Genomic DNA, 50569 nt, shown 5'->3' on the forward strand with positions numbered 1-50569 from the left:
GGCAGCATCGGCAAGGTCGACAAGCACTCGGACGACGTCGACTCCTCCTACCTCGTCGTCGACACCGGCGTATGGATCTTCGGCAAGCACGTCCTCCTGCCCGCCGGGACGGTGCAGTCCGTCGACCTGGACGAGCACAGGATCCACGTCGCCCTCACCAAGGCCCAGATCAAGGACTCTCCCGAGTTCGACAAGGACAAGCACGTCGGCGACGCCGGCTACCACGAGCAGGTCGGCGGCTACTACCAGACGCAGCGCGGCATCTGACCGCAGCAGCAGCCCGGAACGGGGGCCCGCCGGAGACATTCCGGCGGGGCCCCCGTTCGGTTGCGCCCGGAGGCACGGACTCGACTCTCACCCGCTTAGGTACGGCCGAACCGGCCGGAGTGCGCCAGTTCGTGGGGATTGCGACGCCGATCCGGGGCAGACGATCCATGATGAATGATCAGCCGACCCCAACCAGAGCGATGGCGTTCTTCGCGATATCCAGGTCCGATCCCCTGCGCCTGCTGTCCACCACGGACCTGGTGCGGGAGAACGACAAGCTCAACGAGGAGCGCACCCACCTGCACCGTGCCGTGTCGTCGCACGCCACGGTGGATCAGGCCATCGGTGCCCTGCTGGTCCTCGGCCGGATCGGCCCGGAGGACAGCTGGGACGTGCTCCGCGAGACCTCACAGCACACCAACCGCAAGCTGCACGTCATCGCGGACGAGGTCCTCGCCTTCGGCCGGGGCGGCACGCTCCCGGACGACATACGCGTCGCCCTGGAGGCCGCGCTGTCGAAGCGGCAGTCGGGGAAGGCGGACGCCCCGTCAGTCGAGTCCGAGAAAAAGAGGGACCCGGACGAGGCCGGCAGGGGTGGTCCGGACCCCGACGGGACAACGGACGGCGCGCGCCGCCATGAGCCGTCCCCCACCTGAACAGGCCGAGCCCGGACCACTACGGCGTCGCGACCGTCGGAGACGAGCTGACCGTGCCGTCCGAGCCGGGCCGAGGCGTCTCCGCGGAGCTGCTGTCGGGTGAGAACCAGGCCACGCCCACGAGCACCGCGAGGACGAAGACCACCGCTCCCGCGGCGGCGCCCACCGCTCGCGGCCGCTGGGTGAGGAGTTCACCGACGCCGGGACGTCTGCGTCTGCGTGAGCGACGGGCACCCGCCGCGTCCCGGGTGACGGTCGCCCCGTGGGACGGCGCGGCCGACGGCAGGGCGTACGTGGTCGCGGGGCCCACGACTCCGAGGTCGGGCCTGCTCCGGCGTTGCGCCGGCCGTACGGCCGGGAGCGGTTCCGGACGCCCTTGCCAGGCGCCGGTGCTGTACCAGGACGCCGCCTGCTGCGCGGTGGGCCGGTCGTCGGGCTGCTTGGCGAGGAGGCCGAGAAGGTAGTTCTCGAACGCGGGCGGCAGCTCGGCGCCGAGCTCGCGGGGCGGGGTCGGCGCGGTGTCGAGGTGGTGGTGGAGGATCGCGACGGCGCTGGCGGCCTGGAAGGGCGGCCGTCCGGTGAGGAGTTGATAGAGGACGCAGCCGAGCGAGTACATGTCGGACGGCGGCCCCGCCGTCTTCCCGAGGGCCCGCTCCGGGGCCAGGTAGAGGCTGGTACCGACGATCTGTCCGGTCGCGGTGAGGCCGCCGGCCGGGTCGTCCATGAACCGCGCGATCCCGAAGTCGCCGATCTTGACGCTCCCGTCGGCGTCCAGCATCAGATTGCCCGGCTTGATGTCCCGGTGCACGATGCCCTGTTGATGCGCGGCGGCGAGCCCGGCGGCGGCCTGCGCGGCGATCCGCGCCACCCGCTCGGCGGGAAGGGTGCCCGTGGTGGCGAGGACGTGGGAGAGGCTGTCGCCCTCGATCAGCTCCATCACCAGGAAGAGCCGGTCCTCGAACGACCCGAAATCCAGGACCCCCACCACATGAGGATGGTTCAGCCGTCCCGCGGTCTGCGCCTCCAGGCGGAACCGGGCCGCGGCGGTCGGGTCGGCGTCCTGGGAGAGCAGCAGCTTGACGGCGACGGGCCGTCCGATCATCTCGTCCTGGGCCCGCCACACCTCCCCCATCGCGCCCCGCCCGAGAGTGGTGTGCAGCCGATACCGCCCCGCTATCAGCACGTGTACTTCATCCTCACGCCGTAGAGATCCGTCCGTCGCCGCGAGCCGTCGAAGGGCCGGTCGGAACAGGTGACCGGGACGCCGCAGCAGGGTGAGCCTACTGCCAACGCGGCCGTGGTCAGGCGGTGTTCGGCCGTGACCGCGTACTGCCGCCCAAGATCGCGGAGAACCGGTCCCCGAGGAGTCCGAATCCGATCGGGTGTGACGCAGGACGTCCGGCCGGGGCGCCCGGCCGAATGATCGTTCTCGTGCCGCCGAAGCGTGATCCCAAAGAGTGGTCATGCATTGGCATGGACCTGCCCAACCTCATTGACTATTCTCGACCACGCAACTCTGAGAGCGCTCTCTCCTGCCCTTCGCCCCACTCACCGACCATCGGATCGACGAAAGGCAACTCCCTTGAGACGCACAACAGTTCTGCGCACCGCCGTGTCCGCGGGCCTGCTCGTCAGCGCCGCCACCGTCGGACTCACCCAGGCCGCCGCCGACGACGCCCCCCTCACCACCCCCACAGCATCCCGGGCCCCCGCCTCCTCGGCGCTGATCTCGGCGATGCAGCGCGACCTCGGGCTCACCGAGAAGCAGGCCACCACCCGGCTCTCCCAGGAGACCACCGCACGCGCCGTCGAGCGCACCGCCCGGACCAAGGCAGGCACCACGTACGGGGGCTCGTGGTTCGACGTGAAGAGCGGCCGGCTGGTCGTCGCGCTGACCACGGCGGCCTCCCGCGAAGCCGTCGAGTCGACCGGTGCGCGGGTCACCCTCGTCAAGCACAGCGAGCGCCAGCTCGACGCCACGATGAAACGCCTCGACAAACTCGACGCACCGGCCGGCGTGAGCAGTTGGCACGTCGACCCCAGGTCCAGCGCCGTCGTCGTGAACGTGGTCTCCCCTCACAAGGATGACAACGATGTCCGGTCCTTCGTGGCCCGGGCCCGCAAAGCAGGTCCCGTGACCGTCCGGCAGACCGCCACGGCGCCGAGCACCTTCGCCGCGGGCACGGTCGGCGGCGACCCGTACTACACGGGCAACGTCCGCTGCTCCATAGGCTTCTCCGTGTACGGCGGCTTCGTCACCGCCGGACACTGCGGCCAGGCCGGCGCGGGTGTCAGCGGCTGGGACCACAGCTACATCGGCAACTTCCAGGGCTCCTCGTTCCCGGACAACGACTACGCCTGGGTGAACGTGGGCAGCGGCTGGTGGACGGTTCCCGTCGTCCTCGGCTGGGGCACCGTCTCCGACCAACTCGTCCGCGGCTCCGGTGAGGCTCCCATCGGCGCGTCGATCTGCCGCTCCGGCTCCACCTCGCACTGGCACTGCGGCAACGTCCTCGCCAAGAACGAGACGGTCAACTACAGCCAGGGCGCCGTGCACCAGATGACCAAGACGAGCGTCTGCGCCGAGCCCGGCGACTCGGGCGGCTCGTTCATCAGCGGCGACCAGGCACAGGGCGTCACCTCCGGCGGCTGGGGCAACTGCAGCAGCGGCGGCGAGACCTGGTACCAGCCCATCAACGAGATCCTGAACCGCTACGGGCTCACGCTCCACACGGCCTGATCCCTCCACACCGGGCCTGCCCCGGCCGGTCCGCCTCTCACCGGGCGGGCCGGTTCGGGTGCCGTTTCGGCGGGGTCGGCGCACGGGTCGGAAGGCTGACCGAGACCGACGCACCGAGAGCCCGCGTCGCCTCGACAACGGCACCCGTGCACGATGGGTACGTACCCGTCGTCGACTCGAAAGGCTCCCCGTGACCAGCATTCCGGCCCTCACCGCCCATGACGGAACGACGATCCCGGCCGTCGGTCTGGGCACCTGGCCGATGGACGACACACAGGCCGAGCAAGCCGTGAGCAGCGCCCTCGGTGTCGGCTACCGCCTCATCGACACGGCGACGAACTACCGCAACGAGACCGGCACCGGCCGGGGCATCGCCCGTGGCGGCGTCCCGCGCGAAGAGGTCGTCGTCACCACGAAACTCCCGGGCCGGCATCACGGCTACGACGAGACGCTCGCCTCCTTCGAGGAGTCCCGGAGCCGTCTCGGACTCGACTACGTCGACCTGTACCTCATCCACTGGCCGCTGCCGCGCGTGGACAAGTACGTCGACTCCTGGAAGGCCATGATCAAGCTGCGGGAGCAGGGCCTCGTGCGGTCGATCGGCGTCTCGAACTTCACGACGGAACACCTCACCCGGCTGGAGGCCGAGACCGGGGTCCTCCCGGCGGTGAACCAGATCGAGCTTCACCCCTACCTCCCGCAGGACGAACTGCGCGCCTTCCACGCCGACAAGGGCATCATCACCGAGAGCTGGAGCCCCCTGGGCCGCGGCTCCAGCCTGCTGGACGAGCCGGCGCTCGGAAAGATCGCCGAGACGCACGGGGTGACACCCGGACAGGTGGTGCTGCGCTGGCACACCCAACTCGGGGCCGTTCCCATCCCCAAGTCCGCCGACCCCGGCCGCCAGCGGGCGAACCTCGACATCTTCGGCTTCGAGCTGACCCTCGACGAACTGGCCGCCGTCTCCGACCATCCGCACCGTCGTCTCGGCGGAGACCCGGACACCCACGAGGAGTTCTGACGCACCCATCACGGCGGCACTCACTGTTGGCGTACGCCCTGTCGGCCCCATGCGTCGGTGCCATCCGCTCATTGCATGACTTCGGTACCGGTCGGGGTCCCGGGCGGTGGCATGGACGGCGCAACGCCCCATGGTGGAAGGGGCGTTGCGACCGATGGGGGAACTGCCATGCCGATGTTGCTGATCAAGGGTGCGTACCGGATCGTCGGAGCGAGTCCCGACGGGGACTCCGTGCGGTTCGTGCCGGACGATCCCGGCGAGTGGGATCTGGTGCCGGGACGGAAGGTGCGCCGTAACCGGTCCGGCGGTGCACAGTTGCGGCTGGACGGGATCGACACCCTGGAGACCCACTACCGTCCGCCGCACGGGCCCGAACTGCACCAGCCCGCCCCGTTCGCCGGCCGGGCCGCGGAGGCACTGCTCGACTGGCTGGGGTTCGAGGAGGTGGAGCGTGCCGCGAGTGGGATCGTGAAGCGGAGCGTTCCCGAGTCCGTGCCCGGCTACGTGCTGACGCGTAACGCGGACGTGCACGGACGCTGTGTGGCGCTCGCGGGCCGTGGGGCCGATGCTCCCGGTGCCAGCGGTGAACTCCTCACCGTCGACGTCGAGCAGCTGCGGCGGACGGCCAACCACCATCAGCTCGGTGAGGGGCTCGCCTACCCGACCTTCTACCGGAATCTCTTCGTCGACCTGCGGCAGGAGATGTCCCTGGCGGCGGAACAGGCCCGGCAGGACGGGCGCGGGCTCTGGCCGGCCGACCAGACACAGAGCGGGGCGAAGGTGGAGGGGCAGTCGACACTGACGGACACGGCGGTGCTGCTGCCCAAGCTGTTCCGACGGCTGGCCGACTATCTGCAACTGAACGACGGTGATCCGTCGTTGGACGGCTTCCGTCCCTATCTGGAGCAGCGCGAGGACCGGCTGTTCATCCTCTCCAGCGGGCAGTGGACCGGGTTCGACACGGTCGTTGAGGTCACGAACGGCAACACGGTCCGGCTGAACCGGCCTGCGGAGGATCTCGTCTTCGACGAGAAGTAGGAGCTGTCTGTCGTCCGACGACCCGGGGCCGGCGGTGGGGCGCCGGGTCCGGTCGGCTGGAGGGGACGGGGAGAGGCGGTCGACTGTTCCGGGTCCGGTGTTCAGTCGTCCTCCGGGCAGAGGAAGGTTCCGTTGGGGCCCCAGCGTGTGATCACGTCGGCTTTAGCGGTGACCGCTCCGCAGGTCAGGTCGGTGAGCTTGCGGCCGTCCGCGGTGATCTCGCGGATGTCGATCTCCTTGTCCGCGGGGTACTTGTGGCCCTTGCCGATGGTCATGATCCCTGACTCCCCGACGTAGTCGGCGACTCCGGTGGACTGGAGGAAGGTGACGACGGCACTGGGTGTGAACTCGGGGTCGGTGACGGAGATCTCGTTCATGACCTTGAAGTAGACCTTTACGGCGTCGTATCCGGCGGCCGCGTCGCTGTCCGAGGAGAGGTTGAAGGACTGCCGGAAGCTGCCGGCGAACGAGCCCTGCGGGTCGGGCACGCTGAACTGGCTGTAGAACAGGCTCAGGGAGCCGTAGTTCCGGGGCATCAGTTCCGGGTGCAGGACGAGGTCCGGAGCGGGGCTCTCCGCGAGGACGGCGACCCGGCCCTGGTGGGTGCGGCATTCCTTGTCGCCCTGGAGGTAGTAGAAGAGGTCGTGCATGACGCCGGACCGTCCGGCGTAGAGGACGAAGCCGTCCGTCTTCCGGATCAGGGTGCAGATGTTCGCCGCCACGGCCGGGGTCTGACTGTCGTTGCCCGACTCGCTGTACGGCACCGGGTACACCGCCCCGTCGTGGCCGTAGGCGTCGGTGAACCTCTTCTTGAAGTCGGCGCTGAAGTAGTGGTCTCGGGGGTCGAAGACCACGACGGCGGCCGGGGCGGTGTGCCCGGGGTCGATCTTCGTGAGGGCGGCCAGCTGGGGCGAGTGCCGGGCGAAGGCGGCCATGACGCGGGCGATCCGAGCGTCGGGGGGCGAGAGCTGGAAGTACGACACCGGGGAGTTGCCCTCCACCATGGGCTGGCCGGAGACGCCGGTGCCGATGACGGTGACGCCCTTGGCGTCGAGTTCGGCTGCTGCCTGGAGGGACTCCGGGCGGCTCTGGGTGAGGCCGATGACACCTGCGATGTGGTCCCTGTGGATCCGGTCGACGATCATGTCGGCCACGTCGACACCGCTGTGGTTCGTCGTGTTGAGGCCGCCGTGCGAGCCGAAGGCGAAGTACTCCCCCGCGTTGGCCACGAGCAGCCGGATCGGCATCTGCGACTTGAGGATCAGGTCGTTGACCTGCTTCTGCGCGAACAGTGCCCCGCGCAGCATCTGGAAGCCCGTGGGAACGGTGCGGCGGGACGTGGAGCCGACACTCAGCGGGGCGAAGAACACCAGGGTGCGGTAGGGCTTGGTCCGGTCGACCTGCGCGTTCTGCTCGCCCAACGTGTGTTCCAGGGAGCGCAGTTCGGGTGCGTAGAGGCCGTGGGCGAGGTCGCAGTGGTCGGCTCCGTCGCTGATGCCGACGCGTTCGCCGGTGCTGACGTGCCGGCACGAGGGGTTGGCCGTGGGGGGCTTGGTGCGGGGGTGTGTCTCGTCGGGGCGCAGCACCTGGAACAGTCCGGTGGCGAGCAGTGCCGTCACGGCCACGGCGGCCACGACCGGGCGCAGCCAGTCGGTGGCCCGCCGGTCGCGGGAGCGCACGGTCCGTTGGACCGCGAGCCGTTCGGCCGTCGTTCCGTTGTCGGGGACGCGGGACAGGGGCACCAGTCGTACGGCTTCGACGGGGCGTCCGGCGGCGCCGGCCGCGAGCAGGGACGCCACCGCCTGGGCGGTCGAGCCGGTGTCGAGGTGCCGGGTGCCCTGGACGGGGATGGTGTGCCGGGGCAGGGGGACGGCGTACGGCGGGAGGTCCGCCGTGGCGGCGCCCAGGACGAGCAGTGGGCATGTCCCGAGGTCCTCGGCCACCGCGGCGAAGGAGTTGAGGAGCTTGCGGCTCGGGGAGTCGTCGCCGCCGACCGTCGGCAGCAGCAGGACGAAGGGCCAGCGTCGCCGTGGTCTGCGGGCACTCCACACCGGGGGGCGGGCGGCGCGGGCGAGGTCGTGGACGAGGGCGGTGAGCAGTACCTGTCGGACCACGGCCTCGTCGCGGGCCGACACGGCGGACGCCGCGTACAGCGCGGAGGCCGCCGCCGGGGTGGCGTCGTCGGGTGCTTCCCGGCCGGCGCGTTCCTGTGCTCTGGAGCGCAGGTGGGCGTCGCGCAGGGACATCGCGGAGTTGAGGAAGCTGCGGCCTGGTTCGTCGAGCATCGCCCCGACCCAGCGGAAGCGGGCTCCTCGATCGACGCGCAGTCCGTACGACCACCGCCACAGCCAGGCCAGGGGTGTCGTGACCACCTTCGTGATCGCGGACCATTGTCGTGGTCCGAGTTCCTCGCCGAGGCGCGTGACCTCGGCGGCGAAGCCGAACTTCCAGGCGTACTTGTCGTAGATCCGGTCTCGCAGTGCCCGTCGTTCGTCCGTCACGTCGCCGGGGGCGATGTCGGCGCGCAGGACTGAGAGGCAGGCGTCGAACTCGGGGAGCCGGAGGGTGCCGGAGCCGTCGGGCATGGAGGCGCGGAACTGTCGCGCCACCCGGTCCAGCAGTCGTACGTGGGGGCCGTCGCTGCCTTGGTCGTCCTCCCCGGGGCGTTCGCAGGCGAGCAGTTCCTCGTCGACCAGAGCATGGGGGGCGAGGCTCGCGAGGTGGCCCGTCTCGCCCGAGCCGAGGCGCACCAGGCGGTGCTGGTAGGCGTGGACCAGGGCCGACAGCTCCGGGTCGGCGGCGCCTCGACCGGTGTCGTCGGTCGTGACGGCGGCCGCGGTCGTCGCCGTGATGCCCGGGTCGACCGCCGCTTCGCGGGCCAGCAGCAGGGCGGGGAAGCGGTGACTCGACGCGCGCCGCCCCGTCGGTGTCCCGGCCCGCCGGTCGGCGACATGGCGGTCGATCACGCGGACGATGTCGTCGAAACCGCTGGGAAGGACGAGATCACGCTCGTCCGTCCGGTGGGATTGCGGCACGTGGGGCCTCCCCGTTCCTGAGAAACAGGAGGCGAGCCTAGAAACAGTCGGCCGAATTCAAGGCGCTTTTGCCTAAATGGGCACGCGTTGAGCGAATACGTCCGCTTGTCTTTCGGATCGGGCGCACCGGGGCGGAGGGGCAGGGCCCGTTCGGCGGGGCTTCCGAGTCGCCGCACCACCCTTCGCCGTGCGCCCGAGGCCGTCAGCCCCGGGGCGGTCACTTCCAGTCGTACGCGTAGGCGGCGACCCAGGTCACGTCGAGTTCGGCGCTGCTGCCGGGGGCCGCGCCGGGGCCTTCGAGGGCGCTCTCGTTCTGCATCACCCAGGAGAGGGGGCCGGAGGGGACTCCTCGGGTGTCCTCGCCGATCCGGCGGCCGTCGACGAAGAAGCGCACGTGTCCGGGTGTCCACTCCGTCGACACGGTGTGCCACTCGGTCCAGTCGGCGTCGCTCGGGAAGTAGCCCTGCTCTCCCCCGCCGCAGGGGTGGTGGAAGGCGGTGATGCCGCCCGTCCACTCCCCCTCGGGATGGTCCATTTCGCAGCCGTCGCCGTAGTGCAGCCAGGCCGACTTGTATCCGGGAGCCACCTTCGTCACCTTGATGCGGGCGCTGTACTTGCCGTACGCCATCTGCATCACGGCACGCGGCACGAGCGCCGCAGCGTGTACGGGGCCGCCGTCCTCGGGGCGCCACATGCGGATGTGCATCATCCCGTCGCCGTGTTCGCCGGGGCCCACGCTCACCGTGTCCTCCGGGTGGTAGGTGCCGACGACCTTCCTGTCCCGGTCGTTCGCCGTGTCCTGCCAACCGGTCGGGTAGGCCCACCAGTTGTCGCGGTAGGCGCCCTTGAGTCCACCGCAGTACGCGGCGGAGGTGTCGGCGTGGTGGTCGCAGTCGCTGAAGGAGCCCAGCGGCACCCGGTCGCCGTTGAAGTCCTCCGCGAGGACCTGCCAGAACGGGCCGCAGTCGCCGCGCGGCAGGGCGTTGCCGGTGCTGCGACAGGCGTCCGCGGGACGGGGCGCTCCGTCGGCGCTCGGGACCCAGAAGAGCGCGCCGGCCAGGAGGACGAGACCGAGCGGCATCAGCAGGGCGCGCCTGCGCCGGCCGGGCGCCGCGTGTGAACCCATCGGATGTCCCCTTCGCTCCTCGGCGTGCGGACGTCGCCGTCCCTCCCGGGCCGTCGTCCACGAGGGCGACTGCGGGAGCGGGCCGCTGCGAGCGCCGCGCGAAGGAGCATCCTCGCCTCATCGCAGGGGCGGCACCACCCCGTGAACCGGCCGCGATGCGGATGTCCGCGCTCCGCCGCGGCGGTCGGATACGGCGCGTTCCGACAGCCCGAGGACCCCGGCGGCTCGACGCTCGCCGGGGTCCAGGGGCGTACCGGTCAGGGTTGCAGGGGCATCGACCAGCAGTTGGAGGTGGCGCGCTTGCCCGAGAGGCGGTCGGTGAGCCAGGAGATGGCGTCGCCCTGGTCGGTGAGGAGGGGCACGAGGTGGTTGGTGAGCAGTCCGTCGCCGAGGTTGGGCAGGATCACGGCGTCGTACGTGATGTCGGCGCCCTTGCGGCACCAGTCGACGGCGAGTTGGCGGGCCTGGGCGTGGGGCACGATGTCGTCCTGGACGCCGGTGGCCACGCGCACCGGGCTGGTCGGCTTCAGCTTGCCGATGCGCTGTTCGTCGAGGACGGTCTGGAGCGCCGGGGTGGTGGCGACGATGCTGCTGATGGACTTCCCGTCGGTCGTCCACGACGTGCTCTTCTTGAACGCGTATCCGAAGATCGAGTCGCCGACGCACATGGTGGACAGGTCGGAGAGCGCGGCCTTCCCGGCGGCGTTGAGGTGGGCGTCGGCGAAGGCCCGCAGTTCGGGGTCCGACTGGAGGAAGCCGTTGAGGGACCAGCCCAGGGCGCCGGCGAGGGCGCTGCCGTCGATGCCCTTGATCACTTCGGTGAGGTTGGCCGGCGGCGCCCCCGAGTACGTGCCGGCGAGGGTGATGTCGGGGGCGTAGGAGGGCTGGAGTTCGGCCGCCGAGGCGCTGGCGCCGCCGCCCTGGCTGTAGCCGAAGAGGCCGACGGGTGAGGCGGAGGTGACGGACGCCCCGGTCAGGTTGCGTGCGGCGCGGACGGCGTCGAGCAGCGCGTGGCCGCCGTCGAGTCGGTTGACGTACGTGTGGAGCCGGTCGGTCGCGCCGAGTCCGACGTAGTCGGTGACGACCACCGCCGTGCCGGAGGCGAGGAGGCGGTAGATCGACAGGTCCTCGTAACCGACCGACACGGTCTCGCCGTTGAGGGTGATCGGGTGCTGGAGCCCCAGGGAGGCCGCGCACTGGTCGCCCTGTCCCATGGTGCCGGGCGCGACGGCCACCACCGGTCGTGGGCCGCCGCCCTTCCAGGCGGCCGAGGGTTCGATGTAGGCGCCGGTCACCGCGACGGGCTCGCCGTTCGAGTCGGTGGACTTGTACATCAGGCGGGTCGCCGTGCCGGGCAAGGGGCCGTTGAGGCCGGGCAGGCTGAGGGCGAGCGGGAGGGGTTCGCTGCGGACGATCGCGCCGTTGGCCGCCGGCAGAGTGGTGGGCGGGTCGTAGAACGCGGGGATCGGCACCCCGCGGGACACGGTGCCGGCCGCTCCGGTGGCGGCTGTGGCGGGCAGGGCCTGGACGGCGAGGCAGGCGCAGACGGCGAGGGCCGTCGCGAGGAGCCGGCCGCCCCGGGGCGCGGTGGTTCCGGGACGGGCCCCGGGCAACGACCGCTCTGCGCGGGGCCGTCGGGCGGACCTGGGATGGGGTGCGTTTTCGGGGCCGTGGGGTCGGTGGGGTCGTTCCATGCGGCTCACTCCCTGCTTCCTCGAAGGGGGTCGGTGGTGCGGGCGTCCGGCGTCAACGGCTCGACGGGCGGACCCGGTTGGGGAGCCGACCGGGCCGCCACCGCGGGGAATACGGCGTGCGGCACCGGTCGGGGTGGAGCGGGGCAGCCCCGTCACGGGGACGGCGCAGCAGGGCAGCCCCCATCACGGGGACGGCGTCAGGTGGTGAAGGAGGGCCGCGTACGCCCTGGACCCGGGCGTGGGGTGCGCCTTGACCCAGGACGTGCGCCACCGCGCACGCGTCGTCGGCCGGCGACGCGTGCGGGGGCGCCCGTCCGCACGTGGTGCGGTGCCGGGCGAGACATGTGCTGAGGAGCTGTGCACGGCGGAGCCCCGGTGCTCGTGGCTGCGGCTGCGCCGTCCCGTGCTGTGTCTGGTGGTCCGGTGGTGCGCTGTTCGGGTGCCTGTGACCGGGGTGACGGACGTCGAAGTCCCGTGCGAAGCCCGTTAGTTACTCCCGAGTCACATCAGGAGAGTAGGAGCGGGTGTCACTCAGTGACAAGATGTCTGCGCACGGGATTTCCGAGCGGGACGTGGGACCGCCAACCACCTCGCAAGTCGGACACCCGCAACTCGGCCCGCCTGCGCCCGCATTGACCTCATGCGCACCACAAAGAGCGGAGCACGCCCGGCCCTTGGGTAAAGAGATTGCATGGTCTAGTCCAAAGACCTATCTGGTCTAGTCCAACTCATTGACGTGATCGCGACAGTGGCCGGAAGCTATGGCCACTCCCCCACCCCCTCTGGAGGCACCGTGAGACGTCTTCGCGCATGTCTGGGCGCGGCAGCAGCCGTCAGCCTGGCCGCAGTCGGCACGACCGCGCTGGTCGCGGGCAACGCCTCGGGCGCGACCACCGCGCTCAGCAACCGCTGGTACGCCGCCGCCCCCTACCTGATGCCGACGGACAACGAACCGCCGGACGCGGGCGCCATCATGGACGCCACAGGCCTCAAGGCGTTCCAGCTCGCCTTCATCCTCGCTCCCAACGGTGGCGGCTGCTCGCCCACGTGGGGCGGCACGTCGGCGGTCTCCTCGGACACCGCCGTCCAGTCGGTCATCAACGGCATCCGCGCCAAGGGCGGTGACGTCTCCGTCTCCATCGGCGGGTACGGCGGCACCAAGCTCGGGCAGGCCTGCTCGGACGCGGCCTCCACCGCGGCGGCGTACCAGCAGGTCATCACCAAGTACGGCCTGCACGCGATCGACTTCGACCTGGAGGAGCCGGAGTACGAGAACACGGCGGCCATCAAGAACGAGATCGGCGCTGCCAAGATCCTCCAGCAGAACAACCCCGGCCTGTACGTCTCGGTCACCACGGCCGGCACGGCGGACGGCACCGGCTGGTTCGGCAAGCAGATGCTGCTGGAGGCGAAGTCGCAGGGCTTCACGCCGAACAACTTCTCCATCATGCCGTTCGACGGCGGGTTCAACGGCGCCGCGTCGCAGACCAGCGCGCTCGCCAACTTCAACACGATCCTCCAGTCCACCTTCGGCTGGGACCAGTCGACCGCGTACGCCCACGAGGGCTTCTCGGGCATGAACGGCCGCAGCGACACCGGCGAGTACTTCTCGCAGGCCGACTTCCAGACCGTGCTGGACTTCGCCACCAGTCACAACATGGACCGCTTCACCTTCTGGTCCCTCAACCGCGACCGCCAGTGCTCGCCCGCCGACAACGGCGGCCGTACGTCGGGCACCTGCTCCAGCGTGGCCCAGAACTCGTGGGACTTCGCCAAGTACTCGGTGAAGTTCGCGGGAGCGACCCCGCCCACCGGCACGCCCACCCCGACGCCCACTCCGACCCCGACGCCCACGCCTCCGAGCGGGGCGTGCAAGACGGCGTGGAGTTCGTCCGCGGTGTACACCGCCGGCAACGAGGCCTCGTACAACCATCACAACTGGAAAGCCAAGTGGTGGACCCAGAACGAGGCACCGAGTGCCTCCGACTGGGGTCCGTGGCAGGACGAGGGCGCCTGCTGACCCGTCACGTCCGGTCCGGCTCCGGACGGGGTGCCCGTCTCCATCGGGCCCCGCGTCCGGAGCGGCCCGGTCCAGGCCTCCCCGCCTGAGCGCACCGACGCGTGCACAGCGGAAGGGACGGCGTCACCCGTGGTTCGGGGGACGCCGTCCCTTCCGTCGTACCGGCTCCCAGCTCCCAGCTCCCAGCTCCCAGCTCAACGCCGACCGCATCCGACGGAAGCGCCCCCGCAGTGACCGCGCCCCGCGGCCTGACACCTACTCGGCCGGCAGCGCCTCGCGCATCGCCTTGGCCGTGACCGCCGGGTCGTATCCCTCGGGGACACCCGGGACGAGGATGATGTCCCCCTCGATGTGCCGCGAGCGCAGCGGAGCGATCTCCCGGTACGCGGGGGACTCCCACCAGGCGCGCGCCTCGGGGATGCCGGGGAAGCCGATCACCACGACGTGGCCCGGCCAGCCGCCCTCCACGACCTCGTGCTGCACGCCGTGCACGAGGAAGCGGCCGTCGTAGGGCTCGAAGGTGGCGCCGATCCGCTCGATGTAGGCGGCGATCTCGGGGTGCGGGGCGGCTTCCCGCAGGTGGGCTATGGCGTAGGCGGTCATGGCGTTCCTTCCGGCCGATCGGTCTCCGTCGGGAACGACGTTGCCAGCCAAGCCGGTCGGGGTCGATTACCCGAGAGGTAAGGCCCGAGGGACAAGGGGCGACGGAATCCGCAGGGCAGGCCGGCTTCCGGCAGCGCCGGCGTTCGGTGGGCCCGGGAACACGGACCCCCGCCGAACGCGGGCGTGATCCCGGTTCAGACCTGGCGGGCCGGGCAGCCGTGGAAGCCCCTCACCCACCAGGCGCCGTCCGACTCCGAGAGCACCCAGCTGTCCAGGGCCCGCGACTCCTCACGCGGCTCGTCCTCCCCCGCGAGGACGACGGACCTCTCGCAGATCACGAGCGCGGTGCCCTCACCGGGGAAGCGGACGCTCCGCACCTCGTTGAGCGCCCGGGAGCCCTTGAGCGGGCCGGCGAACGCGGCCGCCATGGCGGTGCGGAGCTCCTCCCGGTCGTGCCGGAACGTGCCGGGAAGCAGGACGGTCGCGTCAGGGGCGTACCGCTCCACGAACGCGTCCGCGTCGTTCGCCGCCCAGGCGGTGTAGATGTCGCCGATGACGCCCCGAACAGCCCGCTCGGCCTCGGGGGCGGCCGACGGAACGGTGAGTGCCTCGGTGCTGGTCATGATCTTCCCTTTCGCCGTGAACGTGTTCGGCCATACAGACCGGGCACGGCGGCGAAAGGAATCGGGGCACGGGGATCATGTCGGTCGGCGAGCGCGCCCCGGATCATGAGGGCACTCACACGGACGGTCGCGTATCGGCGTGAACGTACACGTCGCCCTCGGCGACGTCGTCGACCTCCTCGGCCCGCGCCACGGAGAAACCTGCCAGCCGCAGGATCCCGATCATCGCCGTCTGCACGAGGAGGACGACCTCGGTGCAGACCTTCCACTCCGGTGCTGCCCGGTCAGTCCGTTCTGCCTGCACTGCCCGCAGACAGGGCGGGAGTGAAGGCCTGGGGCGGGCAGTACTCCGATGGCCGGCTGGCCGAAACCAGCGCCGAGAACGGCTGCGACTCCCCCACGCTCCACGCCCGTCGTACCGCCGCTCCCGGCCTGCAAGTCAGCCCGATTCCGGGGCAATCGACGTCCCAACTCTTGACAGGAACCTTCACGCGTCACACTCTTTGGCAACGTTGTCATTCGCCCTGACAACGTTGCCATACTCCCCAGCCGCCCTTCCTGTGCTCCTCAAGCACCACCTGTGTGATTGGACAACCCGCTGATGGCCCAGCCGAATCCGCCGCACTCCCCCTCCCGACGATCGATCGTGCTCACCGGCTCGACGCTGCTGGCCGGATTCGGTCTGGGCACCGCGCTGCCCGGTTCCGCCGTGGCCGCCGAGCGCCAGGGCCCCGTCGTCGCGCAGGGATCCGAGGACGAACTCGCCGTCTACCGGCCGGTGACCGTGTCGTCCACCGACTACGCCCCCACGCCGGGGGAGTTCGTGGTCGACCGGGTCGCCTCCCCCGGCGTGCGGGGCACCGGATGGCGGGCAGGAGGCGGCGATCCGCAGTGGATCTCGGTCGATCTCCAGGCGGACTGCCGGGTCACCTGGATCCGGCTCACCTTCGAAGCGGACGCGAGCGACCCGGTGTTCACGCCTCCGGCGACCGGGAACTGGGCGGACGGCACCACGGGCAAGGAGATCCTCTCCAGCTACGCGGTCGACTTCGTGGTCGAGACGTCCCGCGATCACACCTCGTGGACGAGCGTGTACCGCACGACGGCCGGCACCGGTGGCGTCGTCGACATCCAGCTGCCGAAGCCGACCACGGCACGCTGGGTGCGGCTGACCTCGCGCAAGCGGTCCAGCCCCAACCCCCTGGGCGTCAACGGTTTCGAGGTGTTCGGCTCCGCGCAGGGACGCCGCCCCTCGGCCACCGGGTGGACGGACTGGGGCACGCACGACGGGCACGCCCCTGCGCTGAGGCCGGCCGGCGACGGCACGGTGCCGCTGGAGTCCGGCTGGACGCTGACCATGGACGACTGGGCCAAGGGTGACGGCGCGTCGCTGTCGAAGACCGACGTGGACACCCGGACCTGGCTGCCGGCCACGGTGCCCGGTACCGTCCTCGCGTCCCTGGTCGACCAGGGCAAGCTGCCGGACCCGGTCTCCGGCCTGAACAACCTGCACATCCCCGAGGCCCTCTCCCGCCACTCCTGGTGGTACAAGCGGGACTTCGAGCTGCCGCGTGGTCTGCGGACGGGTGCCGGGCGGCGGATCTGGTTGGAGTTCGACGGCATCAACCACCGGGCCGACATCTGGCTCAACGGCAAGCAGGTGGGCGACCTGTTGTACCCGTTCGCCCGCTCGGCCCACGACGTGACGAACCTCCTGGACACCCGGGGCGAGAACGCGCTGGCGGTGAAGATCACGCCGATGCCCGTGCCCGGCAGCCCCGGCGACAAGGGCCCCGCCGGTGAGGCCTGGGTCGACGCCGGCGCCAACCAGATGAACCTCAACTCCCCCACTTACCTGGCCTCTTCGGGCTGGGACTGGATGCCGGCCGTCCGTGACCGGGTCGCCGGTATCTGGAACCACGTGCGCCTGAGATCGACCGGGCAGGTCGTGATCGGCGATCCCCGGGTGGACACCGTGCTGCCCGACCTCCCCGACACCTCGACGGCCGAACTGACCATCGTCGTCCCGGTCCGCAACGCCGACTCCGCCGACCACAAGGCGACCGTCACCGCGTCGTTCGGCACCGTACGCGTATCGCGCACCGTCACGGTCCCGGCCGGCCGGAGCGTCGACGTCGTCTTCGCCCCCGACGCCTTCAGCAGGCTGCGGCTGCGGAACCCCGAGCTGTGGTGGCCCAACGGGCTCGGCAGCGCGCGTCTGCACGACCTGACGCTGGTCGCCCTGGTGGACGGTTCAGAGAGCGACCGGCGCGAAACCCGCTTCGGCATACGCCAGTTCGGCTACGAGTACGACGTGCCGCTCCCCTTCGTCGCCTCCGGTGACGCGTACACCCAGTCCGTGGACGTGGGCGCGCAGCAGGCCCGGCACGTCCGCGTCCGCTGCCTGACCCGGGCGACCGACTGGGGCAGTTCGCTGTGGACGCTGTCCGTGTTCGACAGCGCCCGGCCGGGCACCGACCTCGCGCTGCACGCCGACGCCTCCGCGTCGACGACGGACGAGGACGGCCACGCGGCCGGCAACGTCACGGACGGCGACCCGGCCACCCGCTGGTCCTCGGCCTACCAGGACGACGAGTGGATCCGGGTCGACCTGGGTTCCACACAGTCCTTCGACCGGGTCGACCTGGTGTGGGAGCAGGCGTACGCCCGCACCTACGTGGTGCAGGTGTCCGCGGACGGCGATGAGTGGCGGGACGTGAAGTCCGTCGACAACACCGCGGTGCCGCTGCCCTTCAACAGCGGCGACGCCAGCCTCCAGGTGGAGGACTTCACTCCGCGCACGGCACGCTACGTACGCATCAACTGCGGTCTGCGCAATACGAGTTGGGGCAACTCGTTGTGGTCCCTCTCGGTGATCGACAGTGCCGAGCCGGGAACCGACCTCGCGTTGCGCAGGACGGCCACCGCCTCGACCCAGGAGTCCGATCACCCGGCCTCAGCCGCCACGGACGGCGACCCCGGCACGCGCTGGTCCTCGGAGTACGCGGACCACCAGTGGCTCCGGGTCGACCTCGGCGGCGCACGGCGCTTCGACCGGGTCGCCATCGTGTGGGAGGCCGCCTATCCGAAGACCTATGCGATCCAGGTGTCGGACGACGGTGACGCGTGGACCGACGTCACCTCGGTGACCAACACCCCCGAGCCGCTGAAGATCAGCGTGAACGGCGTACGGGTCCTGGTGCGCGGCGGCAACTGGGGCTGGGACGAACTGCTGCGCAGGATGCCCGCCGAGCGGATGGACGCGGCGGTGCGCATGCACCGCGACATGAACTTCACCATGATCCGCAACTGGGTCGGGAGCAGCAACCGCGAGGAGTTCTTCGCCAGTTGCGACGAGCACGGGATCCTGGTGTGGAACGACTTCCCCAACGCCTGGGGTATGGACCCGCCGGACCACGACGCCTTCAACGCGACGGCGCGGGACACCGTGCTGCGCTATCGCGTCCACCCCAGTGTGGTGGTCTGGTGCGGGGCCAACGAGGGCAATCCCCCGGCCGCCATCGACAAGGGCATGCGGGAGGCGGTCGAGCAGCAGGCGCCCGGCATCCTCTATCAGAACAACTCGGCCGGCGGCATCATCACGGGCGGCGGCCCCTACGGCTGGGTCGAGCCGGAGAAGTACTACGAGCCGTCGACGTACGGCAGCAACAGTTTCGGCTTCCACACCGAGATCGGCATGCCGGTCGTCTCCACCGCGGCGAGTCTGCGCAACATGACGGGCGACGAGCCGGAGTGGCCGATCCGCGGTGCGTGGTACTACCACGACTGGAGCGAGCGCGGGAACCAGGCGCCGCAGAACTACAAGGCGGCCATCGAGACCCGGCTCGGCACGGCGACCGACCTCGACGACTTCGCGCGCAAGGCCCAGTTCGTCAACTACGAGAACACGCGCGCCATGTTCGAGGCGTGGAACGCGCACCTGTGGGAGGACGCCAGTGGTCTCATGCTGTGGATGTCCCACCCCGCGTGGCACAGCACGGTGTGGCAGACCTACGACTACGACTTCGACGTCAACGGCACCTACTACGGCGCCCGTTCGGCCTGTGAGCCCCTGCATGTGCAAGCGGATCCGCGGACCGGGCAGGTGATCGCGGTCAACCACACCAGCCGGGCGCTCAAGGGGGCGAAGGTCACCGCCCGCCTGTACGACCTGTCGGGCCGGCAGCACGGGGCCACCCGCACGGCGGGCGTCGAGGTGGCCGCCGCGACCACCACCCGGGCCCTGACCGTCGGCTGGACCGACGACCTGCCCGACCTGCATCTACTGCGGCTGGCCCTGGAGGACTCCGCGGGCCGCCCGCTGTCCAGCAACACGTACTGGCGTCAGCGGACCCCGGCCGCGCTGAAGGCACTCAACTCGGCGCGGAAGGTCAAGCTGTCCGCTTCGGTCTCCCGTCTGTCGCAGGCCGGGGCGCGCCACGAGCTGACCGCCACCGTCCGCAACCGGGGCACGGCCGTCGCCGCGATGGTCCGGCTCTCGCTGCTGGACCGGGACGGCCGGGAGCGCGTCCTGCCGACGCTGTACAGCGACAACTACCTGTGGCTCCTGCCGGGAGAGTCCCGTCAGGTGACGCTGTCCTGGCCGGCGTCGGCACTGGCGTCCGGCCGTCCGTCCCTGCAGGTGGAGGCCTACAACAGCGATCCGGTCCTGGCCCGTTCCTGACCCCTGTGTCCGCTTTGCCCGCCCTGCGGCTGCCTCGACGTGCGTCGTCGCCGCTCAGGGGGTTGTCGTCACGGCGGTTGCCTGGTCTTCTGTACGCCCGGTGATCGGCAGCGCGTCGCCTTCTCCTCGGCTGTTCAGGTCGGGGGGAAGGCCACGCGGCAGGAAGGGTGCGACGTGGACTCGGTGGCGGGGCGGGACGTGCGGAGACCGCTGCCCGACGGGCTCGGCACGGCGATACGCGGGACCGCCGAGGGGATCGCCGCGCTGCTCGGTCCGGGGGCTGCCATGGGGCGGCGGATCCCGGGGGCGGAGTGGACCGTCGGTGAGGCTGCCGCGCATCTGGCGCTGGCCAACGCGTTGATGGCGGAGCTGGCGGCAGGGCATGAGCGTCCCTACGGGGACGGCACGCCGCAGAGTCTCGCCGAGGCCAACGAGCGGTCCCTCGCGGACTTCGGGGAGCGGGAGCCCGTACCGCTGGCCGCCATGATCGTCGAGCAGGCGGAGAACTGCCTGCGGGCGTTGGAGGAAGGGGCCGTCGAAGGGCCTCTGGTCACCCCGCTCGGCCCGATGAACGCCCAGGAGCTGGGCTCGTACCTGCTCACGCACATGCTCGGGCACGGCTACGACCTCGCCCGCGCCCTCGGCCGGCCGCACATGGTCGACCGCGTCCGGGTCGGCCTGGCCATGCCGTTCATGCTCCGGGTGATGCCGCGGGTCGCCAACGCCTCCCGCCTCGCCGGGATGAACGCCCGCTACGCCGTGCGGCTCCGGGGCGGCGGCGGGTTCGGGGTGGCCGTGTCCGACGGCGTGCTGTCCGTCGAGGAACGACCGTCGGCCCGGCCGGACTGCACGATCCACATCGAGCCGGTCACGTTCCTCCTGATGGCGCTGGGCCGCCAGGGGCAGGCCGGCTCCCTCGCGCGTGGCCGCATCCTCGTGAGGGGCCGCAGACCGTGGCTCGCTCCCCGCTTCCCCGGCCTGTTCACCGCACCCTGAGGGCACGAGCCGTCGCTCCGGCTGTCAGCCGAGCTTGCGGTCCAGGTTGAAGGCGGCGCTGATCAGGGCGAGATGGGTGAAGGCCTGGGGAAAGTTCCCGCTCTGCTCCCCGGTGTGGCCGATCTCCTCGGCGTACAGGCCGAGGTGGTTGGCGTACGTGAGCATCTTCTCGAAGGCGAGCCGGGCCTCGTCGACGCGGCCCGCGCGGGTGAGTGCCTCGACGTACCAGAAGGAGCAGATCGAGAACGTGCCCTCCTCGCCCTGGAGGCCGTCGGGGCTCGCCTGCGGGTCGTAGCGGTAGACGAGGGAGTCGGAGACCAGGTCCTCGCCCAGCGCGTCGAGGGTGGCCAGCCACTTCGGATCGGTCGGGGAGACGAACTTGGCGAGCGGCATCATCAGCAGGGACGCGTCGAGGATGTCGCTGTCCTCGTACTGGGTGAAGGCGCGGCGCGTGCCGGACCAGCCGCGGCTCATGATGCGCCGGTAGATGTCGTCGCGGGCGGTTCCCCAGCGGAGGGTGTCGGCGGGCAGTCCGCGGTGCTGGGCCAGCCGCATGGCTCGTTCGATGGCCACCCAGCACATCAGCCGGGAGTACAGGAACGCCTTGCGGCCGCCGCGGGTCTCCCACACGCCCTCGTCCGGCTGGTCCCAGTTGTCGCACACCCAGTCGACGAGCGCGCTGATGCCGTCCCAGTGCGCGCTGGAGAGCGGCTGGCCCCACTTGTCGTAGAGGTAGAGGGAGTCGACCAGGGCGCCGTAGATGTCGAGTTGGAGCTGGCCGACGGCGGCGTTGCCGACGCGCACCGGTGCGGATCCCCGATAGCCCTCCAGGTGCGGCAGTTCACGCTCGGGCAGGTCACGGCGCCCGTCGATGCCGTACATGATCTGCAGCGGACCGCCCGGCGCCGTGATGTCGGGATCGTCGAGCCGTACGTGTTCGGAGAGGAAGGTCATGAACGCCTCGGCCTCCTCGGTGAAGCCGAGGCGCAGCATGGCGTACACGCAGAAGGCGGCGTCGCGGATCCACACGTAGCGGTAGTCCCAGTTGCGCTCGCCGCCGATCTGTTCGGGCAGGCTGGTGGTGGGCGCGGCGATGATGGCGCCGGTGGGTGCGTACGTGAGCAGTTTCAGGGTCAGGGCGGACCGGTGCACCATCTCCCGCCAGCGCCCCTTGTACCGCGACCGGGACAGCCAGCGCCGCCAGTAGGCCACGGTCGCGTTGAACTCCCGCTCGGCCTCGGCCACGGCGCAGAAGCGCGGCGGCACGTCGTCGTCGATCCGGTCGATGGCGAAGACGGCGGCCTCCCCCTCGCTCAGCTTGAACAGCGACCACACGTCCTGCCCGTCGGCCTCCAGGGGCACGGTGGAGGTGAGCGCGAGCTTGAGCGCGGACGAGTCGAAGACCGCTTGGCCGTCGTCCAGGTGCAGGGTGTGCGGGACGGTCCCGTACTCGAAGCGGGGGGCGATCCGGGCGCGGAAGGGCAGGGTTCCGCGGACGCACACCACGCGGCGGATCAGACGGTGCCGGTCGGCCTCGCGCGAGCCGTCCACGACGGGCATGAAGTCCTGGATCTCGCCCACCCCGCCGTCCGCGAAGAACCGGGTGATCAGGACGTTGGTGTCGGGAAAGTAGAACTGCTTCGTGCGCGCCGGGACGTCGGCGGCGAGCTCGAAGCTTCCGCCGCGGTCGGCGTCCAGGATCGACGCGAAGACACTGGGCGCGTCGAAGCGGCCGCAGCAGTACCAGTCGATGGTGCCGTCCGTGCCGACCAGGGCGGCGCTGCGCAGGTCGCCGATGAGTCCGTGTTCCGCGATGGGCAGATACCGGGGCGCGTCGGCGGGGCGCCCGCCAGGTGCGCTGCGCGCCTCTTCTCCCGTACGGGCTCCAGGAGTCTCGTCCGCCATGCCGGCCTCCCTAGGGGGTTGTGGACCGTGTGGTGCGGGTGGTCCTTCGCCGGAGCCGCGCGGTCAGTGCTTGAGGACGACCTTGGCGCCCACGATGATCAGGCCGAGCGCCAGGTTGACGAAGCCCTCGGCGAAAACCTGGCCCCGGGAGGCCCCGGCGCGGACGGCTCCCAGGCACGCCCACACGACCTGCTGGGTGACGGCCACGCCCAGGGCGAGCCACAGCCCCGTGTTGACGCTCATCCCGAACCAGCTGACGGCGACGGCCGCGGCGGGAAGGGTGGCGGCCTCGACGATGGCCCACTCGTGCAGGCCGCTGCGGCGGATCTCCCGCCAGGACCAGGGCTGGCCGACGATCCGATCCCCGGCCAGATGGGCGTAGACGTGCGTGGCCCAGAAGACCAGACCGGTCACGATCAGCAGGAGAATGATCTCCAGCCGGGGGTGAACTCCACCGGATCCCGCCGTCGCCACCACGGAGGCCGCCAGGATCGAGCCGTAGATGGCGCCCGCGTAGTCGGTTCGTCGGCTTGTCGACGTCGCCGGGGACCTCGACGGGTCGGTACGGTCCCCACCCTCGGGCGGGACGCTGGAGCGGCTCACTCTCTCAAGATATGGCCGGGGCTGCGGCCCTGCCCGACGAGCGCGACGGGCGGACGAGCGCGCCGAGGCCGGGCGCGCGGGGCTCGCCCCGCAGCGGGTTCTCGGGGCCGGTTCACCTGGCCGGCCTCAGGGGCGCGCCGGAGACTCGTTCGTGCCGGCGGGTTCGTCGATCACGTCGAGGGACGCGGCGCGGGCGCAGCGGCGGGCCAGCCGGCCGAAGGCGTCGGCGAGCTCGGGCGGGCCCACGACCTGGATCTCGGTGTCGAACCTGGCGACGGTCGCGGCCAGACCGGCCCACGACCACGAGCCGAGGAGGAGACGGCATCGGCCGGGTCCCAGTTCTTCGACGACGCCGTCACTCGCGTACCCGGAGACGACGGCGGCGGGCAGGTCGAGGATCACCTCGCCGCGGCAGGGCCAGTCGACGAACGGGACCGGATCGCCGGAGTCGTGCGGGCCACGGGGTTTCGGGGAGCGGCGGGACCCGTTCGAGCTGCCCGTCCCCGCACCCTCAGGTGCACCCGGGCGAGGCTCCGAACCCCGGAATCTGCCGGCGACGAACGCGGCGGCGTCTCCTCCGGGCACCTCGCGCGGTGTGAAGCGGGGCCCTGTCGGCGTGCGGGGGGCGATCCTGTCGACGCGGAAGGTGCGCCAGTCCTCGCGGTCGAGGTCCCAGGCGACGAGGTACCAGCGTGCACCCCACGTGACGAGGTGGTGAGGCTGCACGCGGCGCGGAGGATCCGGGACGAGGGCGCCCTTCGAGCGCGGCGACGCGGGGTCCGCGACCGGGGTGGGCGGCCAGGCCGGGGTGTAGTCGAAGCGGAGGACCTCGCGGGCGCGGACGGCCGCGCTAAGTGTCAGGAGGACGCCGGGGTTGGCCTGCGTCCTCGGCGCCGGCCCGGCTCGATCCACGGCGGTGATCTGGAGGGCGTCGACGCGATGACGGAGCCGTGCGGGCATCACCTGCCGGACGGTGCCGAGGGCCCGTACCGCTCCTTCCTCGATGCCCGCGCCCGTGACCGCCGCGGTCCGCAGGGCCACGGCGAGGGCCACGGCCTGCTCGTCGTCGAACAGGAGCGGCGGAAGTTCGGTACCGGCGCCGAGCCGGTAGCCGCCGTCGGGGCCTTTCGCGGTCCGGATCGGATAGCCGAGTTCGCGCAGGCGGTCGATGTCCCGCCGCACGGTGCGCGGGCTGACCTCCAGGCGCTCGGCCAGCAGCTGCCCCGGCCAGTCCCGGCGTGCCTGAAGGAGCGAGAGCAGGGACAGCAGTCGCGCGGATGTCTTCGGCATGACATCGATGGTCTACCAGGTAGCGGACACATCCTGTCCGCTACTCCTGAGACGGTGGTCTCGTTCGCCACCACCGGACCGACCCGAAGGACCTGATCACATGATGACGCCTCCCTCATCCCCCTCCTCCCCCACCGTGCCCGACGGCGAGCGGGCCGACCTCCTCGCGGAGCTGGCGACCGCCCGGTCCGCCCTCACCCGCACGGTGCACGGACTCAGCGACGAGCAGGCCGGGCAGAACCCGACGGTCAGCGCCCTGAGCCTGGGCGGTCTGATCAAACACGTCGCCTCCATCGAGGAGGGCTGGCTCCGGTTCGCCCTGGAGGGCCCGTCCGCGCTGCGCTACGACCTGCCCGCCGGAGTCACCTGGGCGGACATGGCGGCCGGCACGGCGAGCGAGTTCCCGCAGTGGGCGATCGACCACCAGAACAACTTCCGGATGCTGCCCGGCGAGACGCTGGCGGACATCGTCAAGCACTACGAGGAGGTGGCGGCCCGCACCGAGGAGGTCGTCGCGAGCATTCCCGACCTCTCGGCGACGCACCCGCTCCCCGAGTCACCCTGGCACGAGCCCGGCGCCGTCCAGAGCGTACGCAGGGTCCTGATGCACGTCATCGCCGAGACGGCACAGCACGCCGGGCACGCGGACATCCTGCGCGAGAGCCTCGACGGCCAGACGTCGACCTGACCGACTACTGACTACCAGCTGCCGCCTGCCACCAGGTCGGAGCGGTACCGAAAGGGAACAGCGTGCCCACGAAGCCCACCGAACACGCCACGGCACCAGACCGTGCAGCCGCGGAGAACCGCAGCCGGGCCCGGCGATGACGACCGTTCTCGACAACCGGTCGCTCAATCGCGCGACGCTCGCCCGCCAGTTGCTGCTCGACCGCTCCGACATGCCGGTGCACGAAGCGGTCGCGCACCTCTGCGGTCTCCAGGCCCAGGAACCCCAGGAGCCGTACACCGGACTCTGGTCACGGTTGCGGGCGTTCCAACCGGCGGCGCTGTCCGACCTGTTGACCGGGCGGAGTGTGGTGCGGGCGCATCTCATGCGGCGCACGGTGCACCTGATGACGGCGGAGGACGTCCTCGCGTGGCGGTCCCGGCACGACGCCATGCTGCGCCAACGGGTGCTCGGGGTCTACCGACGCGAACTCGACGGAGTCGACCTCGCCGAACTTGCCTCGGCAGCAACGGAGTCGATGGCGGACGGCGAGCCGCTGCCGACGTCCGAGGTGGTGCGCGTACTGGCTGCCCGCTGGCCGGAGCCCGGGCGGCGGGCCCTGGGCGAGATGGTGATGGCCGCACTCGTCCCGGTGGCACAGGCACCGCCCCGGGGGCTGTGGCGGACGAAGGCGGGGGTGCGGAACGTCCCGTTGGCTTCATGGCTGGGCCGGGAAGTGGACCCTCCGCCGGTCGAGGGTACGGACCCCGTGGGCGAGGCGATGGTGCGGCGCTACCTGGCCGCGTTCGGACCGGCCTCGTCGGCGGATCTCCGTGCCTGGTGCGGGCTCGCAGGTCTGCCGGCCGCGGTGGCCGCCGTACGGGAGGAGTTGGTCTCCTTTCGCGACGAGCGGGGCCGGGAACTCCTGGACCTGCCCGACGCTCCGCGCCCCGACCCCGACACCCCCGCACCGGTGCGGTTCCTGCCGGCGTTCGACAACGCGATCCTCGGCTACCAGGACCGCGGCCGGATCATCGACGACGCCCACCGCGGCCTCTCGGTGGCCGGCGAGCGCGTGGTCCTGATCGACGGCCGCGTCGCAGGGACCTGGGGCGTCGCCGAGCACACGGTGACGGTCACGCCGCTGCACACCCTGCCCAACGCAACCCGGGACGCCGTGCGGGAGGAGGCACGGGAGCTGGCGGTGTTCCTCTCGGACGGGGACAGCGATCGGGTGTACATCGCCCGGGACTGAGCCCGCCTCCGCGACGGAAGGGATCCGTGGGCCGTGTCCATCGACGACAGCTTCGACGCGGTGTCCCTCAGCGTCGGGTACGAAGGCTCCACCCCTACTCGGTGCCGTCCGCCGGCAGACGCTCCGGCAGCCCGAGCCGCGGGAACCGGTCGCCGTGGAACGTGACGATCTCGGTGATCGCCCCGCCGGTGACACGCAGGACGTCGATCGTCAGCGGCACGTACGCGTCCTCCCGCTTCCGCCACAGGTAGAAGGCGACGGCGGGCTGCCGGTTCACGGCGGTGGGGACGGCGCGCAGGCCCTTCATCCTCTCGAAGCCGCTGTCGATCCAGTCGTCGACCACCGCGTCGCGGCCGACGTGCAGGCCGGGTGTGGGCGGCATCGAGCAGCGGACGTCGTCCCGCAGCAGTGCGGCGAGCCCGTCGACGTCCGTGGCCACGCTGGCGTCGGTGTAGCGGCGCACCAGCTCACGCGTCCCGGCGTCCTGTTCGCCGCCCGTCCAGTCCTGCCGCTCGGCGGGCAGGTGCTCGCGCATACCGGCGCGGGCCCGCTGCAGGGCGCTGTTGACCGAGTTGACCGAGTCCCCGAGGAGCTCGGCGACGTCCTTCGCCGGCCAGCCGACCACGTCCCGCAGGATCAGCACGGCCCGCGGGCGCGGCGCGAGGTGCTGGACCGCGACCAGGTATGCGAGCTCGATCGTCTCCCGCGCGACAGCGAGGGTCTCCGGCTCGTCCGCGTCACCCGCGGGCAGTTCGTCGAGCAGCCGGTCCGGGTAGGGCTGCAGCCACAGCACCTCGCCGCCGGAGGCGGGCTCCGGGCGACATCTGGCGAGCAGGTCCAGGCAGGCGTTGGTGGCGATCCGGTACAGCCAGGCCCGGAACGTCGAGCGACCCTCGAAGGTCTCCCGCCGACGCCAGGCGCGCAGGAACGTCTCCTGCACGGTGTCCTCGGCGTCCTCGAACGACCCGAGCATCCGGTAGCAGTGCACGTGCAGCTCCCGCCGGTGCCGCTCCGCCAGCCCCGAGAACGCCGACTCGTCGACCTCGCCCAGCCCGCTCACACCCAGCTCCTCCAGCCGTGTGTCCGCACTCATCACATCGCCTCTCGCCTCGTCGTGTCCCGTCGTAGGTGTGACGGGTACGAGCGCGAAAACTCATCACCGGGGTCGTTCGACACGGCTGCGGCAACGCGCCTCATCCTCGGCAGATCGGCTTCCGCCCGTGCACGCGGCCACCGGGATCAGGGTGCCGTCGAGGCGGATCCCCCGAGCCCCCCTGGGCTCACACCCCCGGTGAACGTCTTGCTGTAGACCGTCGAACTACGCTGCACGGTCATGCCGATCCGCTCGTAGAGCGACAGCGCGCCCGTGTCCGAGTGCGTCCACAGTGCACAGGTCTGTTTCCCCCGGCGATGGAAGGCGCGGAACGCCTCCCGCAGAAGCAGGCGCGCGATCCCCCGGTTGCGATGGTCATGTCGTACGGCGACCCGCTCGACGTGACCCTCACTGCTGCCCGGAACGTCCAACGAGAGAACAGCGCCGACCATCTGGTCGCCGGCGAAGGCCACGGGCGAGGCACCGGGTTCGAACGTCGTTCGCTCCACCGTGTGCCGGGCCCATTCGGCATAGGCCTTCCGCCGCTGCTGCCACTCGTCGAACGCGTCCTCGGTGAGCTGGTGGGCCGCTCGCTCGTCGCCGGGACGGAACGGTCGGACCGTGATCCCCGTCGGCGGCTCGGACACCTCCGGTTCGACCGGCAACGCGATCTCCAGCAGCCATTCGGTGACGAGCGGCGCGTACCCGCGGGATCGGAGCAGCGCGATCGCGGCGTGGTCGCTGTCGGAGACGGTCTGGGCAAGGCGATCGCCGCCCGACTGCCGTGCCCGCGCCTCGCTCCAGGCGAGCAGCGCACTACCCAGACCCAGCGCACGGTGGTCGGGGTGTACATGGACCGTGGCCCGTCGACCCTTCACCCGACTCCAGCCGGTCAGTTCTCCGTCGGAGTCGCACACGAGCAAGGTGTCGGACGCCAGGTCCAGTCCGGGCACGCTGAGATCGGCGGCGATGCGATCAAGGTCTGTCGCGGCGGCACCCTGCAGGTCGCTCTCGCAGGCGGTGACGAGACGGTGGACGGCGCCGACATCGGCGACCGTCGCCGACCGCTTTCGCCATCCGGTCGGCAATGGCTTCGGGAAGGGATGGGGCATGGTGTGAACCCTGCGCCATCCGTACGTTCGTGTCGACCCGATGCGACGGAGGCCGGCACTGTACGGCGAGCGGACCGACGCGGCCGGTCGAGTCAACTCATGCACCCGTCGGGCAGGTCGAGAGAACACGCTCGACTCCTCGACCCCCGCGCCGGCATCACCTGAAGCTCGCAGCCACGAAGCGTCACGAGTCCACGTAGGTCTCCGAAGCTCGAACGCCGGTTAACGGAAAGTCATATGCGGCGCGGGCCGGTTCCGTCCTGCCAGCGGTAGAGGTCGCGCAGCAGGGACATCTCGGCGCCGTGATGGATCAGCTCCCTGTTGACGTGCAGGACGATGCCTTCCATGGGAAACCGCTCGGGACCCGCCGTGGGCGGATTCTCCAGGTCGGTGTCCGAGAGTTCGCGGACCCCCGCGTTCCATCTCCCGTACATCTCATCGAGCTGTTTCAGCGCCTCGTCAGCGGTCCCCGCGTAGGCGAACGTCCGGGAGTCGACGTCCTGGCCGCCGAAGTGCCATGCGACCCGATAGCCCAGGCAGGAGACGATGATGTGCGCGAGCCGCCAGGCGATCGTGGTCACCGGCGCCGGCACCGGGTCAGGGGACGCGGAGTCCATCGTCCATTCCCCCGAACCGGCCGACATCGGCGCGGCCGACGTGCCACGTGGGCGGATGCTCCAGCAGCCACGCACCGGCTCCCACAAGTACTCCTCATCGGCAAGCCCGTTCAGCCGCGGCCGCAGGTTCTTGTGCCAATGCCGGTCCAACTGGTCCGCGATGCGCTCGCTTCTTGTCATTTCCGCACACTACATACAGACCTGGCCGCGCCTCTCGCGAACGCCGTCGTCGGCTCTGGTCGCGAGACCGTTCCGCACCGGGAGATGACGCTGCCGCTGATGTGCCCTTCGGGCAGCGCCGCAGCGAGCGGCTCACCTGTAGACGAGCAGCCGGTCACACGTGTTCGTACCGCTCGGAAGGGAACTGTCGCTGTTGAGGACGTAGAAGGATCCCGCGAATCCGGTGGCCGACATCTTCGGCACCACGATCATCATCTGCCCTGCCATGCTGAGCCCGTTCGGCCTGACCACGTACTGGTCGAGCAAGGCGAAGAGGTTCTGGGTGAGGTTGGGCAGCAGGAGGATCCGGTACGTGCGATCCCCCGCCCCGTCGGCACTCGTGATGAGCTCCTGGTTGGCGGCCCACTGCGCGGGGTGGGTGGCCACGCGGCTCATCGATTGCAGTTCCTGAAGACGCCGCTGCACGCTGGCGCGGACCCCGGCCATGTGGATGTGCAATTGGTTGAAGCGCCGGGCGCTCGTCGAATTGATCCCCAATCCGATGTTGGGGAACTGAACGGGGACGCTGCCTCCACTCCTCGCGTTCTCCCAGGCGTCGTTCCAGTAGTTCGCCACTCCGGAGGTGACGAGGAACGGACACTCGATACCCGTGATCCGGCAACTCGGGAGCAGGAGGTAGTTGTGCTGGGTCTCGGGCTTGCCGTGCAGCACGACGTAGTTCGACGTCGTCTTCAGACAGTTGGGCTTGGGTTGGGGCGCCGGAGGGACGATCCCCTGAGTGCAGTACTGGACGTCATGCCACAGCGCGTCATTGTCCGTGGGCTTGCCACAGAGCCCCTGCAACTGAGTCGGAGGGCAGGGGCTCTGGCCCGCCCCGGGAGGCGACGTGGGAGGAGTGGGACACGTACAGGAGTCCTCCCCGTAGCCCGGGCCCGGGTCATCCGCCCTGGCAGTACTCCCGTTCACCCCCGCGCCCGTCAGGAACGTCGCCGCACCGATCGCACCGGAGAGCGCGATGAACTGACGCCGGGGAACCTCGTTCGCCTTCTTGTGCTCTGTCATGCTTGATCTCCGATGGTGACGACCGCAGCGGGATGGGTCGGCCCTGAACGCGAGCGGGCGATTCAACCCACTTTCGACCCTCGCCGATCCGCTCACAGGGTAGGCAGCGGCGGGCCGGATACCCGGCAACCGAACGGGTGAGCGTCACGGGTTCCGCCATTGGGAGGCGATCCCGACCCCGCCCCGAGGACGATGGACGAAGCGGCGGCGACCGGACCGGCCGGCAACCGAGCAACAGTCCTCGGCATACGCCCGCACCGATCATCTCCCCGTCGCGCCGGGCGCGTTGGCGCTAGCCTCTGGGCCATGCCGAGCTTCGAGATCACGTCGATAGGTACCGTCCGGAACGATCGGACGGACGTCCAGCACACGGACAACTGGGGTGCGGTCCGCAGCACCATCACCCTCGACGAACGCTTCGGCGAGGCGTGCCTACAGGGCCTGGAGGGCTTCTCCCACGTGGAGGTCCTCTTCGTCTTCGACCAGCTCGCCGAACTCGACGACTACCGCGAGCCCCGCCCCTACCGCGGCCGCTCCGACCTCCCGCCCGTCGGCGTCTTCGCCGGCCGCGGCCCCCGCAGACCGAACCGCATCGGGGTGACCTGCTGCGCCATCGAGTCCGTCCAGGGCCGCGAACTCACAGTGGTGGGCCTCGACGCCGTGTCGGGCACCCCGGTCATCGACCTGAAGCCGACGATGACGGAGTTCCGCCCACCGGACGTCCATCAGCCTGAGTGGGTCAGCAGCCTGATGTCGGAGTACTTCCAGCCGTAGGCGGGGACCGAGGGAGCGAAGGTCAACGACCCACCCACGACCCCGCGGTGCGCACCGACTCGGCCCGCTCCTCGGACCCTCACGCCGCCCACTGACCCGAACATCCCCCTGCACAACACCTGTACGCCGCCGACCTCCTGAGATACCGTCGCCTCGCCCGTCACGATTGAATCGTTTCAGTCACTGAGGAATGAGGCGCTATGTCGTCGCACAGCACTCCAGACAGCACCCCGGGGACCGGTCCCTCCCGGCGGGCGGTCGTCGTTGCCGGGGCCGGAGCTCTGGCCGTGACGGCCGCCGGGCTCCCCTTCGCGGGGGCCGCGTCCGCCGACGGGAGAACGGGCGGCGGAGGCACGCCGTCAGGGCCCATCCCCCGCGCGGGAAAGGGGTGGCAGGGATACGTGCAGGCCCCGGCGTCCCGGACCGTGCAGCCCGTACGAGTCATCGCCTCCACCGGCGATGTGACCCGCGCCGAGGGTCTGTTGAAGCCGGGCGGCGCGAGGACCGTTCTGCGGCGCCCTGAGCCCACCCCCGCGCCACGCTGGCCCGAGGGCACCGCGGCCGAGGCCTCGTCGGCGCACGCGGGGAACAACGGCAACGACGGGCAGCCGCGAACGTACGACGCGAAGAACGCGATCGACGGCGACCCGGGGACCTTCTGGAACGACGACACGATCGGCGCCTTCCCGGACACCCTCACCATCACGGTGCCGGCGGCGCGAGAGATGTCAGGTATCACGCTGGTCTCCAACAGCGACGGCGTTCCGACCGACTTCACGGTGGACGCCTGGAAGGACGACGCCTGGCAGACCGTCGCCACGGTGAAAGACAACGATGTCACCCAGCGGGCGGTGCCCTTCGCGTCCCAGGTGACCACCACCCGGATCCGCATCACCGTCACGGGCGTCCAGGACACCTCGAAGGGTGCCTTCACCCGGGTCAACGAGGTGTGGCCTGAGCCCGTCGCCCCGGTGGCGGCGCCCAGCGTCACGGTGGACTTCGGCAAGGTCGTCGTCGGGTTCCCGCGGGTCCGGTTCGCCTCGGCGTCGGACAACTCACCCGGCGTGCGGCTCGCGTTCTCCGAGACGAAGCAGTTCCTGACCGACCGTTCCGACTTCACCCGCTCCGACCAGTCCGGCGGCGCGGGTCAGGGGACGGACCAGTTCGCCGTACCGGCCAGGGGCGCCGACTGGACCGATCACAAGGGGTTCCAGTCCGACGGCAAGGTCTACGCGGACGGGCTGCACGGCTTCCGGTACCTCAAGATCACCCTCGACGCACTGGTCGGCGACGCGCCCGTCGCACAGCCGTGGGGAACCGTCGAGATCGACTCCGTCAGCCTCGACTTCACCGCGTACCTCGGCACGCCGAGCACGTACCGGGGCTGGTTCCTCTGCTCCGACGAGGACCTCAACCGGTACTGGTACGGCGCCTCCTACACCAACGAGCTGGTCACGGACACCTTCCGCGAGGACGACGTCGACCCGCGCAACGCGTGGAGCCCCTCGCTCGAAGGCAAGCTCGTGCTGCACGACGGGCCGAAGCGCGACCGCGACCCGTACGTCGGTGACCTGGCCGTGTCGGCGCGGACCCTCTATCTGACGCACGACGACGCGGCAGCCGCCGCACGCAACGTGCTGGCCGACCTCGCCGAACACCAGCGGGCCGACGGATGGATCCCGCCGGCCTCCATCTCGGGTTACGCCCTGCCCCTGTTCGACTATCCGTTGTGGTGGGTGACGTGCAGCTGGGACTACGTCCTCTACACGGGTGACCGTTCCTACGCGAGCCGCTACTACCCGAACCTGCTCAAGGTGCTCGACACCTGGTATCCGAGTGTCACCGACGGCGCGGGCCTGCTCAGCAAGGGGCTCAACAACACCGGCGGGTACGGGGACTACGCCTTCCTGGACCGCACCGGTCGCATCACCTACTACAACGCCAACTACGTGCAGGCTCTCAACGACGCCGCGCGGATGGCACGTTGGCTGGGCCGTGAGGCGGACGCACAGCGCTGGGAACAGCGCGCGGGCGCGGTGAAGGACGCCGTCAACGCCCACCTGTGGGACGCGGAGGCCGGCGCCTACCTCGACTCCGCGACCGGTCCGGTGCGGCACGCGCAGGACGGCAATTCGATCGCCATCACCGCGGGCGTCGCCGACGCCGGGCGCGCGGCTTCGGCCCTCGCCCACCTGGACGCGACCACCCAACGGCCGTACGGCAACGCGTTCATGGACAACGACACCATCTTCGGCGACGCCTCACAGCGTGTGTACGCGTTCACCTCGTACCCCGAGATCGTCGCGCGCTTCGAGAGCGGGCGGGCCGAGTCGGCGGTCGACCAGATCCGGCGCACGTACGGCTGGATGGACAGCCACGACCCCGGTATCACGAACTGGGAGGGCATCGGCCCCGGCGGATCGCTGTACGAGGGTGCCTACACGAGCATGGCGCACGGGTGGTCCACCGGTGTCCTGCCCGCCCTGACCCATCAACTGCTCGGCGCCCGCCCGACCTCCCCCGGCTACGCCACCTGGGAGGTGCGTCCCCAGCCCGCGGGCATCAGCTGGGCGCAGGGGCAACTGCCGACACCGCACGGCCCGTTGCAGGTCAGCTGGGAAGCGGCGCACACGGGGTTCGAAGTGAATGTCCATGTGCCCGGCGGCACCCGCGGAGCGCTCACGCTCCCGATGGACGCTCACGAGGTGACGGTGCGAGCGGGCCGACGCACCCTCTGGGACGGGCGCAGGCGGTCGGACCGCACGGTCCAGGTCGCCGACGGCCGGGTCACCGTCTCCGGTCTCGGAGCGGGCACCCACAGCTTCACGGCCGTTCGGCACAAGTGAGAGCACGTCGGGTGGGGGACCGAGTTGAACTCGGTCCCCCACCCGGCGGATCCATGTGATCGGGTGTCTCAGGGCCTGCCCGTTCGCGCCGGCATCCGGAGAGGGTTCCCCCGCGCGCGAGGGAGCACTCAGCCGTTGTCGCCCTGCCGGTGTGCGCTCTGCGGGCGGAAACAGGCCGTCACCGTCTTCCCGTGGCGCTGGCACTTCATGCCCCAGTCGTCCGCGAGCATCTGCACGATGCCCACACCCCGGCCGGAGACCGCGCCCGGTTCCGGATCGCGCTGGCGGGGCAGGTTCGGGTCCTCGTCGTGGACGCTCACATGAAGGCAGTCGCCGTCCCAGGTGAGGACCAGGGCCGCGTCGCTGCGCGCATGGATGTGCGCGTTGGTGAGGAGTTCGGACACCGTCAGGACGACTGCGTCCACCGTGTCGGGTTCCTGGGCCGTCCAGGGCAGGGACTCCAGGTGCCTGCGGGTCCACTGTCGTCCGGCCCTCACGCCGCCGGAGACCGGGAACGAGTGCGCCCAGCCCATCGCCTTGACTGCCATCTTCCTGTCCTCGCTCCCGTTTCCTTCATCCGTACCGTGCCGTGGAACTCGGGTACCCGAAAGGCGCCCACACACTCGGGCGGGGCCGTCGGCTGCCTCCGGATCAGCTGTGAGGAAGTCAATCCCGCGCCACAAGTCACCCTCTCTTGGGGGCCAACCATGGCGGGACGGGAACAACGGGGGTCACCTGTCCGTACTATCGGTAGGCCGGGGCATGACGCAGCAAGTGCGGCTGCCCGCCCCGTCCCTCCAGCGCGGTCGACAGGACGCGCATCGCCCTCCGGCCGCTCCATGTGTGTTCATGTGGCGGCCGTGCACCGACGAAAGGTCCACACCATGACCGACACCACGTCCTCCACCGAACTGACATCGCAGTACACGGCCCAGGTCATCGGCGACCTGGACCGCAACGCCAAGGAGCAGGAGCGCATCGGTGCGGAGATCGACGCCCTCCAGGAGCAGTTGAACGCCCTGCGCCAGGACCACTCCGTGCTGACGAGCCTCCACCAGGCCCTTGGTGTCACGGACAAGGCCGTCGGCGCCAAGCCCGTTCGGCCGGTGGCGCCGTCCGTGCCCCAGCAGAAGTCCGCGGGCAAGGCGACCAGGGCCGCGAGCCCGGCCAAGGCGGCCAAGGCCACGAAGACCGCTGACGCCAAGGGCACGCGGTCGCGCGCCAAGACGGCCGCGAGCGCGAAGGATGTCGTGGTCAAGGCGGCCGCCGCCAAGGCGTCCGACGCGAAGTCCGGGGACGCCAAGGCGTCCGACTCCAAGGCCGCTCCGGCCAAGAAGCCCGCGGCCAAGGCCGTCTCGGGTCAGCCCACCCTCGTCGAGCTGATCCGCAGCTACCTCACCGCTCAGGGTGAGCCCCGTTCGGCCGCGGAGGTGTCCACGGCGCTGGGCAAGTCCCACCCCGACCGCCGCATCCAGACGAACGTCGTGCGCACCACCCTGGAGAACCTCGTGGCGAAGAGCCACGCCCACCGCGCCAAGCAGGGCACGTCCGTCTTCTACACGGCGACCGACGGCCACAAGGCGGCGGCGACCGCGCCGAGCACCGAGCAGCCCGTGGAGGCCAGCGCCGGCTGACCGTCCGACCCCAGGTACCCGGTCCGCGAGGAACGGGGAACCGTTACGCCTCACCGTGCCCGGACGGGCGCGGCGTGGCGCCTCAGCTCTCCGTCTCCCCGCGTCCGGCGCCTTCCTGAGCTACGGCCCTGGGCAGCCGTGCCTCACTCACGCCGTCACCTTGGCGACGAACGCCGCGAGGTTGGCCACGGTGCGCTGGATCTTCTCCTCCAGGGTCAGCGACTCGTGCATGCGTCCGCCGGCCCCCGCGTCGCGCTTCCCGCGCACATAGAGCGAGCAGGCGAGGTCGCTGCATATGTAGGCGCCGACCGAGTTGCCCTGCTGCCCCGGCTTGCCCGCCTTGGCCGCGACCATCAAGGACACGCCTCCCGTGTGGGTGGTCACACACATCGAGCACATGCTGCGACGCATGTGCCCGGAGGCCTGGGCGGGGCAGCGCAGGGCCAGCGCCCGAAGGCCTCCGTCCAACTCGGCCACCATGTAAGCGCGTTCGGGTGACTGGGGATCGCGCCAGCCGAGGTAGTCGAGGTCGTCCCAGGGCCGGTCGGTCAGGTCGCGGGGGACGGAGAGGCGCTTCGCCTCGCCCTTCGTGCAGTTCACGAACGCGGCACGGATCTCTTGCTCGGTCAACGGCTTCATGACACACACGCTAATTTGCCTAAACCTATTAGGCAAATACATAATCAGTTCTGCCAGAAGAGAGGATCGGTATGGTTCGCGCAGGACTGACCACGGAGCGTCTGACACGGGCGGGTGCCGAGCTGGCCGACGAGGTCGGCTTCGACCAGGTGACCGTCTCGGCGCTGGCCCGGCAGTTCGACGTCAAGGTCGCGAGTCTCTACTCGCATGTGAAGAGCTCGCACGACCTCAAGACGCGGATCGCCCTACTCGCCCTCGACGAACTCGCCGACCGGGGAGCTGCCGCCCTGGCCGGACGGGCCGGCAAGGACGCCCTGACCGCCTTCGCGAACGTCTACCGCGACTACGCGCGCGAACACCCCGGCCGCTATGCCGCGGCGCAGCTCCGGCTCGACCCGCAGACGGCCGCCGCCAGCGCGGGGGTCCGGCACGCGCAGATGACCCGGGCGATCCTGCGGGGCTACGACCTGGTGGAACCCGACCAGACCCATGCGGTCCGCATGCTGGGCAGCGTGTTCCACGGCTACGTCAGTCTGGAGATGTCCGGCGGGTTCAGTCACAGCGCCCCGGACTCGCAGGAGAGCTGGTCACGCGTTCTGGACGCCCTGGACTCCCTGCTCCGCAACTGGCCCGCGCCCTGACCGACGCCGCAGGACCGGCGGGGCCGGCAACCGGCAGCACCGTCGATGTTCCGCGGCGTCCGCACCGTACGACTTCCCCGAACGACAGGCGAGATCATCATGCACAGCGAGCACGACCGGATCACCACACCCGTCACCGCCGACCTGGTGCGGGGTGCCGTCGAGCTGGAGCGCACCGCCCTCGGTGTGCTGCCCCACCGGCTGCCCGCGTGGGCGCGCGCCCAGTGCGCCGACGGTCAGCTGGCCATGGCGGAGGCCCAGCCCTCGGGCGTACGGCTGGTCTTCAGCACCCGCGCCACGAGCGTCGAGCTGGACACCGTCCCAACCAAGCGGGTCTACGTGGGCGCCCCGCCGCGGCCCGACGGGCTGTACGACCTCGTGGTCGACGGGCACCTTCTGGGTCAGGCGGCCGCTCCCGGCGGCAACACCCTCACCCTCGACATGACCACGGGATCGGCGACGACCACGCCCGGTCCGGTCGGCACCGTCCGTTTCACGGACCTGCCCGAGGGTCCGAAGGACGTCGAGATCTGGCTGCCGCACAACGAGAGCGCCGAACTCGTGGCTCTGCGCACCGACGCCCCCGTGGAGCCCACGCCGGACCGGGGGCGCGCGGTGTGGCTGCACCACGGCAGTTCGATCAGCCAGGGCTCCGACGCGGCGAGCCCCAGCACGACCTGGCCCGCGCTGGCCGCCTCGCTGGCCGGGGTGGACCTGATCAATCTGGGGCTGGCCGGCAGCGCCCTGCTGGACCCGTTCACCGCCCGCACCCTGCGCGACACGCCCGCCGACCTGATCAGCGTCAAGCTGGGCATCAACATCGTCAACACCGACCTGATGCGGCTGCGGGCCTTCACTCCCGCCGTGCACGGCTTCCTGGACACCGTCCGCGAGGGCAACCCCACCACGCCGCTGCTGGTCGTCTCCCCCATCCTGTGCCCGATCCACGAGGACACCCCCGGCCCGAGCCTGCCGGACCTCACGGCGCTCGGCAGCGGTCGTCTGCGGTTCCGCGCCGCCGGCGACCCGGCCGAGCGCGCGAGCGGGAAGCTGACGCTCGCGATCATCCGTGCCGAACTCGCCGGGATCGTGGAACAGCGGGCCGCCGAGGACCCGAACCTGTACTACCTCGACGGCCGGGAGCTGTACGGGGAGGCGGACGCCGTCGAGCTGCCGCTGCCCGACGCGCTCCACCCCGACGCCGCCACCCACCGTCGTATCGGCGAACGGTTCGCGAAGCTCGCCTTCGACGGCACCCGTGGCTTCCCCGCCCCTTCCGCCTGAAGATCGAGGCCCGGGGCGGGGCCGAGCGCGTCACACGAGCCGTCTGCCGCCCCCCGTATGCCGGTTGACGTGCGCCGATCCTCTCCTGGACGTCTCGAACGACCGTCCGGGAGGTGGGCGTTCTCCCCAGCAGGGCGCTCGTCCGCATAGGCTGACCTCCGTAGCTGGTTCGCCCCGTCCGCCAGACGGGATGCGTCGTAAGAGGGAACCCGGTGGGAATCCGGGACTGCCCCGCAGCGGTGAGCGGGAACGACCGCCGTCATACGCACTGGGCCCGGTGGGGTCTGGGAAGCGACGGCCAGTAGGTGACCTCCGTCCGGAGGGCGTGCCCGCGAGTCCGAAGACCTGCCCGCTGCCCGTGCGCGACCCATCGCGCGCGGACATCCCGGTGACCTCGTGGGCGGGTTGGCGTACATACCTGGCGGACCTTCGCGCTCCGGCGCGCCACGTACTCCCGCCCGGTGCGTCACCCTTCGCGCTCGCGTGTCCCATCGGGATCCAAGGAGACATCTCGCGAAGGAGATTTCCGTGACAGCCAAGACCGCAGCCGCGGCAGCACGGGCCACCGTGTACGGCTACCCCCGCCAGGGTCCGAACCGCGAACTGAAGAAGGCGATCGAGGGCTACTGGAAGGGCCGCGTCAGCGCGGACGCCCTCCGCGCCACCGCCGCCGAACTGCGCAGCTCCACCTGGCGGCAGCTGGCCGAGGCCGGCATCGACGAAGTGCCGACCGGCGATTTCTCGTACTACGACCATGTGCTGGACACCAGCGTCATGGTCGGCGCCGTCCCCGAGCGCCACCGGGACGCCGTCGCCGCCGACGCCCTCGACGGCTTCTTCGCCATGGCCCGCGGTACCCAGGACGTGGCGCCGCTGGAGATGACCAAGTGGTTCGACACGAACTACCACTATCTCGTCCCCGAGTTGGGCCCCGACACCGCCTTCACCGCCGACTCGTCCAAGCAGGTCGCCGAGCTCAAGGAGGCCTTGGCGCTCGGACTGTCGGCCCGTCCGGTCCTGGTCGGCCCCGTCACCTATCTCCTCCTCGCCAAGCCCGCCCCCGGTGTACCGGCGGACTTCGACCCGCTGACCCTCCTCGACCGGCTGCTGCCGGTCTACACCGAGGTGCTCGCCGACCTGCGCGCGGCCGGTGCCCAGTGGGTCCAGCTCGACGAACCCGCTCTCGTCCAGGACCGCACGAACGCCGAACTGAACGCCGCCGAGCGCGCCTACCGCGTTCTCGGCACGCTCACCGACCGTCCGAAGCTGCTCGTCGCGTCGTACTTCGACCGACTCGGGGAGGCTCTGCCCGTTCTCGCCAAGGCCCCGGTCGACGGACTCGCGCTCGACTTCACCGACGCGGCCGCCGCCAATCTGGACGCGCTCGCGGCCGTCGGCGGTCTGCCGGGCAAGCGGCTCGTCGCCGGCGTCGTCAACGGCCGCAACATCTGGGTCAACGACCTGGAGAAGTCCCTCGCCACGCTGGGCACCCTGCTGGGTCTGGCCGGGCAGGTCGACGTGGCCGCGTCCTGCTCGCTGCTGCACGTGCCCTTGGACGCCGCCGTCGAGCGCGACATCGAACCGCAGGTCCTGCGCTGGCTCGCCTTCGCCCGCCAGAAGACCGCCGAGATCGTCACGCTCGCCCGGGGGCTGTCGCACGGCACGGACACCATCACCACCGAACTCGCCGCCAACCGGGCCGATCTCGCCGCCCGCGCGGGCTCGGCGCTCACCCACGACCCGGCCGTGCGCGCCCGCGCCGCCGCCGTCACCGACGGCGACGCCCGCCGCTCGCAGCCCTACGCCGAGCGGACCGCCGCCCAACGCGCCCACCTCGGCCTGCCACTGCTGCCGACCACCACGATCGGCTCCTTCCCGCAGACCGCCGAACTGCGCGCGGCGCGCGCAGACCTGCGCACCGGACGCACCGACACCGCCGGGTACGAGGAGCGCATCAGGACGGAGATCGGCGAGGTCATCGCCTTCCAGGAGAAGACCGGCCTGGACGTCCTCGTGCACGGCGAACCCGAACGCAACGACATGGTCCAGTACTTCGCCGAGCAGCTCACCGGCTATGTCGCCACGCAGCACGGCTGGGTCCAGTCGTACGGCACGCGGTACGTGCGTCCGCCGGTCCTGGCCGGTGACATCTCCCGCCCGGAGCCGATGACGGTGCGCTGGACGACGTACGCGCAGTCCCTCACCGACCGGCCCGTCAAGGGCATGCTCACCGGGCCGGTCACCATGCTCGCCTGGTCCTTCGTCCGTGACGACCAGCCGCTCGGCGACACCGCCCGGCAGGTCGCTCTGGCCCTGCGCGACGAGGTGAACGACCTGGAGGCGGCCGGGACTTCGGTGATCCAGGTCGACGAGCCCGCGCTGCGCGAGACCCTGCCGCTGCGCGCGACGGACCGCCCCGCCTACCTGGACTGGGCGACCGAGGCCTTCCGCCTCACCACGGCGGGTGTCCGGGCGGACACCCAGATCCACACCCACATGTGCTACGCCGAGTTCGGGGACATCGTCCAGGCGATCGACGACCTCGACGCCGACGTGATCAGCCTGGAGGCCGCGCGGTCCCACATGCAGGTGGCCGGCGAACTCGCCGAGCACGGCTATCCGCGCGAGGCGGGTCCGGGCGTCTACGACATCCACTCACCGCGCGTGCCGAGCGCGGACGAGGCGTCCGCCCTGCTGCGCAAGGGACTTGAGGCCATCCCGGCCGAGCGGTTGTGGGTCAACCCCGACTGCGGGCTGAAGACCCGCGGCTGGCCCGAGACCCGCGCGTCCCTGGAGAACCTGGTCAGCGCGGCCCGCACGGTCCGCGCGGAGCTGTCCGGGTCCTGACCTCCACGTGGAACGCCGGCCGAGGGACGCCCTCCGGCGCCTCTCGGCCGGCGCCCGCATCCGCACCGTGCGCTCCGCGTTCCGCCCGGATCGGGGATCCATGGCCCGAGAGCATCACAACCGGCGCGCCACGGAGCCCCGTTCGCCGGTCTCGTGGATTCCCCGTCTCAAGATCTCACCTGGGACCGGCGTACTAGGGTGATGATCGTGACGACGGAACGATGGGCATTGGGCGGCGACCTGAACGTCGCGCGAATCGGCTACGGAACGATGAAGCTGACCGGCTGGCCGCGGGGCGACCGGCCGGACCGGGAGACCGCGCTCGGCGTGCTGCGCCGCGCCGTGGAGCGGGGGGTGAACCACCTCGACACCTCGCACTACTACGCGCGGGACGGGGTGGCCGCCAACGAGTTGATCCGGGAGGCGCTGCACCCGTACCCGGACGACCTGGTGATCGTGACCAAGGTGGGCGCGCTGGTCGAGGGGTCCGACATCGCGCTGCCCGACGACCGGAAGACCGGCCTCACCCCTGACAACCTGCGGCGTGGTGTCGAGGCCAACCTCCGCTCGCTGGGCCTGGACCGGCTGGACGTGGTGAACCTGCGGCTGGGCGACGTCGACGGGGCCTCCCTGGCCGAGCCTCTGGAGGCCCTGCTCGCGTTGCGCGACGAGGGCCTGATCCGGCACCTCGGGATCTCCAACGTCACGCTGGAGGAGTTCGAGGCGGCGCGCACGATCGCTCCGATCGCCTGTGTCCAGAACCTCTACAACCTGTCCCGGCGGGACGACGACGCTCTCGTCGACGCGTGCGCGGCGGCCGGTGTCGCGTACGTGCCCTTCTTCCCGGTGGGCGGCTTCCAGCCCGTCACCGCCGAGCGGCTGGACGCCGTCGCCGCCCGTCACGGCGCGACCGTCCCGCAGGTCGCCCTCGCCTGGCTGCTCGCCCGGTCACCGAACATCCTCCTCATCCCCGGCACTGGCTCGCCGGCGCACCTGGACGAGAACATCGACGCGGGCACGCTGAAGCTGACCGCCGAGGACCTCGCGGACCTGGAGGTCGGCCGATGAGCGGCGCAGACGACCCTGGAAGAGACGGCGGCGCCGAACCCGGAGGACGTGCCGGACGCGGGCAGCGGAGGCGTGCGGCGCCGGCCGGTGTACGCGGGCGTCGTGGTTGTCGTCCTCGCTCTGCCGGCGGGTGGGATCGTCTGGCTGTTCCAGGACGAGCTGTTCAGCCCGTTCGGGGACGCACGGGCCTGTGAGGGCAGCACGGCCGAACTGCCGAAGGTGATCTCGGCCGGCGGTGTCCCGCTTCCCGCCGACGCCTCGGACGTCCACTACGCCACCCTCGAGGGCACCGCCCAGGTCTCCTTCCTGAGCGACCGGATGCCGGACTACCTGCACCGCGCGGGACTGCTGCCGCAGGACGCGAAGCCGTTCGACGAGCAGTACGGCAGCGCGTACGCGCTCGCGACGGACGAGGGCGAACTCCCCGAGGGTCTGTGCGGCCCGGCCCTCAAGGGGCCCGTCTGGAGCTACATCAGCAGGGGCCCGGGGTCGGGAGTGAACGTCCTCGTCGAGCGGTCCCCCGTCGCCTCCGACCGGTTCCGCTCACCGGCCCGGGCCGTGGGCACGTTCGACATTCCCTGAGTCGGTCTCCGGGCCGGCCTTCCTTCGCTCGAGGAGGGGCCGGCGCGGTCGGCCGAACGGCTTCGTCCGGGGGCCCGGCGGGGGTAGGGTCCGCGAACTGATCCACTTCTGTGGCCGATTCGGACCAATCCGCGACTGCTTCGGCTACGGATGACTCAGGAGGACTCCGAGGGAGGACGGTCATGGCGGGATCGGCTCGTGCCCGGATCATCGCGCTGGCGGGCAAACGCAGTTGGATCGTGGTGGACGGACGGCTTCCGCGGTCCGCCGCCTCGTATCTCTCCGCGGTGCTGCGGGAGAGGTGCGGGCAGCAGGCCGTGGTCTTCCTCGACCTGCGGCAGGCCCAGCTGTCCGGCGCCGAGGAGGCGCGCGGCGCGTTCCTGCCCGGTGGCCCCCGCGTCTTCCACGTCATGGCCGACGAACCCTGGCGTTCGCTGCTCGCCCGTGACCGCCGTGTGCGGTGGCACAGCTGCGCCGAGGAGGCGTGGCAGGCCTGGTGTTCCGCTTCTTGACGGCTGGAACCGATCCTGCCTGAATCGTGTCTCACAGCACACGGCTGGGAGCGCGTGGGGCCGGAGCGCCTCACGTGTCCCAGGTCTCGGGGGGTTGAGGCATGAGCACGTGGGCGGTACCGGGGTACGCCGAGTCACGAGAACTCGGGTCGGGGGCGAGCGGACGCGTCGCGCTGGCCGTGCACGAGGAGACGGGGCTGCCCGTCGCGGTCAAGTACCTGAGTGAGTCGCTGCGCACTCGCCCGGGTTTCGTGCGGGAGTTCAGGGCGGAGGCCCGGCTGCTCGGTGGCCTGAGCAGTGCGCACGTGGCGGGGCTGTACGAGTACGTGGAGAGCCCGGACGGCGCGGCGATCGTGATGGAACTGGTCGACGGGGTCAGTCTGCGGACCCTGCTCGGCAGGGAGGCGCCCCTCGCCCCCGAGGCCGCCCTCGTCCTGCTCAAGGGCTCCCTGCTCGGCCTCGCGGACGCCCACCGGATCGGTGTGGTGCACCGCGACTACAAGCCGGAGAACGTCCTCGTCCGCCCCGACGGCACCTCCAAGCTCGTGGACTTCGGGATCGCCGCCGCCGACGGCACCACCGCGGGTATCGCGGGCACTCCGTCGTACATGGCCCCGGAACAGTGGACCGGCGCCCCGGCATCGCCTGCCGCCGACGTGTACGCCGCGACCGCGACGTTCTTCGAGTGCCTCACCGGCCGGAAGCCGTACACGGGCGAGAACCTGGCCGAACTGGCGCTCCAGCACGTGGACGGCCCCATTCCCGCCGACGAGGCGCCCGAGCCCGTCCGGGCCCTCGTGCGCCGCGGTCTGGCGAAGACTCCCGAGCAACGGCCCGCCGACGCCGAGGACTTCGTGGCGGAGCTGGAGGCCACCGCGGGCGGCGCGTACGGGCCGGACTGGGAGGAGCGCGGACGCGGACGCCTCGCGGCACTGGCCGCGCTCTCGCTGCTGCTTCTGCCCCATGCCCCCGTCAAACCGCGCAACAGCGTCACGGACACCGCGCGCACGGTCCTCGGCCGAACCCCGGACGTGCTGCGCGCCTGGCGTCCCGGCGGCCGTTCGCTGCTCGTCTCGGCGGCCGCGATCATCGCGGCGCTGCTGCTGACGTACGGCATCGACCGGCAGGCGCCCGGCTTCGGCGACCCGGGACAGGCGGCACAGGCACTGGCCACCACGAGCGCCCATCCGGGCGCGACCGGCGGCGTCCCCGTGACGGCGGACCCGGATTCCCCGACACCGTCGACGTCGACGTCCGACTCGGCCACGCCGACGGCGACCGCGTCGGCCACCTCGACCGACGACGCGACGGCGTCGACGCCTTCTTCGGACTCGACGACCGCCACCGTCGAGCCGCCGACCACCTCTCCGCCCACGACGGCCGCACCCACGACAACCTCCCCGTCGCCCGAAGTCGGCGTCAAGTCGGTGGTGTTCGGCGGCTTCCGGCAGACGGGCACCGCGACCGCCACGGCGTCGGTCACCGTCACCACGGACGGAACCGGACCCGTCGACATCACGGTCACCTGGTCCACCGGCGACGCCAGTGGGCAGGCCGGCGCCCAGGACGGGGCGGCCGACTCCTACCGGCGCAGCGGCTCGACCGAGTACACCATCGCCCTCGACCACACCTTCCAAGGTGCGGGCTGCTACTGGGGTGTCCGCGCCGGGACACAGCCCGTCTCCGCGGACGGTGGCGCCTCGCAGCAGCTCCTGACGAGGCGGTGCACGCTCCGATGAACGAACACCCCGGCGCTCCGGGCGCCCCTTCCGACGACGACTACAGCGCGACCGTGCTGGCCAGCCACTGGATCCAGCGGCCCGACTCCCCCGACACGGAGGGCACGGTCACGCGGGCCTCCGACACCCTTGCCCTCGACGGGAGTTCGGCCACACGGGCGTTGTCGGAGCCTACCGTCCTCGACACCCCGCCCGACCGGGTCGAGGGGACCCTGCTGCGCTTCGGGCCCGGGGTGAACGCCGACACCGTACGCCGATCGACCTCGCCGGCCGTGCCGGCCCCGGTCCCCCGCCGGACGTGGCGGCGGCACGTACTGCCCGCCGTGGCGCTCCTGGCCGTCGTCGCGTTCCTCCTGTGGCACCGCTCCGAACCGTCCGTGGGCGTCGAGGGCATCGCGGTCTCCGCCACGTCGTCCTCGCCCGGATGCGACGCGACAGCGGACATCGTCGCCGCCGTCACGACCGACGGGCGGCCCGGGGAACTCACCTACCGCTGGGTGCGCAGCGACGGCACCTCCTCGAAGGTCCTGCGCGAGGAGGTGACACAAGGTCAGAAGCGCGCGCATCTGCACCTGTTGTGGACCTTCCAGGGCGAAGGCCGGTACACGGCGCGCGCCGAGCTGCGCCTGCTGTCCCCGGCGCGACGCAGCGTGGAGACGCGGCTCACGTACCACTGCCCCTGACGCGTACGGTCGGTCGGAAGCTCAGACGGCCACGGCCGAGCCGCGGGCGCACATCATCGGGGCGCACAGGATCCGCTTCCTGCGCGCCCGCTTGCCCTCGATCGCGGAGGCGGTCAGCCGGGCGGCCTCGGCGGCGATCTGTGTCAGTCCCCAGCCCACGGTGGTCAGCGGTGGGGTGAGGACGCAGGAGACGGGGTGGTCGTCGAAGCCGACCACGGAGACGTCCCGGCCCACGACGAGCGAGGCCTCGGCCGCCGCCGCGTAGACGCCGTAGGCGAGGGAGTCGGAGAAGCAGAAGACGGCGGTGGCCCGTCGGTCTCCTTCGAGGACGCCTCTGGCGACGACGGTCGCCGCACCCAACTCCTGCGGGCAGGGCACGAGTTCGGCCCCCAGCCCTATCCGGTCGGCCGCCTCGCGCACATACACGTCGGCGGGCCGGTCGGGCGTGCTCGGCCGGGTCGGGGTCAGGACGGTCACCCGGCGGTGGCCGAGGCCGTGGAGGTACTCTAGTACGGCGTCGATGCCGGCCCGGTTGTCGAAGATGACCTGCCCGACCGTGCGCGCCCGGCTCAGTGAGTCCCCGACCGCGACGACGGGCAGGGCGTCGGCGATCGCCGCCCATTCCTCGGCCGCCGGGTTCACCGGGGACACCACTAGCGCGTCGACGCGCTGGTCGCGCAGTTGCTTGGCGAGGACGAGCTCCCGGTCGGGGTCGCCGCCCGCGTCCAGGATCAGCGCGTAGCGGTCGCCGGCGAGGAGTTCACGGCCGATGGCCGCCATGAGCTGCTGCTGCCAGAGGTCCTGGAGGTCGCCCGCGAGGACGCCGACCATGCTGGTGCGGCCGCTGGCGAGGGCCCGGGCGATGGGGTCGGCCTCGTAGCCGAGTTCGGCCGCCGCCTTGCGCACGCGTTCCTCGGTCTCCTTGGAGACGTGTTTGCCGCGCAGGGCGTAGGAGACAGCGGCGGTGGAGAGGCCGGTGGCCTCGGCCACCTCCCTGAGGGTGGTGCGCTTCGGGGGCCTGACCATGCCGGGAAGCCTACCGGGCCGCGTCCGGATCGCGGGCATGCGCTTGACACGCCGGGTTGTTAATCGCTTAAGTTAAGCGCATCACTGAAGCGCTTAACCACAACCGATCCTGCCCCATCGCACGGACCCACAAGGGGACTTCAGGGTGCCCATCGACGTCCACCAGCACATCTGGCCGCCCGCCTTCGTCGAGCTGTTGCGGGCGCGCACGGCGCCGCCGCGCCTCGACGGCTGGACACTGCACCTGGACGGCGAACCGCCCTTCGCCGTGGCCCCGGGTGACCATGACATCGAGGCCCGTGCGCGGCTGGCCGGCGCCGACGGTCTCGACCTCGCCCTGGTGTCACTGTCCAGCCCGCTGGGCATCGAGTACCTGCCACCCGCCGAGTCCCTGCCGCTGCTCGACGCCTTCCACACGGGCGCGTTGGCTCTTCCGGCGCCGTTCGGTGTGTGGGCCTCCGCCTGCCTGAGCGCGCCGGACGCCGAGGCGGTGGAGCAGGTGCTCCGGCAGGGGGGCGTGGGACTGCAACTCCCGGCCACGGCACTGCTCGACGCGGCGGGCTGGCGCGCGTGCGCCCCGCTGCTCGACCTCCTCGCGCACCTCGACAAACCGCTGTTCGTCCATCCGGGCGCGGCCCCGTCGACTCCCGCGGCACCGTCCTGGTGGGCGGCGCTGGTCCCCTACCAACAGCAGCTGCACAGCGCGTGGTTCGCGTTCCGGGCCTTCGGCCGCGCCCGTCATCCGGGGCTGCGGGTCTGCTTCGCGGCGCTCGCGGGGCTGGCACCCCTGCACGGCGAACGGCTCGCCGCGCGGGGCGGCGGGCGCGGCGAGGTCGACTTCGACGTCTTCTACGACACCTCCTCCTACGGCACGCGCGCCGTGGACGCCCTGGTCCGGGCGGCCGGCATCGACGTCGTCGTGAGCGGGAGCGACCGCCCCTACGCCTCTCCCGCCGTCCCCGATCTGGGTGCGGACGCCGCCGTCCACGCCCTGCGCACCGTCAACCCCGCCCGCCTGCTGCACGGCCGCACCTGATCCGTGCGACGGGCCCCTCCTGGAAGGGAACACCGCCGTGACGTACTCGTCCCTGCCGGACCGCACGCTCGACAAGCACGAACTCCAGCGACTCGTCGACGGCCTGGCAGCCCGGCCCGAACTCTGGCGCGACCAGGTCGCCTTCTCGCACGAGGAGCGGCACTACGCGTCGCTGCACCGCGACGAGTACGTGGACGTCTGGCTGCTGTGCTGGACCCGGCAGAACGACACCGGCTGGCACGACCACGACATCTCGGCGGGCGCGGTCCGGGTCGTGCAAGGGGTGTTGAACGAGTCCAACCCCCGGATAGGCGGCAGTCATCTGTCGGTGGCGGTCGGTGCGGGCGAGTCGTTCTGCTTCGGTCCCGAGCACATCCACCGGCTCACCGGCGCGACCGACGACGCGGTCTCCCTGCACGCCTACTCGCCGCCACTGTGGCGCCTGGGACAGTACGACATCACGGAGGACGGACTGATGCGCCGCATGTCGGTGTCGTACGCGGACGAACTGCGCCCGCTGGACAGCCCGGCCGCGTGAAGGGTTTCCGCCGGCGGGGGCCGGCGGACGTCGGCGGGTGGGTGCGGGCGCTCCCGGCCCATGTGCCGGCATCCCGCGCGATGTGGAACGGTAGCGCGCCGCGTGGCCGCGGTGCGCCGTGGTCAGCCGCGGGAGGACCTGCCCTGGTCCCGGCGGCCCTGTCGGGGCTGGGGGCGGCCTCGGCCGCCGGTGCGGCGCCCTGACGGGGCGGCGGGTGCGTCACCGCTGTTGAAGCCGGGGCCGCTCGGGGCGCTGAAGCCGCCGGGGACCGCAGGGACGGCGGGGACGCCCGCCGGTGCGCCGGTGGTGGGTGCAGGCGCGGCAGGCGCGACGGGGGTTCGGGTACGTGGGACGGCCCGGCCAAGGACGCGGGTGTGGCTCATGAACGGGGCACAGGCGGCGCAGACTTCCATCAGGGTCCACACCTGGCCGACAGCCGGGTCGTGCCGCAGGACGAGCAGCACGCTGCCCGCGCAGTGCACCTGGCTGCCCTCATGGGAGGCGCACTGCGCCTGCCGGCAGGCACACGCGGCGTCGGGGTGGACGGTCGCGGCCCGGGCGTGCGCGCCGACGTGGGCCTCTGCGAAACGGCGCAGGGACGCGAGGTCGCGCGAACGCGGCGGCATCGCGCAGGGAGAGGAGCAGGAGACGGACGCCGTGCGGTCACTGTGGCCGGAGATGCGGACGGTCCATGTCCGTCCCGGACGTCGTACGGCAGGGCTTTCGGAGTGTGGGAGGTCCAAGACCGGCAGTCCTTTGACAGTGGGGGTGTTCGCGCAGGTGCGCACAGGTTCTTTACCCGCGCGGACCGGTCCGTCATCCACCGGTGGGCCACGAACGTCATCGAATCTGTGAACGACGGCGTGCGCGGGCCCGGACTTCTGTCGTGCGGGGCTGCGATCTTCCCACAGCGGCGCATCGGACAGGTTCGACCCGCCTGGGGTCTTCGGAGGATATCGCCGTCATGGAGTGCGACGTCCGGCGGGAGGTTCCGGATCCGCCGTACCGACCGCGTACGCCGTCAGCGCTTTGGGCGGCCACCCGTGATGCGGTCCCACCAGGGGCGGGTGGCGCCGAAGCCGGTCTCATGGGCCCAGACGTGGGTGCAGGAGGGGCACTGCAGGTGGAGCAGGCTTCCGGTGGTGGAGAGCAGGTAGCGCCAGTGCCGGGAGCACGATCGACGCTGCTCGCACGACGCGCAGCCGTGGCTGTCGGCGCAGTTCGGGCAGGCCGCCCAGGCCCGGCGTCCGATGTCCGCCTGGGGATCAAGCGGCAGCACGGCCGTCTCCGCGCCGCGGCAGCACGCCGGACGCGACGAGGTCGTCGTACACGCGCTGCTGTTCGTCGTCGAGCCCGGAGTAGAGGAGGGCCGTGGCGGCCTCCTCGCCGCGCATCGCCTCGATCGGGTCCCAGTCGGGGCCGAGCGCGGCGAGGACCTGGGCCTGGCGCAGGACCTCGTGCCGGGTGAGGTCGACGGTGAAGTCGACCAGCTCGGGGGCGTCCGGCCGGTCGGCGTCGCCCGTGGGTGTTCCGTCGGCATCGCGGGGCGTAGGGGAGGTATGGGGATCCATGGGGCACAACTTAGGTTTGCCTTCCTTGCGGGGACAAGGGGAGGTGGGGGAAGTCACAGCAGGTCAGGCGGTACGACACGGCACGCCGCACCACCGCTTCCCGGATGCCTTTACGCGGCCCACACATTTCTGTCACCTCGCGGTCACACGCTCGGTATGCTCCTGGAGCTTCATCCGCACCACTGAGGGGGGAATCCTCATGCGTATTCGTGCTGCCCTGGCAGTCACCGCCGCCGCTGCCGGGACGTTCGCGGCCGTCGCCGCCGCTCCGGCGCAGGCCGCCACCGAGTACTCGTCCGCGCTGAAGGTCAAGGGCGTCCAGTACGACGCTCCGGGCCGGGACTCCAACAGCTGCTCCACGGGCAACACCCGTGCCGAGTACCTGACGATCAAGAACTACTCGTCCAGCGCGACGGTGAACCTGAAGGGGTACGTCGTCAAGGACGCCGTGGGCACGACCTTCACGTTCCCGTCGAACCACTACCTCCAGCCCGGGGACTACATCAAGCTCCGCGGCGGGCACGGCACCGACTCGGACACGAACAACGTCGTCTACCGCCAGAACTGCAACTTCCTCTGGAACAACGACAAGGACACGTTCTACCTGTACAAGCCGTCCGGCGCCCGCGCCGACGTGCACGCGTACAGCGCGTCGGCCAACGACCGTGACCGCAACGGGTACATCACGTACCACGGCTGATACGTCCGCCGGAGTCCGACGGCCCGCCCACAGGAGGGTGTTCCGGCGGCGCTCGTGACAGGGACGGCCCCGGTCCTCGGCTCCGCTCCAGCGGGCCAGCTCGCCGACGGCGATGAGCACGCCGAAGGCCAGCGCCGTACCGCGGTCGTCGAGCCGGCGGAG

Annotated in this window: 44 protein-coding genes and 1 riboswitch; of the genes, 24 read left to right on the forward strand and 20 right to left on the reverse strand. The window is 71.1% G+C overall.

What is annotated here, in order from left to right:
* On the forward strand, positions 1 to 267 hold a 267-nt coding region (locus AB0C62_RS37425), incomplete at its 5' end, for a PRC-barrel domain containing protein (RefSeq protein ID WP_362981032.1).
* Between the two features lie 200 nt (positions 268 to 467).
* Positions 468 to 923 carry an ANTAR domain-containing protein gene (locus AB0C62_RS37430; protein WP_362981034.1) on the forward strand — a complete coding sequence of 152 codons (456 nt, stop codon included), beginning with the start codon at positions 468 to 470 and terminating at the stop codon, positions 921 to 923.
* A 19-nt stretch (positions 924 to 942) separates the two neighbouring features.
* Here the strand turns inward: AB0C62_RS37430 and AB0C62_RS37435 are convergent, their stop codons facing one another.
* Positions 943 to 2106, reverse strand: coding sequence for a serine/threonine-protein kinase (locus AB0C62_RS37435; protein WP_362981036.1), 1164 nt, complete (start codon positions 2104 to 2106; stop codon positions 943 to 945).
* 399 nt (positions 2107 to 2505) lie between these two features.
* Here AB0C62_RS37435 and AB0C62_RS37440 point away from each other — a divergent pair, with 399 nt between their 5' ends.
* The 3 genes from AB0C62_RS37440 (at position 2506) to AB0C62_RS37450 (ending at position 5722) form a co-directional block, all read left to right on the forward strand.
* On the forward strand, positions 2506 to 3663 hold the full coding sequence (locus tag AB0C62_RS37440) for a S1 family peptidase (protein ID WP_362981038.1): 1158 nt from the start codon (positions 2506 to 2508) through the stop codon (positions 3661 to 3663).
* A gap of 190 nt (positions 3664 to 3853) precedes the next feature.
* On the forward strand, positions 3854 to 4684 hold the full coding sequence (locus tag AB0C62_RS37445; protein WP_362981040.1) for an aldo/keto reductase: 831 nt from the start codon (positions 3854 to 3856) through the stop codon (positions 4682 to 4684).
* 168 nt (positions 4685 to 4852) lie between these two features.
* Entirely contained in the window at positions 4853 to 5722 is an 870-nt protein-coding gene (locus tag AB0C62_RS37450; RefSeq protein ID WP_362981042.1) for a nuclease, read from the forward strand.
* A gap of 101 nt (positions 5723 to 5823) precedes the next feature.
* Here AB0C62_RS37450 and AB0C62_RS37455 read toward each other — a convergent pair whose 3' ends face one another.
* The 3 genes from AB0C62_RS37455 to AB0C62_RS37465 form a co-directional block, all read right to left on the reverse strand.
* On the reverse strand, positions 5824 to 8757 hold the full coding sequence (locus AB0C62_RS37455) for an ABC transporter substrate-binding protein (RefSeq protein ID WP_362981044.1): 2934 nt from the start codon (positions 8755 to 8757) through the stop codon (positions 5824 to 5826).
* 217 nt (positions 8758 to 8974) lie between these two features.
* Positions 8975 to 9883: a glycoside hydrolase family 16 protein gene (locus AB0C62_RS37460; protein WP_362981046.1), complete on the reverse strand. Its 909-nt coding sequence runs from the start codon at positions 9881 to 9883 to the stop codon at positions 8975 to 8977.
* A gap of 257 nt (positions 9884 to 10140) precedes the next feature.
* Positions 10141 to 11496 carry a lipase family protein gene (locus AB0C62_RS37465; protein ID WP_362981048.1) on the reverse strand — a complete coding sequence of 452 codons (1356 nt, stop codon included), beginning with the start codon at positions 11494 to 11496 and terminating at the stop codon, positions 10141 to 10143.
* 874 nt (positions 11497 to 12370) lie between these two features.
* Here AB0C62_RS37465 and AB0C62_RS37470 point away from each other — a divergent pair.
* Positions 12371 to 13597, forward strand: a complete 1227-nt coding sequence (locus tag AB0C62_RS37470) for a chitinase (protein WP_362981050.1) — start codon at positions 12371 to 12373, stop codon at positions 13595 to 13597.
* Between the two features lie 255 nt (positions 13598 to 13852).
* Here the strand turns inward: AB0C62_RS37470 and AB0C62_RS37475 are convergent, their stop codons facing one another.
* The 3 genes from AB0C62_RS37475 to AB0C62_RS37485 form a co-directional block, all read right to left on the reverse strand.
* Positions 13853 to 14200 (reverse strand): DUF1330 domain-containing protein, encoded by a 348-nt coding sequence (locus tag AB0C62_RS37475; protein ID WP_362981052.1) that lies wholly within the window; start codon positions 14198 to 14200, stop codon positions 13853 to 13855.
* 194 nt (positions 14201 to 14394) lie between these two features.
* Positions 14395 to 14823, reverse strand: coding sequence for an SgcJ/EcaC family oxidoreductase (locus AB0C62_RS37480; RefSeq protein ID WP_362981054.1), 429 nt, complete (start codon positions 14821 to 14823; stop codon positions 14395 to 14397).
* 115 nt (positions 14824 to 14938) lie between these two features.
* The gene (locus AB0C62_RS37485) at positions 14939 to 15127 is read right to left on the reverse strand and encodes a hypothetical protein (protein ID WP_362981056.1); all 189 of its coding nucleotides are present in this window, start codon (positions 15125 to 15127) and stop codon (positions 14939 to 14941) included.
* A gap of 297 nt (positions 15128 to 15424) precedes the next feature.
* Here AB0C62_RS37485 and AB0C62_RS37490 point away from each other — a divergent pair, with 297 nt between their 5' ends.
* Positions 15425 to 19507 carry a discoidin domain-containing protein gene (locus AB0C62_RS37490; protein ID WP_362981058.1) on the forward strand — a complete coding sequence of 1361 codons (4083 nt, stop codon included), beginning with the start codon at positions 15425 to 15427 and terminating at the stop codon, positions 19505 to 19507.
* A 183-nt stretch (positions 19508 to 19690) separates the two neighbouring features.
* Complete coding sequence (locus AB0C62_RS37495) at positions 19691 to 20503, forward strand: maleylpyruvate isomerase family mycothiol-dependent enzyme (RefSeq protein ID WP_362981116.1); 813 nt, start codon at positions 19691 to 19693, stop codon at positions 20501 to 20503.
* A gap of 24 nt (positions 20504 to 20527) precedes the next feature.
* Here AB0C62_RS37495 and AB0C62_RS37500 read toward each other — a convergent pair whose 3' ends face one another.
* The 3 genes from AB0C62_RS37500 to AB0C62_RS37510 all read right to left on the reverse strand — a co-directional run bounded on the left by AB0C62_RS37500 (position 20528) and on the right by AB0C62_RS37510 (position 24301).
* The gene (locus tag AB0C62_RS37500; RefSeq protein WP_362981060.1) at positions 20528 to 22408 is read right to left on the reverse strand and encodes a glycoside hydrolase family 15 protein; all 1881 of its coding nucleotides are present in this window, start codon (positions 22406 to 22408) and stop codon (positions 20528 to 20530) included.
* Between the two features lie 63 nt (positions 22409 to 22471).
* Complete coding sequence (locus AB0C62_RS37505; protein WP_362981062.1) at positions 22472 to 23011, reverse strand: hypothetical protein; 540 nt, start codon at positions 23009 to 23011, stop codon at positions 22472 to 22474.
* A 126-nt stretch (positions 23012 to 23137) separates the two neighbouring features.
* On the reverse strand, positions 23138 to 24301 hold the full coding sequence (locus AB0C62_RS37510; protein WP_362981064.1) for a WYL domain-containing protein: 1164 nt from the start codon (positions 24299 to 24301) through the stop codon (positions 23138 to 23140).
* Positions 24302 to 24404: 103 nt separating this feature from the next.
* On the opposite strand from AB0C62_RS37510, the gene AB0C62_RS37515 reads away from it, so the two are divergent.
* Together AB0C62_RS37515 and AB0C62_RS37520 are read left to right on the forward strand one after the other, a co-directional pair.
* On the forward strand, positions 24405 to 24989 hold the full coding sequence (locus AB0C62_RS37515; protein WP_362981118.1) for a DinB family protein: 585 nt from the start codon (positions 24405 to 24407) through the stop codon (positions 24987 to 24989).
* Between the two features lie 136 nt (positions 24990 to 25125).
* On the forward strand, positions 25126 to 26223 hold the full coding sequence (locus tag AB0C62_RS37520; protein ID WP_362981066.1) for a winged helix DNA-binding domain-containing protein: 1098 nt from the start codon (positions 25126 to 25128) through the stop codon (positions 26221 to 26223).
* 94 nt (positions 26224 to 26317) lie between these two features.
* On the opposite strand, the gene AB0C62_RS37525 is transcribed toward AB0C62_RS37520, so the two are convergent.
* The 4 genes from AB0C62_RS37525 to AB0C62_RS37540 form a co-directional block, all read right to left on the reverse strand.
* A complete protein-coding gene (locus tag AB0C62_RS37525; protein WP_362981068.1) occupies positions 26318 to 27316 on the reverse strand; it encodes an RNA polymerase subunit sigma-70 in 999 nt (332 codons plus the stop codon).
* Between the two features lie 146 nt (positions 27317 to 27462).
* Positions 27463 to 28428 carry a GNAT family N-acetyltransferase gene (locus AB0C62_RS37530; RefSeq protein ID WP_362981070.1) on the reverse strand — a complete coding sequence of 322 codons (966 nt, stop codon included), beginning with the start codon at positions 28426 to 28428 and terminating at the stop codon, positions 27463 to 27465.
* Between the two features lie 233 nt (positions 28429 to 28661).
* Complete coding sequence (locus AB0C62_RS37535) at positions 28662 to 29225, reverse strand: DinB family protein (RefSeq protein WP_362981072.1); 564 nt, start codon at positions 29223 to 29225, stop codon at positions 28662 to 28664.
* A 132-nt stretch (positions 29226 to 29357) separates the two neighbouring features.
* Positions 29358 to 30287: a CDP-diacylglycerol diphosphatase gene (locus tag AB0C62_RS37540; protein ID WP_362981074.1), complete on the reverse strand. Its 930-nt coding sequence runs from the start codon at positions 30285 to 30287 to the stop codon at positions 29358 to 29360.
* A 306-nt stretch (positions 30288 to 30593) separates the two neighbouring features.
* Between AB0C62_RS37540 and AB0C62_RS37545 the strand changes: the two genes are divergently transcribed.
* Positions 30594 to 31061 (forward strand): SAM-dependent methyltransferase, encoded by a 468-nt coding sequence (locus AB0C62_RS37545; RefSeq protein ID WP_362981076.1) that lies wholly within the window; start codon positions 30594 to 30596, stop codon positions 31059 to 31061.
* A gap of 401 nt (positions 31062 to 31462) precedes the next feature.
* On the forward strand, positions 31463 to 33907 hold the full coding sequence (locus AB0C62_RS37550; protein WP_362981078.1) for an alpha-L-rhamnosidase C-terminal domain-containing protein: 2445 nt from the start codon (positions 31463 to 31465) through the stop codon (positions 33905 to 33907).
* A 128-nt stretch (positions 33908 to 34035) separates the two neighbouring features.
* On the opposite strand, the gene AB0C62_RS37555 is transcribed toward AB0C62_RS37550, so the two are convergent.
* Positions 34036 to 34455: an ATP-binding protein gene (locus AB0C62_RS37555; protein ID WP_362981080.1), complete on the reverse strand. Its 420-nt coding sequence runs from the start codon at positions 34453 to 34455 to the stop codon at positions 34036 to 34038.
* A 336-nt stretch (positions 34456 to 34791) separates the two neighbouring features.
* Between AB0C62_RS37555 and AB0C62_RS37560 the strand changes: the two genes are divergently transcribed.
* Entirely contained in the window at positions 34792 to 35541 is a 750-nt protein-coding gene (locus AB0C62_RS37560; RefSeq protein ID WP_362981082.1) for a hypothetical protein, read from the forward strand.
* A 147-nt stretch (positions 35542 to 35688) separates the two neighbouring features.
* Here the strand turns inward: AB0C62_RS37560 and AB0C62_RS37565 are convergent, their stop codons facing one another.
* Entirely contained in the window at positions 35689 to 36180 is a 492-nt protein-coding gene (locus AB0C62_RS37565; protein WP_362981084.1) for an FBP domain-containing protein, read from the reverse strand.
* Positions 36181 to 36251: 71 nt separating this feature from the next.
* On the opposite strand from AB0C62_RS37565, the gene AB0C62_RS37570 reads away from it, so the two are divergent.
* The 8 genes from AB0C62_RS37570 to AB0C62_RS37605 all read left to right on the forward strand — a co-directional run bounded on the left by AB0C62_RS37570 (position 36252) and on the right by AB0C62_RS37605 (position 45536).
* Positions 36252 to 36821 (forward strand): TetR-like C-terminal domain-containing protein, encoded by a 570-nt coding sequence (locus AB0C62_RS37570; RefSeq protein ID WP_362981086.1) that lies wholly within the window; start codon positions 36252 to 36254, stop codon positions 36819 to 36821.
* A gap of 99 nt (positions 36822 to 36920) precedes the next feature.
* On the forward strand, positions 36921 to 38105 hold the full coding sequence (locus tag AB0C62_RS37575; RefSeq protein ID WP_362981088.1) for a GDSL-type esterase/lipase family protein: 1185 nt from the start codon (positions 36921 to 36923) through the stop codon (positions 38103 to 38105).
* Positions 38106 to 38253: 148 nt separating this feature from the next.
* Positions 38254 to 38473, forward strand: a riboswitch (cobalamin riboswitch).
* A 160-nt stretch (positions 38474 to 38633) separates the two neighbouring features.
* On the forward strand, positions 38634 to 40952 hold the full coding sequence (metE, locus tag AB0C62_RS37580) for a 5-methyltetrahydropteroyltriglutamate--homocysteine S-methyltransferase (RefSeq protein WP_362981090.1): 2319 nt from the start codon (positions 38634 to 38636) through the stop codon (positions 40950 to 40952).
* Positions 40953 to 41159: 207 nt separating this feature from the next.
* Positions 41160 to 42020, forward strand: a complete 861-nt coding sequence (locus AB0C62_RS37585; protein WP_362981092.1) for an oxidoreductase — start codon at positions 41160 to 41162, stop codon at positions 42018 to 42020.
* 48 nt (positions 42021 to 42068) lie between these two features.
* A complete protein-coding gene (locus tag AB0C62_RS37590) occupies positions 42069 to 42602 on the forward strand; it encodes a hypothetical protein (protein WP_362981094.1) in 534 nt (177 codons plus the stop codon).
* 182 nt (positions 42603 to 42784) lie between these two features.
* Positions 42785 to 43114, forward strand: coding sequence for a hypothetical protein (locus tag AB0C62_RS37595; RefSeq protein WP_362981096.1), 330 nt, complete (start codon positions 42785 to 42787; stop codon positions 43112 to 43114).
* Positions 43115 to 43215: 101 nt separating this feature from the next.
* Positions 43216 to 44853, forward strand: a complete 1638-nt coding sequence (locus AB0C62_RS37600) for a serine/threonine-protein kinase (protein WP_362981098.1) — start codon at positions 43216 to 43218, stop codon at positions 44851 to 44853.
* Positions 44850 to 45536 (forward strand): hypothetical protein, encoded by a 687-nt coding sequence (locus AB0C62_RS37605; RefSeq protein ID WP_362981100.1) that lies wholly within the window; start codon positions 44850 to 44852, stop codon positions 45534 to 45536. Before AB0C62_RS37600 ends, AB0C62_RS37605 begins: the two co-directional genes overlap by 4 nt.
* Positions 45537 to 45557: 21 nt before the next feature.
* On the opposite strand, the gene AB0C62_RS37610 is transcribed toward AB0C62_RS37605, so the two are convergent.
* Positions 45558 to 46562: a LacI family DNA-binding transcriptional regulator gene (locus AB0C62_RS37610; protein ID WP_362981102.1), complete on the reverse strand. Its 1005-nt coding sequence runs from the start codon at positions 46560 to 46562 to the stop codon at positions 45558 to 45560.
* Positions 46563 to 46707: 145 nt separating this feature from the next.
* Between AB0C62_RS37610 and AB0C62_RS37615 the strand changes: the two genes are divergently transcribed.
* Both AB0C62_RS37615 and AB0C62_RS37620 read left to right on the forward strand, forming a co-directional pair.
* Entirely contained in the window at positions 46708 to 47598 is an 891-nt protein-coding gene (locus tag AB0C62_RS37615; RefSeq protein ID WP_362981104.1) for an amidohydrolase, read from the forward strand.
* 37 nt (positions 47599 to 47635) lie between these two features.
* Positions 47636 to 48136, forward strand: coding sequence for a cysteine dioxygenase family protein (locus tag AB0C62_RS37620; protein WP_362981106.1), 501 nt, complete (start codon positions 47636 to 47638; stop codon positions 48134 to 48136).
* Between the two features lie 122 nt (positions 48137 to 48258).
* Here the strand turns inward: AB0C62_RS37620 and AB0C62_RS37625 are convergent, their stop codons facing one another.
* The 3 genes from AB0C62_RS37625 to AB0C62_RS37635 all read right to left on the reverse strand — a co-directional run bounded on the left by AB0C62_RS37625 (position 48259) and on the right by AB0C62_RS37635 (position 49707).
* Positions 48259 to 48762: a hypothetical protein gene (locus AB0C62_RS37625; protein WP_362981108.1), complete on the reverse strand. Its 504-nt coding sequence runs from the start codon at positions 48760 to 48762 to the stop codon at positions 48259 to 48261.
* Between the two features lie 395 nt (positions 48763 to 49157).
* On the reverse strand, positions 49158 to 49415 hold the full coding sequence (locus AB0C62_RS37630; RefSeq protein ID WP_362981110.1) for a hypothetical protein: 258 nt from the start codon (positions 49413 to 49415) through the stop codon (positions 49158 to 49160).
* Entirely contained in the window at positions 49402 to 49707 is a 306-nt protein-coding gene (locus AB0C62_RS37635) for a DUF6400 family protein (protein WP_362981112.1), read from the reverse strand. Before AB0C62_RS37635 ends, AB0C62_RS37630 begins: the two co-directional genes overlap by 14 nt.
* Positions 49708 to 49906: 199 nt before the next feature.
* Between AB0C62_RS37635 and AB0C62_RS37640 the strand changes: the two genes are divergently transcribed.
* Positions 49907 to 50407, forward strand: a complete 501-nt coding sequence (locus tag AB0C62_RS37640) for a lamin tail domain-containing protein (protein WP_362981114.1) — start codon at positions 49907 to 49909, stop codon at positions 50405 to 50407.
* The last annotated feature ends 162 nt before the right edge of the window (positions 50408 to 50569 follow it).

The organism is Streptomyces sp. NPDC048643, from assembly GCF_040650615.1.
Taxonomy (GTDB): Bacteria; Actinomycetota; Actinomycetes; order Streptomycetales; family Streptomycetaceae; genus Streptomyces.

Excerpts from the sequence above, each read along its gene's own strand:
- AB0C62_RS37545 (WP_362981076.1), top strand. The coding sequence starts at position 30,594 with ATGCCGAGCTTCGAGATCACGTCGATAGGTACCGTCCGGAACGATCGG.
- AB0C62_RS37575 (WP_362981088.1), top strand. The coding sequence starts at position 36,921 with ATGCACAGCGAGCACGACCGGATCACCACACCCGTCACCGCCGACCTG.
- AB0C62_RS37430 (WP_362981034.1), top strand. The coding sequence starts at position 468 with ATGGCGTTCTTCGCGATATCCAGGTCCGATCCCCTGCGCCTGCTGTCC.
- AB0C62_RS37555 (WP_362981080.1), bottom strand. The coding sequence starts at position 34,455 with ATGGCAGTCAAGGCGATGGGCTGGGCGCACTCGTTCCCGGTCTCCGGC.
- AB0C62_RS37530 (WP_362981070.1), bottom strand. The coding sequence starts at position 28,428 with ATGCCCCATCCCTTCCCGAAGCCATTGCCGACCGGATGGCGAAAGCGG.
- AB0C62_RS37515 (WP_362981118.1), top strand. The coding sequence starts at position 24,405 with ATGACGCCTCCCTCATCCCCCTCCTCCCCCACCGTGCCCGACGGCGAG.
- AB0C62_RS37535 (WP_362981072.1), bottom strand. The coding sequence starts at position 29,225 with ATGACAAGAAGCGAGCGCATCGCGGACCAGTTGGACCGGCATTGGCAC.
- AB0C62_RS37635 (WP_362981112.1), bottom strand. The coding sequence starts at position 49,707 with ATGGATCCCCATACCTCCCCTACGCCCCGCGATGCCGACGGAACACCC.
- AB0C62_RS37605 (WP_362981100.1), top strand. The coding sequence starts at position 44,850 with ATGAACGAACACCCCGGCGCTCCGGGCGCCCCTTCCGACGACGACTAC.
- AB0C62_RS37570 (WP_362981086.1), top strand. The coding sequence starts at position 36,252 with ATGGTTCGCGCAGGACTGACCACGGAGCGTCTGACACGGGCGGGTGCC.
- AB0C62_RS37490 (WP_362981058.1), top strand. The coding sequence starts at position 15,425 with ATGGCCCAGCCGAATCCGCCGCACTCCCCCTCCCGACGATCGATCGTG.
- AB0C62_RS37480 (WP_362981054.1), bottom strand. The coding sequence starts at position 14,823 with ATGACCAGCACCGAGGCACTCACCGTTCCGTCGGCCGCCCCCGAGGCC.
- AB0C62_RS37640 (WP_362981114.1), top strand. The coding sequence starts at position 49,907 with ATGCGTATTCGTGCTGCCCTGGCAGTCACCGCCGCCGCTGCCGGGACG.
- AB0C62_RS37520 (WP_362981066.1), top strand. The coding sequence starts at position 25,126 with ATGACGACCGTTCTCGACAACCGGTCGCTCAATCGCGCGACGCTCGCC.
- AB0C62_RS37460 (WP_362981046.1), bottom strand. The coding sequence starts at position 9,883 with ATGGGTTCACACGCGGCGCCCGGCCGGCGCAGGCGCGCCCTGCTGATG.
- AB0C62_RS37595 (WP_362981096.1), top strand. The coding sequence starts at position 42,785 with ATGGCGGGATCGGCTCGTGCCCGGATCATCGCGCTGGCGGGCAAACGC.
- AB0C62_RS37560 (WP_362981082.1), top strand. The coding sequence starts at position 34,792 with ATGACCGACACCACGTCCTCCACCGAACTGACATCGCAGTACACGGCC.
- AB0C62_RS37525 (WP_362981068.1), bottom strand. The coding sequence starts at position 27,316 with ATGAGTGCGGACACACGGCTGGAGGAGCTGGGTGTGAGCGGGCTGGGC.
- AB0C62_RS37510 (WP_362981064.1), bottom strand. The coding sequence starts at position 24,301 with ATGCCGAAGACATCCGCGCGACTGCTGTCCCTGCTCTCGCTCCTTCAG.
- AB0C62_RS37500 (WP_362981060.1), bottom strand. The coding sequence starts at position 22,408 with ATGGCGGACGAGACTCCTGGAGCCCGTACGGGAGAAGAGGCGCGCAGC.
- AB0C62_RS37600 (WP_362981098.1), top strand. The coding sequence starts at position 43,216 with ATGAGCACGTGGGCGGTACCGGGGTACGCCGAGTCACGAGAACTCGGG.
- AB0C62_RS37450 (WP_362981042.1), top strand. The coding sequence starts at position 4,853 with ATGCCGATGTTGCTGATCAAGGGTGCGTACCGGATCGTCGGAGCGAGT.
- AB0C62_RS37610 (WP_362981102.1), bottom strand. The coding sequence starts at position 46,562 with ATGGTCAGGCCCCCGAAGCGCACCACCCTCAGGGAGGTGGCCGAGGCC.
- AB0C62_RS37625 (WP_362981108.1), bottom strand. The coding sequence starts at position 48,762 with ATGCCGCCGCGTTCGCGCGACCTCGCGTCCCTGCGCCGTTTCGCAGAG.
- AB0C62_RS37475 (WP_362981052.1), bottom strand. The coding sequence starts at position 14,200 with ATGACCGCCTACGCCATAGCCCACCTGCGGGAAGCCGCCCCGCACCCC.
- AB0C62_RS37565 (WP_362981084.1), bottom strand. The coding sequence starts at position 36,180 with ATGAAGCCGTTGACCGAGCAAGAGATCCGTGCCGCGTTCGTGAACTGC.
- AB0C62_RS37540 (WP_362981074.1), bottom strand. The coding sequence starts at position 30,287 with ATGACAGAGCACAAGAAGGCGAACGAGGTTCCCCGGCGTCAGTTCATC.